The organism is Starkeya sp. ORNL1 (assembly GCF_012971745.1).
Taxonomy (GTDB): Bacteria; Pseudomonadota; Alphaproteobacteria; order Rhizobiales; family Xanthobacteraceae; genus Ancylobacter.
The window spans coordinates 4845001-4902482 of the sequence record NZ_CP048834.1 but is presented as its reverse complement, the minus strand read 5'-3'; the positions used below and the strand labels follow the sequence as shown (position 1 = coordinate 4902482).

Here is a 57482-nt window from a genome sequence, read left to right as displayed (position 1 = left end):
GCTGGTCTGGGAGCATCGCGGCGAGCGCCTGTTCGCCGTCGGCTCGCAGGGCCTCGAATACGCGCTGGTCGCCTATTGGCGCGCCGCCGGACTGCTACCGCATGAGAGCACCAAGACTGGCTCGGCGCGGCGCGAGCGCATCGTCGTGGTCTCCGGTTCCTGCTCGCCGATCACCGCCGGGCAGATCGCCTTTGCGCTCCACAACGGCTTTGAAGGCATCCGCCTCGACGCCACCCGCGCGGTCAATGCGGAGAGCTGGGAGAAAGAGATCGGGCGCGGCGCGGACGAAGCGCTGCGCGCGCTCGGTGAAGGGCGCGACCCGCTGATCTTCACCGCCAGCGGGCCGGACGATCCTGCGGTGCCGGCGCTCAATGCCGCCATCGCGGCGAGCAGCGCATCGACCGGCGAGGTCAATGCCCGCATCGGCGACGGGCTCGGCAGGGCGCTCGACAGCGTGGTGCGTGAAGCGAGGCTCAAGCGCGCGGTCATCTCTGGCGGCGACACTTCGGGGCACGCCGGCATGGCGCTTGGCATCTACGCCGTCACCGCTCTGGCGCCGCTGGCGCCGGGCTCGCCGCTCTGCCGGGCCTATTCCGACGACGCCCATGACGGGCTCGAGATCGCGTTCAAGGGCGGCCAGATGGGCACGCCCGATTTCTTCATTGCCGCCAAGCGAGGCGGCGAGGCAACCCATTGATCAAGGGGAGAGTACAGGACATGAAAAAAATCGCTTTGCTCGGCGCGGGCGGCAAGATGGGCGTGCGCCTCGCCACCAATCTCCAGGACTCACCCTTTGAAGTGCTCCATGTGGAGCCCTCCGAAGAGGGCCGCAAGCGGTTGAAGGCCGCCACCGGCATCGACTGCGTCGACGGCGACAACGCGCTCGCCGACAGCGACGCCGTGCTGATGGCGGTGCCGGACCGCCTCATCGGCAAGATCGCCCACACCTTCATCAACAAGGTGAAACCGGGCACCGCCATCATCATGCTGGACGCCGCCGCGCCGCATGCCGGCGAGTTGCCGAAGCGCGACGACATCACCTATTTCGTCACCCATCCGTGCCACCCGCCGATCTTCAACGACGAAGTGACGCCCGAGGCGAAGAAGGACTTCTTCGGCGGCGTCCATGCCAAGCAGCACATCGTCTGCGCGCTGATGCAGGGGCCGGACGAGCACTACGCCGCCTGCGAGGCGATCGCCCGCACCATCTACAAGCCGGTGATGCGCGCGCACCGCTGCACTGTGGAGCAGATCGCCATCATGGAGCCGGCGCTCGCCGAGACCATCGGCGCCACGCTCTGCCTCGCCTTGCGCGAGGCGACCGACGAAGCGGTGCGCCGCGGCGTGCCGCGCCAGGCGGCGACTGACTTCCTCATGGGCCACCTCACCATCGAGCTTGCCATCGCCTTCGAGGTGTTCCCGGAAGGCAAGTTCTCCGACGGCGCGCTCTATGCCATCGACCAGGCCCGCCCGCAGATCTTCAGGGATGGCTGGCTGGAGCGGATCTTCGATCCCAAGGCGGTGCAGCGCTCGGTCGAGGAAATCTGCAACCCGCCGAAAGCCGCCTGATCGCGGTCCTGTCACGGGAGGCGGATCACCGCCTCCCCTCTCCGCCCGAAGATCCGAACGGACGCGGCGGTCAGCACTCAGTTTCCGGAGGAAACAATATGCCCAAACTCACCGGCGGACGCGTCTGCGCCGCGCTGCTCGCCTCGCTGTTCGTCTCCACCGCTGCGTCTGCCCAGGTGCAGGAACGCACTCTGAAGTTCGGCTACTCGACCTTCGAAGCGCATCCGCTCGGCCAGGGCGCCAACAAGTTCGTCGAACTGGTCGGCCAGAAGAGCGGCGGCAAGATCAAGATGAAGGTCTATCCGGCGACCCAGCTCGGCTCGGAGACGCAGACCATCTCGGCGACGCAGGGCGGCGTGCAGGACATTGTCGGCACCTCGACCGCGCCGCTGGTCGGCCTCGTCAAGGAATACGCCATCTTCGATTTCCCCTTCCTGTTCAGCAATGAAAAGGAAGCCGACGCCGTGGTCGACGGCCCGGTCGGCCAGACCCTGCTCGCCAAGCTGTCGGACAAGAACCTCGTCGGGCTCTGCTTCTTCGAGAACGGCTTCCGCCACGTGACCAACTCGAAGCGGCCGATCACCACCGCCGCCGATGTCGAGGGGCTGAAGATCCGGACCATGCAGAACCCGGTCTATATCGACGCCTTCAAGACGCTCGGCGCCAATGCGGTGCCGATGCCCTGGCCGGAGGTCTATACCGCGCTGGAATCCGGCGCGATCGATGCGCAGGAGAACCCCTACGGCATCATCTACGTCAACAAGCTGAACGAAGTGCAGAAGTATGTCAGCGTGACCAAGCACGCTTATTCGCCCTGGGCGATGATCATGAGCAAGAAGCTCTGGGACAAGCTCTCGCCGGACGAGCAGAAGATCTTCGTCGATTCCTGCAACGAGGCGAAGACCTACCAGCGCCAGGTGAGCCGCGCCGAAGACGCCAAGATCATCGGCGAGCTGAAGGCCAAGGGCATGGCGATCAACGAGCTGTCTCCCGAGGAGACCGCCAAGATCAAGGCGAAGCTGCAGCCGGTGATCGACAAGTACGCACCGAGCGTCGGCGAGGACCTGGTGCGCCAGGCCCAGGCCTCGATCGCCGGCACGCATTGAGCCTCAAGGGTTTCGTCGTCATCCCGGAACGGCCACGAGGCCGTATCCGGGATCGCGTGACACCTTGATTATCTTCTACCAAGAACCCCAAAGCGCCCTCATCCCCGGGCTTGACCCGGGGATCCAGACTTCGACCGGGTGCATGCGGCTGAGCTGGATCCCCGGGTCAAGCCCGGGGATGACGGCGTGAGGGATGGTTAGCTCGCCCGGGCGAATTTGAACCCGACTGAGGAGGAACGGCCGTGTCGCGACTGGTCGATGCCTATTTCGCGCTGCTGAAGCTGCTCATCGCGCTGCTGCTGGCGGCAATGGTGGTGCTGGTGTTCGGCAATGTCGTGCTGCGCTACGGCTTCAATTCCGGCATCACGCTCTCCGAGGAAGTCTCGCGCTGGATGTTCGTCTGGCTGACCTTCCTCGGCGCGATCGTCGCCTTGCGCGAACACGGCCATCTCGGCGTCGACTCTCTGGTGCGGCGCCTGCCGCTCTGGGGCAAGAAGCTCTGCTTCGTCGTGAGCTACGTCCTGATGCTCTACGCCATCACCTTGCTGGTGATCGGCAGTTGGCAGCAGAGCCTGATCAATTGGGATGTCGTCGCCCCCGCCTCCGGCCTCTCGGTCGCATGCTTCTACGGCGTCGGGCTGGTGTTCGGGGTGTCGACCATCCCGATCCTGCTGGTCGGCCTCTATCGCGTCCTCACCGGGCAGGCGAGCGAGGCCGAGCTGGTCGCCATCCGCGAGTCCGAGGAAGAGGACATCGACGAAATCCAGCGTCGCCATCTGGCGAACGCAGACACGTTCAACGGCGCTCCCCTCGCCCAGCGTGCGGGAGGCGCGTCGTGACCATACTCGTCTTCGCCGGCTCGCTGCTCGGCACCATGGCGATCGGCATGCCGATCGCGTTCGCGCTGCTGCTCGCCGGCGTGGCGCTGATGCACTATCTCGACATCTTCGACCCGCAGATCATCGCGCAGAACATCATCAACGGCGCGGACAGCTTCCCGCTGATGGCGGTGCCGTTCTTCATGCTGGCCGGCGAATTGATGAACACCGGCGGCCTGTCGAAGCGCATCGTCAATGTCGCGCTCGCCGCGGTCGGCCATGTGAAGGGCGGGCTCGGCTATGTCGCCATCCTCGCCGCCTGCGTAATCTCGGCACTGTCCGGCTCGGCGGTGGCGGATGCCGCCGCGCTTTCGGCACTGCTGGTGCCGATGATGGTGCGGGCCGGACACAGCAAGGCGCGCTCCGCCGGGCTGATCGCGGCCTCCAGCGTCATCGGTCCGATCATCCCGCCGAGCATCGGCTTCGTCATTTTCGGCGTCATCGGCGGCGTCTCCATCACCAAGCTGTTCCTCGCCGGCCTGGTGCCGGGGCTCATCATCGGCCTCGCTCTGGCGCTCGCCTGGTGGTGGGAGGTGCGCAAGGAGAACGTGGTCCCACCGCCGAAGCAGAGCGCGCGCGAACTCGGCCGCGCTTTGGTCGACGGCGTCTGGGCACTGATGCTGCCGGTCATCATCATCGTCGGCCTGAAGTTCGGCGTGTTCACGCCGACCGAGTCCGCCGTGGTCGCTGCGGTCTACTCGCTGTTCGTGGCAACGTGCGTCTATCGCGAGCTGAAGCCGAGCGAGATCTATGGCGTGTTCGTCACCGCGGCCAAGACCACCGCGGTGGTGATGTTCCTGGTGGCGGCGGCGCTGGTGTCGTCCTGGCTGATCACCGTGTCCGACATCGCCAATGATCTCGTCGCGCTGCTGCAGCCGCTGATGGGCAACCAGACGCTGCTGCTGCTCGCCATCATGGCGGTGGTGATCGTCGTCGGCACTGCCATGGACATGACGCCGACCATATTGGTGCTGACCCCGGTGCTGATGCCGATCATCAAGAGCGCCGGCATCGATCCGGTCTATTTCGGCGTGCTGTTCATCGTGAACAACTCGATCGGCCTGATCACCCCGCCGGTCGGCACCGTGCTCAATGTGGTCTCGGGCGTCGCCAGGATCAGCATGGAGGACCTTATCAAGGCGGTCTGGCCCTTCATGCTGGTGCAGTTCGTCGCGCTGCTGCTGATGGTGCTGTTCCCGCAACTCGTGATGTGGCCGGCGAGCCTGATCGGGCATTAATTGATGCGGTATAAACAGGCCGTGGTATACTCAACGTACCACCGCTTCGATGCCGGCCTCGCCGCACCGTTTGCTGGCGGCTACGCAGCAGGAGCGCGAGATGGCGAACGTCTCGGAGACCATCGTTCGGAGGAAACTCTCGCATGAGGTGTTCGATCGCCTGAAGGCGATGATCACCGGCGGCGAGCTGGCGCCGGGCGACGCCATGCCTTCCGAACGCGACCTGATGGACCGTTTCGGCGTCGGCCGTCCTGCGATACGCGAGGCCATGCAGGCGCTCGCCAATATCGGGCTGATCACCATCACCCATGGCGAGCGCGCCCGTGTGCAGCAGCTTACCGCAAAGTCGATCTTCCAGCAGGTCGACCTCACCGCGAACATCCTGCTGTCCGCCTCCCCCGACAGCCTTGAGCATCTCAAGCAGGCCCGCCGCTTCTTCGAGCGCGGCATGGTGCGCGAGGCGTCACTGCGCGCGACGCCGGACGACGTCGTGCGCCTCCAGGAGACGCTCGACCTGCAATCCCGCGCGGTCGGCAATCCGGAATCCTTCATCTCTGCCGACATGCGCTTCCACACCCAGATCGCGGCCATTTCCGGCAATCCGATCTTCGAGGCGGTGAGCGAGGCGATGCTGAGCTGGCTACGGCAATATCACACCGAGTTGCTGCTCTGGACCGGCCGCGAAGCCCTCACGCTGACCGAGCACGCGCTGATCCTGCGCTGCATTGGGGAGCACCAGCCCGAAGAGGCCGAGGCGGCGATGGTAAAGCACCTCGACCGCTCCAGCGTGCTCTACGCTCACTCGGCCTGATCGACCCGCGCCACCGCATAGGGCCGCAGCCGCAGCAGCCGACCGGTCATCGCCGCCGGCAGGGTGTCCCGGCGCCCGGGCACGAGGCTGGTCTCGTCCAGCAATGTGCACCAGCCGCCGAACGGCAGCTCGACTGCCTGCGGCTCCGGCGTGAGATTGGCGAGCAGCAGCGTCGAGCCACCCTCCGGGGTGGAAGTGAGGACTGTCAGCACGCGGTCCTCGGCGCTCGACCGGCACGCTCGCCGCTGCCAGCCGGCGATCGAGGCCAGCATGCGTGCGGCATGGAAGGCCGGACGCGGCGTGCCGTCCTCGTCCAGCAGCCCGAAATCCCCGGTCAGCGCGGCACCGATGAAAGCCTCGACGCCGGCCTCGCCGAGGCGCGCGGCATAGCCGATCATCCAGGCGGCGGCGAACAGGCCGCGCTGGCGTGGATCGCGCTCCGCCATGGTGACACGCCCGCCATCCGGGTTCGGCGTGGTGCGCGCGCCATAGGGGTTATGCCGCATGCCGATGGTCGAGGGCCCGATCCGGTAGGGCCGGCCCTCGCCGATGATCGCGCGCGCCGAGCGCAGGATGAAGGGCAGCGCCTCGAGCGACTGCATCACGCTGCGATCGTCGGCGTCGTGCACGATCGGACAGGTGCAATGGGTGACGAAATCCAGCAGCCCGACCGGCGGGCGCTTGCGGTTCAGCTCGGTGAAATAGCTGAACATGCCGCCGCCGAGCGGCAGGTTCGGAAAGGCTGCGCGCGCGGCGGAATAGACGCTCTCCAGTGGCGGGCAGTCCGGCCATACACTGCCCGGTGGCGTCGAGCGGCGATCGACCGCGGGGCTCACCGTGATGGCATCGAGCCTGAGGCCGGCCTCGGCGACGAGCCGCGCGACATGGCGCAGTTCGTCGGCGGGCGTCTCGACGCACGGCACCACGCATTCGAGCACGGTCTCGGCGGCGACAGGGCGAGCGATCCGCTCGAAATCCCGTAGCGCCTCGATGCCATGGCCGGCACCGAGGTCGAAATGGCACAGCAGTGTCTGCGGCGCGATCTCGGCAAGGCGGTCGGCATGGTGCAGCGTCGCCGCGGCCTCCTCCGGCGTCAGCACGAGGCCGAACTCGGCGACGCGTCCGGTGACGGCACCGCAGGTGACGCGCACCGGAACCTTCGACGCTTCGGCGCGCGGCGCGCCCTCCCCGCTCGCCGCGATACTGAGCGCCACCGACTGGCGCTGCGGCACACCCGCCGGCAGCGTATAGGGCCAGGGCAGAGCGAGCGGCCGGACATAGGTCTTGTAGGAGGCGTCGGACCAGTTGCGCTGGTCCTCCATCTCGAAGGCGTCGCCCTCCATGCGGCAAATGGCGCGGATGCCGGGAGCCACCTCATGGGTGATTGCGCGCATGTCCTTGAAGGGCTGCGCCGGATCGATGAGATCGGGCAGCACGGCATGTTCGATCGAGCCGTCGACATGCTCGACCTCGACCGGCCGGCCGGCGAGGCCGAGGATCGGATGCAATATGGTGAAGCCGCAGCGATTGGTGACGAAATCGCCGGAAGGCGTCGCCTCGGCGCTGAAGCTGATGGTGCCGTCGGAGCGGCCGATGATGGCCGCGTCATAGACCAGCTCTGCCCCGTTCTCAGCGGCGCAATGTGCCCGGTAGCGGACGTCGAAGCCGTCGCGTCCATCCTCGACCACCAGCTCGGTGATGGTCGGGATCGAGGTGCCCCACGAGGTGTCGCGCACCAGATACGAGACCGCGCGCAGCACCTCGCGCCCGCCGAAGCGGATGGCGCGCAGATTGCCGTCGATGAACTCGGCGGTGAGTTCGCCCGCCTGCAGCAGCCGGACCTCGGGGATCGGCTCGTCGGTTCCGAAATAGGCGCGGCGCAGTTCGGCGGTCATGCGGATCAGATCCCGGCAAGTGCGAGTGTGTCGCCGCTGGCGGCGCTGCGATAGGCCGCCTCGACCAGAGCGAGCGTCTTGAGATTATCGTGGCCCGAGGTCGCCGGCTCGCGCCCCTCTGCAAGGCACGCGACCCAGTGCTGCTGGATGGCGACGACGCTTTCCTGGATAAGGTGCCAGGGCCGTTCCATCCACGGGTGCAGCGGCGGCGCGACGTCGAGCGTCTCGCTGCCGCCGTCCGTGGCGACGATCATGCGGAAATCCTGGCCGAGGCGGATCGTGCCACGGCTGCCGTCGATCTCGATGAGGGTCTGCGGGAACGGCTCCTCGGCGAGCCGTGTCGCGTAGGAGCAGTCGACCACCGACGTGACGCCGCCCTCATGGTCGAGCAGCATGGTCGCGACATCCTCGCCGCGGATCGCCGGATTGACGCGCCGGGTCCGCGAAGTCAGCCGCGCGACGTCCCCGAACAGGAAGCGGGCTATGTCGAGACTGTGGATGCCGAGATCCTCGATGATGAAACGCTCTCCGGTCGCGAGATAGGGCTGGCCGGAGAACACGTCATAGCTTGAGCGAAACGACACCCGGCCCCAGAAAACCTCGCCGATCCGGCCGCTGTCGATCACCGCGCGCACCGCCCTGATCGGCGCCTGCCAGCGGAAATTCTCGTGCACCATCAGCGGAACCCCCGCCGCCTCGCAGGCCGCGACCATCACCCGACCATCCGCCATGGTAGCGGCAAACGGCTTCTGGCAGATGACGGGGACGCGGTGCCGCGCCGCGAGCTCAACCAGGGCGCGATGGCTCGGCAGCGTCGTCGCGATGTCGACGAAGTCGAGCCGCTCTTCCGCGAACATCGCCTCAGCGTCGGCAAAATACCGCTCGACGCCGAAATCCCGCCCCGCTTTGGCAAGCCGTTCGGGATCGCGATCGCAGAGCGCGACGATGCGCGCGCCCTCGATCTCCTGCCAGGCGTGAAGCTGGTTCACGGCGAAGAAGCCGCAGCCAATCAGCGCACCATTCAGCACCGCCTCAGCCCTCCTGTGCCATCTGGCGCAGGACGACGCGTTGCTGGAGCTTGCGCTGCGCCTGATCGACGACCACGGCGGCGATGATGACGACGCCCTTGATGACGGTCTGCCAGAACGAGCTGACGCCCATCATCACGAGACCGTCGGAAAGGATGCCGATGACGAAGGCGCCGATGATGGTGCCGCCGATCGTACCTCGCCCGCCCGACATCGAGGTGCCTCCGAGCACGGCGGCGGCGATGGCGTTCAGCTCGAAGGTCTCGCCGGTCGCCGGGTGCGAGGCCATGAGCTGGGAGGAGATGATGAGCCCGACCAGCGCCGCGCAGAAGCCGGAGAACATGTAGACGAACATCTTCACCCGGTTGACCCGAATGCCGGAAAGCCCGGCCGCGCGCTCATTGCCACCGACCGCGAAGATGTGCCGGCCGAGCGGCGTCCTGCCGGCGATATAGGCGGCGGCGAGCGCGACCGCGATCAGGATCCAGATGGTCAGCGGCAGGCCGAGGAAGCCGCCGGCGCCGAGGATGGCGAAGCCGGTGGTGCCGTAGTCCTCGCGGCCGACCAGATTGGCGAAGGTCGCTCCGTCGGACGAGAGCAGCGCGAGGCCGCGCATCACATAGAGCGTGCCGAGCGTGGCGATGAAGGGCGCGACATTGAGCCTGGTGATCAGCAGCCCGTTGATGATGCCGACGCCGACCCCGACCGCCAGCGTGATCAGGATGATCTCCGGCAGGTTGAAGAACACGGTGTAGCCGACGCCGAGATCGATGCCGTTGAGGATCAGCCCGCCCGCCACCATGCCGCACAGCCCGACGATGGAGCCGACCGAAAGGTCGATGCCGCCGGTGATGATGACGAAGGTCATGCCGATGGCGAGCAGCGCGTTCAGCGCGACGTGCTTCGACATCAGGATCAGGTTGGCGGTGGAGAGGAAGTTCGGCGCCGCCAGCGAGAAGAACACCAGCACCGCGAACAGCGCGATGAAGGTGCGCAGCTTCATGAGATGGAGCGCGAGCGCCGCGCCGCTCATCCCCTTGTTGCCGAGCGTTCCGGCAGCCTCGGTCATTGCGTGCTCTCCAGGGACGATTGGTGGTCGATGCCGTGCCCCGCCGCGGATGCGGCGACGACCTTTTCCTCGGTGGCGTCCGTGCGGTCGAACAGGCCGGTAAGGCGGCCATTGCTCATCACCGCGATGCGGTCGGACAGCGCCATCACCTCGTCGAGGTCGGACGTGACGAAGATGATGCCGAGCCCCTCGGCAGCGAGCCGGCGCATGGTGCGGAACACATCAGCCTTGGCGCCGACATCGATGCCGCGGCTCGGCTCGTCCATCAAGAGCACCTTCGGCCCGGTCATCAGCGCCTTGGCGATCACCACCTTCTGCTGGTTGCCGCCCGACATCGAGGAAACCTCGCGATCCGGATCCGGCGCCTTCATGGCGAGGTCGCGGATGAAATGGCGGACGCCCTCGCGCTCGCGCCGCGCGTCGATCTGGATGCCGCGGGTGAATTTCATCAGGCTCGCCAGCGTCATGTTGGCGGCGATGGAGAGCTCCTGCACCAGTCCTTCGCGCTGGCGGTCCTCCGGGATCAAAGCGAGCCCGCGCCCGATCCGGCCGGTGACGTCGCGCTCCTTGACCCGGGCGCCGTCGATGTAGATCTCGCCTTTCGCGTGGGGATGGCGGCCCATCAGGCAGTCGAGCAGCTCGGAGCGGCCGGCCCCCATCAGGCCGTAGACGCCGAGTATCTCGCCGGCGCGCACATTGAGCGAGACATGGTCGACCAGATAGCCGCCGCCCATGCGCGGCAGGCTGATCGCCTCGGCGCGAAACACCTCGCGCTCCTCCACCGCGGATGCGGCGCGGGCGAAATCCTTGGCATCGGAGCCGATCATCTGTCGCACGATCCAGCGCACGTCGATGGCGCCCATCTTCTCGTGGCCGGTGATGCGGCCGTCGCGCAGCACGGTGATGTAGTCGCCGATCCGCACCAGCTCCTCGAGCCGGTGCGAGATGTAGATGATGGCGACGCCCTGCCCTTTCAGCTCGGCGATGACCCGGAACAGGATCTCGACCTCGGCGGCGGAGAGCGCCGAGGTCGGCTCGTCCATGATCAGGATGCGGGCGTGCTGCGCCAGCGCCTTGGCGATCTCGACGATCTGCTGCTGGCCGATGGGAAGATCGGCGACCAGCGTCTTCGGGCCGATGTCGTGCTCCAGCCGGCGCAGCAGGATCGCAGTCTGCCGCTCCTGCTCGGCATGGTCGATGCCGCGCAGGCCGCGGGTGATTTCGCGCGAGGCGAAGACATTCTCCGCCACCGAGAGATTGGGGAACAGGTTCAGCTCCTGGAACACCATGCCGACGCCATTGCGCACCGCATCGTCGGTGCCGGCGAAATGCACCGGCTCGCCCTCGATCAAAATGCGCCCTTCGGTCGGGCGCTCGACGCCGGCGATGATCTTCATCAGCGTCGATTTGCCGGCACCGTTCTCGCCGACCAGCACGTTCACCGCGCCGCGATGCACGACGAAATCGACTCCCTTCAGCGCCATGGTGCCGGGATAGACCTTGGTCACGCCCTCGATGGCGAGGACGACGGAATTAGTTTCCGTGCCGGGGCTCATGACTTGTCCCCGAGGGTCGCCACCGCCGGGGTGACCAGCGGCTTGTCGCCCGGCTTCTCCAGCGCGAACACCCCGACCACCGAAATCTTCCGCCCGGTGAGATCCTCTCGCGGCAGCTTGGCCAATGCGGTCTCGGCCATCAGCGTGTTGAGCGACTTGGCGAATTTCGCGTAGTCGATCTGGTTGGTGAACGCGTTGAAGGAGACGAAGTCGAGCCCGTCGCGCAGCGCCGTGCCGCGGATCACCGGGCCGATCTGCACCACCGCGTCCGCCACTCCGTCGCCATCGACATCGACGTCGACGGTCGCGGCGCGCGAGGCGGTGTTGGCGGCGACGATCCGGCCGTCGAGCCGGGTGGCGATGGTCCAGGGAATGCCTTCCGGCTTCTCGCGATAGCCGAAGCGCTTGCCTGCCTCGTCCGGGCTCTTGGCGATGAGCGCGCGCACCTCGGTGAAGGAGCCGCCCTTGGCTTCGAGATAGGGGACGATCCTGGTGCCCCACATGTCGCGCGCCATCTTGTCGGGGTCGAAGGCCGCCGCGCCACCAGCCTCGGCCTTCGCCTTGGCGAGGTCCTCGTTCTTCACCAGCTTGCAGCCCGGCAGCGCGAGCAGCGCCGCCAGGCAAGCGAGCACGATGGAGGTGCGGTAGCGCATGCGACTGGCCTCTCGCCGGTTCGACTGAAGAGCGAAAAGGAACCCGGCGGATGCGCCGCGCATCCACCGGGTTCAGCCGGGAGGAACTCAGTCGACCAGCGCGAAGGTCTCAAGCTTCTTGGCGGTGTCGGCGTTGATCAGCACGCAGTCCATGAGCTGCTTCTCGCTCTGCCCCGTCGAGCCGGTCTTGATGTACTTGTCGGCCTGCTCGACCGCGATCTCCGCCTGGCGGTAGGCCGGCTGCAGCACGGTCGCCTTGATGCCGCCGGCAAGGATGGAGTCGCGCACTTCGTTCGAACCATCGAAGCCGACCACTATCACGTCGGTCCGCCCCGCCGCCTTCAGGGCGGCCCAGGCGCCCATTGCCATGGTGTCGTTGCCGGAGATCACGCCCTTGATGTTGGGATTGGCCTGGAGGATCGACTCCATCTTGGAGAAGGCTTCGGTCTGGCTCCAGTTGGCGGACTGGCGGGCAACCGGCTTCAGGTCCGGATAGTCGTCAATGACGTCGTGATAGCCCTTGGAGCGGATGCCGGCATTGGTGTCGGATTCCTTGCCGACCAGCTCGACATAATTGCCCTTCTCGCCCATAAGCTTCACGAACTCCTGGCCCCCGAGCTGGGCGCCCTGGTAGTTGTTCGAGACGATCTGCGAGACGGCGACGCCGGTGGCGTTGATCTCGCGGTCGATCAGGAAGGACGGCACCTTGGCGTCCTTTGCCTTCTGCACCGCGGCGACCGTGGCGTCGGCGCCGGCATTGTCGAGGATGATGGCCTTGGCGCCGCGGGCGATCGCGGTGTCGATCAGCTGCGACTGCTTGTTGGCGTCGTCATTGTGCACGAGCACGATGGTCTCGTAGCCGAGCGCCTTGGCCCGCTTGGCCGCGCCGTCGGCCTCGGCCTTGAAGAACGGGTTGTCGTGCGAGGGCGTGATGATGGCGATCAGGTCCGCCGCCTGCGCGAGCGAGCCCGCCCCGGCGGCCAGCATGCCGGCAAGACCGGCGGTGAGCAGCAGCTTCCTCAGGGACTTGGTGCGTGAAGACATTGGGCTTCCTCCATTGGCGTGTGCGGTGTGGGGCGGCGCTTCTGCGTTCGGCCGCTTCCCGGCTGGTGGAATTTCCCCGCTCAGGCGGGGGAGGCACGGCTACGCCGACGCCGCACCGCCTGGCCGCCGGCGAGCGCCAGCACCGCGATGACGACGAAGCCCTGGACGATGTCCTGCGTGCCCGGCGGCAGGCCGACGATCTGCATGGTGGTGACGATCAGCACCAGCAGTAGGCTGCCGAACAGCGTGCCGAGCGCGGTGGAGGAGCCGCCGAAGATCAGCGACCCGCCCAGCACCACGGCGCCGAGCGACTGCAGCAGATAGGGCGCCCCCATTTCGAGGAAGGCGCCGCCGACATAGGCGCCGAGCAGCATGCCGGTGAGCGCCGCCAATATGGCCGAGGCGATGAAGGCGGCGGCAACGACGCGCCCGGTGCGGATGCCGGCGAGCGCCGCCGCCCGCTCATTCTGGCCGACGGCGGAGATCGCCCGGCCATAGACGGTGCGGCGGAGCAGGAAGCCCACTGCGACGACCGCCAGCAGCGCCACCAGAATCATCACCGGGAAGCCGCCAATGCGTCCGGCGCCCAGCGTCTTCAACACCGGGCTCACCGCGAAGCCCGCGGCCCAGCGATTGGCGATCAGCGTGCCGGTGGCGAGAATGTAGCCGGTCGCGAGCGTGGCGATGATGGCCGGGATGCGGAAGGCGACCACGAGCAGCGCGTTCACCGTGCCGGTGACCAGGCCGATCAGCACCACCACTGCGATGGCGAGCGGCAGCCGCGCGTCGAGGCCCTGGGTGACGACGATGCTGGCATAGGCGCTCAGCGTCAGCACGCTGGCGATGGAGAGGTCGATATTGCCCCGCCCCGTCGTCACCACCAGCATCTGGCCGAGCGCGACGATGACGAGGAAGCTCGCCGAGGCCGCGACGCCGGACAGCGAATGCAGGCTGAAGCGGCTGGTGGCGATGGAGAGGATCCCCCACAGCACCAGCACGCCAAGGAACGACCAGAACCAGCGATTGCGCTCGAGCCATTCGGTGAGGGTCATCACCGTTCCTCCCCACGGCGCCCGGCGAGCGCGCGCAGCATCAGCATCGCCAGCAGCAGGCAGCCCTGGACGGCGGCGTTGTAGTCGGTCGAGACGTTGAGCGCGCCGAGCAGCGCTCCGATCAGCGCCAGCGTCAGCGCGCCGGCGACCACGCCGAGCGGCGAGATCAGCCCGCCGATCAGCGCACAGCCGCCCATCACCACCGCGGCGACGCTGATCAGCGTGAACGGCCCGCCGGCATTGATGTCGCTCGCCGTGTTGATCGCGGTGAGCGAGAGGCCGGCGGCGGTGGCGAACAGGCCGGCAATGACATAGCGGATGATCGCGTAGCGCAGCGGCGACCAGCCACCGAGCTTCATCGCCGCGGCGTTGTTGCCGAAGCCGCGCAGCACCACGCCCAGCGGCGAGCGGTCGATGGCGAGCGCCACTGCGCCGGCAATGGCGATCATGGCGAGCGCCGCCGGCACGCCGGCGATCTGCCAGGCGAAGGCGGCGGTGAGCCATTCCGGACTGGAGCCGCCCGGCGTCGGCTGCAGCGTGTAGCCGATGCCGATCCAGATAAAGGAAGCGCCGAGCGTCACCACGATGGCCGGGATCCGCCGGAGCTGGATGGTGGCGCCGATCAGCCCATAGGCGAGGAGGCCGAACAGCAGGCAGAGGACGCCGAGCCAGGGCTGGCCCACCAGCAACGAGGCGCTGACGACATTGACGAGGCCGGCAAAGGCGCCGACGCCGAGATCGATCTCGCTGCCGCCGACGATGAACATCTGGGCGAGCGCCACCAGCACCAGCGCGATGGCCGGACCAAGCAGCAGATCGAGGCCGAACATCGACACCGCCAGCGGGTTCACATAGGCCATCAGCCCGAACACCGCGGCAAGGCTGGCGAAGGGAGCGAGGTCGACCAGCCATTCGGCAATGCCGCGCCGGCCGGCCGTGCCGTCCCGCTCGATGGCGGCGGCGCCGGCGAACGAGGCGTCGACAATGGCCTGCTCGGTGATCTCGGCGCCCACCAATTCGCGCACGATGCGCCCGCCGCTGAACACCAGCACGCGGTCGCATTCGACGAACTCGATGTCCTCGGTCGAATGCCAGACCACCAGCCGCCCCGCGCGGGCGACATCGCCGATCAGCGCGTAGAAATCCTCCTTGGCGGCGACGTCGACGCCGCGGGTCGGATCGTCGAACAATATCGTTGCCGCCTCGCCGACGAGGGCGCGGGCCACCAGCGCCTTCTGCTGGTTGCCGCCGGAGAGATCGAGAATGGGGGAATCGAAGCGGGCGGGATTGAGTTTCAGGCGTTCGGCCGCGCCGCGCGCCGCCTCGCGTTCCACGGGCTCGGAGACGAGGCCGAGTGGCGAGCGGCCGTTCAGCCGGCCGAGCGCGATGTTGGAGAGCACACTCCAGAGCGGGAACACGCCTTCCTTCTGCCGGTCCCCGGAGACGAAGCTGGCATTGCCTTGCCGCCCGATGCTGCCCCATGGCCGCGAGAACAGGCGGTGCAGCAGATCGCGCTGGCCGGAGCCTTCGAGCCCGGCAAGGCCGACCACCTCGCCCGCTTTCAGCACCACGTCGCGACCGAGCGGGGCGACGACGTCGCCGCCGATGCGCACCTGCACCGGCGCGTCGGGCGACAGCGCCGGGCGCGCCGCGCGCCTGTTGCGCAACGCACCTTCGCTCGGCCCGCCCATGGCGCCGACGAGCCCTGCGACGGTGGCGTCCGCGCTCGCCCCGCTCCAGGCCATGCGGCCATTGCGCAGCACCAGCACACGGGTCGCGATCTCGACCACTTCCTGCAGCTTGTGGCTGATGAAGATAAAGGCGAGCCCGGCGGCAGTGCGGGCACGGATGAAGGCGCGCAGCTGCCGGCTGCGCTCCAGCCCGAGCGACGAGGTCGGCTCGTCGAGGATGATCAATCGCACCTTGGGCGCGGTCACCGCACGGGCGATCTCCACCATCTGCCGCTGGCCGATCTGCAGATGGCCCACGGGGACATCGACGTTGATGCCATGGCCGGGGAACACCTCGTCGAGCGCGGCGCGGGCGCCGGCGCGATAGGCGCTCCGCCAGCCGGGTACGGCGCGCGCGGCTTCCGGCGCTTCGAGGAAGAAATTCTCCGCCACCGAGAGATTGTCGCAGAGCGACAATTCCTGATGAACGATGCGGATGCCGCCGGCCTGCGCCAGGGCGGTGTCATAGAACCCGGGATCGACATCGATGCCGCCGATCTCGATGGTGCCGGCATCCGTGCGGGTGACGCCGCAAAGGATCCGCATCAGCGTCGACTTGCCGGCACCATTGCCGCCGACGAGGCCGAGCACCTCGCCGCGCTCGACGACGAGATCGACCTGGTCATTGGCCTTGGTCGGACCGAACGCCTTGCAGATGCCGGCGAGCCGCGCGACCGGCGCGCGCGCCTTGAGGCCGCCGACATGGGCTGCCGGTTCCCGGGAAACAGCGTCCATGGCCTCTCCAGCCAACCCTGCTAAAGCCGCCGATGCACCGAAGATCGGCTCCGGTGCATCCTGCGTCGTGCGGAAAGCCGCCGTCATGACGCTAGCCGCCGCCGGTCAGTTGCCGGCCTTGGCCTTGAGCAGATTGTCCTCGACCCACGCTTGAGAGTAGGACGGGCTGACGATGACACCCGCCGGCAAGCTGGAATAGTCCTTGAGATTCTCGTCGGTCACGGTCGCCACCGGCATGATCATCAGCTTGGGCGGGGTGGCGCCCTTCACCAGCCCATAGGCGAGCCAGAAGGCGGCACCACCAATCCCGGGCGTGGTGTTCATCGAGATGGTCGAATAGTTGTTGGCTTCGCGCTGCTTCGACCACCACTGGATGAAGTTGGAGCTGCCGCCGCCCTCGATGACCGGCATCTTCTTGGCGTAGTCGCCACCATACTGGTCGAAGGCCTGGGCGATGCCGGTGTCGTCGCTACCGCCCTGGCCGAGCACGGCGTCGACATGCGGCAGGCTCGGCAACGCGTTCGCCACTGCCGACTGCGCCACCGAGGCGGTCGCCTGCCCGTATACGGTCGCGACCACCTTCACGTCCGGATTGGCCTTCAGCACCGCTTCCTGCGCCGAGTACATGTCGGCGTCCGGGGCCGAGCCCTTCACGCCGCGCACGACGATGATGTTGCCCTTGCCGCCGATCTTCTTCAGCACCCACTCGGCCTGCTGCTTCTTGTAGCCCTTGAAGTCGAAATTGAGCTGGTAATTGCAGGGCGCCGAGGCGATGGAGTCGAACGAGACCACCTTGATGCCGGCCTTGCACGCCTTCTCGATGATGCCGTTGACGGCGGTCTCGGAGGCAGCGTCGACGGCGATGGCATCGACCTTCTTCAGGATCAGCTCGGCGATCTGGCTGTTCTGCTGGGCGACCGTGCCGTCGCCATTGAGGATGATGTAATCGGCGATCTTGCCGTCTTCCTTGGCCTTCTTGGCGGCCGCCTCGAACGCGTCGACCATCTGGTGACGCCAGGTGTTGCCGAAATAGGCGTTGGCAAGCGCGATGACCGGCTTTTCGGGCGTCGCCGCCGCGGGCATGGCGCCGGCAGCGGTGAGGAGCGCGGCGGTTGCACAGGCGAGCGCAAGGGTCTTCACGTGCATCGATATTCCTCCCATAGCGGCCCGCTCGAGCAGGCTCTGTCTGGTTTTGATCCGGCAGCCGGCACCTTGGCCTCTGCACGATGACGATAACATTATCTCATCATACCAGTTGCGCAAGCGTCTTCTGACCGGCATCGTCGGATCAACGAGAGACGCAACGAAGAGTGCCGCACTGCTTCAGCATCCTTCGAGGCCGGCCCACGGCCGGCACCTCAGGATGAGGTCCAGCTTGAAGGAACGACCTCATCCTGAGGTGCCGCGTAGCGGCCTCGAAGGATGCTCAAGCAGAGCGGCGACTGGAGGACGCCACATGACGTACGTCGATCCGTTCGAGATCATCGATCGGCGCTTCCGCGCCTATGTCATCCCCATCGCCTGGCTGGAGACGCTGCACACCGGCATGCGCTGGGCGGAGGGGCCGGTGTGGTTCGCCGACATGCGCTGCCTGATCTGGAGCGACATCCCCAACAACCGGCTGATGCGCTGGAGCGAGGCATCGGGCGCGGTCGAGGTGTTCCGCGCCGATTCCAACTTCGCCAATGGCAACACCCGCGATCGGCAGGGCCGGCTGGTGAGCTGCGAGCACCGCACACGGCGCGTCAGCCGCACTGAGCCGGACGGTAGCATCACGGTGCTGGCCGATCGCTATCAGGGCAAGCGGCTGAACTCGCCGAACGACGTGGTGGTGAAATCGGACGGCACCGTCTGGTTCACCGATCCGACCTACGGCATCAGCGCGGCCTATGAGGGCGGGAAAGCCGAGAGCGAACTCGACTGCAACTACGTGTTCCGCTTCGATCCGCGCGACGGCAGCCTCGCCATCGTCGCCGACGATTTCCATCAGCCGAACGGCCTCGCCTTCTCGCCCGACGAGGAGCTGCTCTACATCGCCGATTCCGGCTTCATCGGAAATCCGGATTGGCCGCGCCACATCCGCGCCTTCGCGGTCGGCGAGGACGGCAGGCTTTCCGGCGGGCACGTGGTGACCGAGGTATCGCCCCATGCGCCGGACGGTTTCCGCGTCGATGTCGACGGCAATATCTGGTCGAGCGCCGGCGACGGCGTACATTGCTACACCCCGCAGGGCGAACTGATCGGCAAGGTCCGCGTGCCGGATCGCGTCGGCAACCTCACCTTCGGCGGCGCCGCCCGCAACCGACTGTTCATTTGCGGGCATTCTTCGCTCTACAGCGTGTTCGTGAACACCAGCGGGGCGCAGCGGCTCTAGCTAGCGCCGCTTCCCGCTCCGCGCCTGCTGGTTCCTCTCAGCGCTTCTGGTTGTAGACGTCGAGGCAGACCGCGCCGAGCAGCACCAGGCCCTTGATCACCTGCTGATAGTCGATGCCGATGCCGAGGATGGACATGCCGTTGTTCATGACGCCCATGATCAGCGCGCCGATCACCGCGCCTGCCACCCGCCCGACGCCGCCATAGGCCGAGGCGCCGCCGATGAAGCACGCGGCGATAACGTCGAGCTCGAAGCCCAGCCCGGCCTTCGGCGTCGCGGTGTTGAGCCGCGCGGCGAAGACCAGGCCGGCGAGCGCCGCCAGCACGCCCATGTTGACGAAGGTGAGGAAGGTCAGCCGCTCGGTCTTTATGCCGGAGAGCTTCGCCGCCTTTGCATTGCCGCCGACCGCATAGATCTGCCGGCCAATCGTGGTGCGGGTGGTGACGAAGGCATACAGCGCGATCAGCGCCGTCATGATCACCAGCACGTTCGGCAGGCCGCGATGCGACGCGATGAGGTAGGTGAAATAGAGGATGACCGCGAAGAACAGCAGGTTCTTGATCAGGAAGAAGCCGTAAGGCTCGGTCTCGATGCCGTGGCTCTCCTGCCGCGAGCGGCTCTTGAAGTTCATATAGACCAGCGCAAGCGCCAGCACCGCGCCGATGGCGAGCGAGGTCGGATAAAGCGCACCGGCATCGGGAATGAATTCCGGGATGAAGCCGGAGGACAGCTTCTGGAAGGTCGGCGGGAACGGGCCGACTGATTGGCCCGCCAGCAGGGCGAGCGCCAGCCCTTTGAACACCAGCATGCCCGCCAGCGTGACGATGAAGGACGGTATCTTGAAATAGGCGACCCAATAGCCCTGCGCGGCGCCGATCAGCCCACCAACTGCCAGGCAGATGATGGTCGCGGTGATGAAGTCCATGCCGTAGCGCACCATCAGCACCGCGGCCACCGCGCCGATGAAGCCCGCAACCGAGCCGACCGAGAGGTCGATATGGCCGGTGACGATCACCAGCAGCATGCCTAGCGCCATGATGACGATGTAGCTGTTCTGCAGCACGAGATTGGTGAGGTTCAGCGGCCGCAGCAGCGTGCCGTCGGTCATCACTTGGAAGAACAGCATGATGGCGAACAGCGACAGCAGCATGCCGTATTCGCGCAGATTGTTCTTCAGGAAGCCGGCATGCCTTGCTTCCGGTTTCTTGGTTTCGTCCCGGAGCACCACGGTCTTGTCGCTCATGGCCGCTTCTCTCCCTTGCGCATGATGGAGCGCATGATCTTTTCCTGGGTGGCGTCTGCGCCGGCGAACTCGCCGACAAAGGCGCCCTCGTTCATCACGCAGATACGGTCGCAGATGCCGAGCAGTTCCGGCATCTCCGAGGAGATCACCACCACGCCTTTCCCGGCATCGGCCAGCTCATTGATGATGCTGTAGATCTCGTATTTGGCGCCGACATCGATGCCGCGCGTCGGCTCGTCGAGGATCAGCACCTTGGGATCGGTGAACAGCCATTTGGACAGCACCACCTTCTGCTGGTTGCCGCCCGAGAGCTTGCCGGCATCCTGGAACACGCTGGAGCAGCGGATGCGCATGCGCCCGCGATAGTCGCCGGCGACGCGCAACTCCTTGGCGTCGTCGATCACGCGATTGCTGGAGATGCCATCGAGATTGGCGAGGGTGACGTTCTTGCGTACGTCCTCGGCCAGCAGCAGCCCGAGTTCCTTGCGGTCCTCGGTGACATAAGCAAGGCCGGCATCGATCGCGCGACGCACGGTCGACACATCCACGTCGCGGCCGTCGAGCTCGGCCCGGCCGGTGATCTTCTGTCCGTAGGATCGCCCGAATATGCTCATGGCGAACTCGGTCCGTCCCGCGCCCATTAGCCCGGCGATGCCGACGATCTCGCCGCGGCGGACGTGGAAATCGACATTGCGGATCATCTGCCGGTCGGCATGAAGCGGATGATAGACCGACCAGTCCTTCACCGCGAAGATGGTTTCGCCGATCTTCGGCTCGCGCTTGGGGAAGCGGTGCTCGAGGTCGCGGTCGACCATCTTGCGGATGATGCGATCCTCTTCGACCACCCCGGCATGGCAGTCCATGGTGTCGACGGTGCGCCCGTCGCGCAGCACGGTGATGCGGTCGGCCACGCGCGAGACCTCGTTCAGCTTGTGCGAGATCAGGATCGAGGAGATGCCATGGGCACGGAACTCGACCAGCAGGTCGAGCAGCGCCGCGCTGTCCTTCTCATTGAGGCTCGCGGTCGGCTCGTCGAGGATGAGAAGCCGGACCTCCTTGGACAGCGCCTTGGCGATCTCGACAAGCTGCTGCTTGCCGACGCCGATATTGGTGATCAGCGTGTCCGGCGCCTCGTCCAGCCCGACCTTGGCGAGCAGTTCGCGGGTGCGCCGGTACACCGCGCCGCGGTCGATGATGCCGAAACGCGACGGAGGATTGGCGATGAAGATGTTCTCCGCGATCGACAGAAGCGGGATCAGCGCCAGTTCCTGATGGATGATGATGATGCCGAGCGCCTCGGAATCATTGATGTCGCGGAAGCGCCGCTCCTCGCCGTCATAGAGGATGGCGCCCTCATAGGAGCCGTGCGGATAGACCCCGCTCAGCACCTTCATCAGGGTCGACTTGCCGGCGCCGTTCTCGCCGACGAGGGCGTGGATCTCTCCCGCCTCGACGGTGAAATTGACGTCGCTCAGCGCCTTCACCCCGGTGAAGTTCTTGCTGATGCCCTGCATTTCCAGGATCGCGTTCATCACGCCGCTCCATTCGCGCCGAGGCAGCGGCCGCGCGCAATCTCCGCGCGGCCGGCCCCGGACGTGCCGATCAGTTGATCTGGTTCTTCTTGTAGTAACCGCTGCCGATCAGCACCGGCTCCCAATTGCTCTTGTCGACCACGACCGGCTTCAGGAGATAGGACGGCACGACCTTGACGCCATTATTGTAGGTCTTGGTGTCGTTCACCGTCACTTCCTTGCCGCTGAGCGAGGCATCCACCATGTCGGCGGTAACCTTGGCGAGGTCGCGGGTATCCTTGAAGATCGTGGAATATTGCTCGCCGGCGAGGATCGACTTCATCGACGGGACTTCGGCGTCCTGGCCGCTGACGATCGGCATCTTCATGTCGCCGCTGCCATAGCCGACGCCCTTGAGCGAGGACAGGATGCCGATGGACAGCCCGTCATAGGGCGAGAGCACGGCGTCCAGGCGCTTGTTGGTGTAATAGGCACTGAGCAGATTATCCATGCGGGCCTGGGCGGTGGCGCCGTCCCAGCGCAAGGTCGAGACCTTGTCCATGCCCAGCTGTCCGCTCTGCACCTTGAGCTTGCCGCTATCGATCAGGGGCTTCAGCACCGACATGGCGCCGTCATAGAAGAAGTAGGCGTTGTTATCGTCCGGCGAGCCGCCGAACAGTTCGATATTGAACGGCCCCTTAGCGTCCGGCAGACCAAGCGCCTTGACGATGGACTGCGCCTGCAGCACGCCGACCTGGAAATTGTCGAAGGTCGCGTAATAGTCGACGTTCGGCGTATCGCGGATCAGGCGGTCATAGGCGATGACCTTGATGCCCTTGTCCTTGGCCTGCTTCAGCACGTCGGACAGGGTAGTGCCGTCGATCGAGGCGATGACCAGCACCTTGGCGCCCTTCGTCACCATGTTCTCGATTTGCGAGAGCTGGTTCGGAATGTCGTCCTCGGCATATTGCAGGTCGGTGTTGTAGCCGCGCTCCTTCAGCACCTTCACCATATTGTCGCCGTCCGCGATCCAGCGGGCGGAGGATTTGGTCGGCATGGCGATGCCGACGGTGGCTTTCTCCTGCGCGAGCGCGGGACCGGCGAGCGCGACGGCACCGAGCGCGAGGATGGAAAGCGTCGTCTTGAGCATATTCATGTTTCACTCCCGGAAACGTTGAACGTTACTGGCCGCGTTTGCGCGGGCCGTTTTCTTGCCGCCGGCGGGGCCGGGGTGTCAGGTCCCGCGCATCACCCGAAGGCGCGCGGCATTGCGGTGTGCCCCCCATAAACGGCGTCGTAAGCGGCGATGGTGGTCCGCGCCCGCGCACGGACCTCGTTCGCACTGATGCCCGGCCGATAGAGGCTGGAACCGAGCCCGAAGGTGCGGACGCCGGCGGCCGCATAGGCCGGGAAATCCTTGTCGGAGACCCCGCCGACCGCGCCGATCTCGATGCCCGCCGGCAGCACGGCGCGGATAGCCTGGATGCCGGTGGGGCCGATGACGCTGGCCGGGAAGAACTTCAGTCCCGAGGCGCCGGCCTTGAGCGCGGCAATCGCCTCGGTCGGCGTCAGCACGCCGGGCATGGTGACCATGCCGTGCGCGCCGGCGCGCCGGATCACCTCCGGCTCGACGTTCGGGCTGACCATCAGCCGGCCGCCGACATCGTTGAGCCGATCGACCTGCTCCGTCTCCAGCACCGTGCCGGCACCGATGAGCACGCCGGTCGGCGCGAGCTTCACGGCGGCGGCGATGGACGTGAACGGATCGGGCGAGTTCAGCGGGATCTCGATCGCCTCGAAGCCCTCCTCGATCAGCGCTGCGACAACGGATTCAGCCTCGGACGGCGCGACGCCGCGCAGGATCGCGACCAGCGAGCGGCGGAGCTGCGGCCAGGCAATGCGGGTGGACGGGATCATCGCGGCGTTCCCTCGCGCTGGAAGAAAAGAATGGACGCGGCGGCGTGCAATCCCTCGCGCACGCAGGCTTCCGCATCCCGCACCACGACATCGTCGGCGCCGCCAATGTCGAGCGCGCGAACATAGAGCGTGGCGGCGGCGCCCGAGGCGACCAGCACCGTGCCGCTTAGCGAACCATAGCGACGCGCGGCGCCGGCCAACTCGACACCGATCAGCAGTCCGGAGAGCCGCGCCAGCGCGTCGTCCGACGCCGTGCCGGCGAGCAGCCAGCCGGCGCGCAGTTCGAAGAAGCGATTGGTGGCGGATTCCGGCTCGGCGAGCGCGGCGGCGACGCCATCGGCGAAGGCCGCGCCGTCCGCATCGACCTCGCCGCCCTCGACCGCCGGCTTGACCACCGAGGCGGTGCGTAGCAGCTGGAACAGTTCGCCGGTCATGAAGGTGGCGAAGCTTTCAACTGCGCCGTCGGCCAGCCGCACCCATTTCGAATGCGTGCCGGGCATGCACACCAGCCCGCTCTGTCCGTCGAGCGCCAGCGGCAGCAACTGGGTCTCCTCGCCGCGTATCACGTCGGGATGTGTGGGGCTGCGCTGGGCGATGCCGGGCAGGATGCGCACCGGGCGCCGTGCCGCCGGTGCGATGGTGGAGCGGGCGGCAAGCTCATCGAGCCGCACCGGCGCATCGAGATAGGCCGCCTCGACCCAGCCGGCGCGCGAGCCGACCATGCCGCACATCATCACCGGCACGCCGCCGGGCACGCCGAGCGCGGCGAGATGCGATTCCAGCACGGTCTCGAAGCCACGCTGGCCCGAGATGGCGAGCCCGTCGCCCGACCGGCGCTCGGCGAGCACGCGACCGTCGCGGTCGAGCGTCCACAGCCGGAAGCTGGACGTGCCCCAATCGACGATCACGTGGGAAAGGGCACTCATCATATCGCTCCAAGCTTGATGCGGGGCTCTGGACGGCCCCTGGCACTGAGGTCGAGCAGGAAGGTGCGGCCATGCTGCGGGTCGGCCGCGCGCGCCGCCTCGTCCATGTCCTCATAGGCCGAGGTGACCAGCATCCGGCCGAAATCCGCGCCGACGAAGACCGGGCAACTGGTCTGCTTCGCCGGCACCCGCACCGTCCGCACGCGCTCGCCGGCCGGCGTATAGGCGTCGACGCACCCCGCCCCCCAGCGCGCGCACCAGATCAGCCCTTCGGCGTCGGTCACCGCGCCATCGAGGCCGCCCTCGCCATGGTGCCGATAGAGGGCGGACGGCGCACCGACCGGCAGGCCGGTTGCCGGGTCGAGTGGAACGCTGTGCAGCACATTCTCGTGGGTATCCGAGAAATAGCCGGTGCCGCCGTCGGGCGAGAAGCAGATGGCGTTCGGGATGGTGATGTTACCGAACAGCCGGCTCAGCACGCCGCCGTGCAGCGCATAGATCGCGCCGGCTCCCGTCTGCGCCTTGCGGCCCATGGTGCTGGTCCAGAGCGTGCCGGAGGGATGCACCCGGGCGTCGTTCGAGCGGCTCGCCGCGTTGTCGGCTTCGATCGGCACATGCAACGCCAGATGCCCGTCGGCGACGCGGCGGACATGGAGGCCATCCTCGGCGACGATGAGCTGACGGGCATCATCGACATACGCCAGCGCGCTTGCCATGACGGGCAGTGGATGCACCTGCGCCTCGCCTTTGCCGAGCCGTGCCTCGAACAGCCGTCGCTCCAGTATGTCGAACCACCAGGCGGTATCGCTGGCGACGTCATAGGCCGGCCCCTCGCCGAGGTGGCAGCGCACCTCGGACAGCACGGTGACAATGACCTCCTCCATGCGCGCTTCAGTGACTGTCACGCGGCAACCCCTTGGTCTGGGCGATGCGCTGGTAGCGGACCGCCGGCTCCAGCACCGCGCCGGTCTCCATCTGGCCGACATAGTCGCGCTGGATCTCCTGCCAGGGCGTCTGGCTGGCCGGATAGGCATAGCCGCCGGTTGCCTCCAGCGCGCGACGGCGCTCAATGAGTTCGGCCTCCGGCACCAGCATGTTGGCGCTGTTGCGCCTGAGATCGATGCGCACGCGGTCGCCGGTGCGCAACAAAGCGAGCCCGCCGCCGGCCGCGGCTTCCGGCGAAGCGTTGAGGATCGAGGGCGAGCCCGAAGTGCCGGATTGACGGCCATCACCGATGCAGGGCAGCGAGGAAACGCCGGCCCTGATGAGGTAGTCCGGCGCTCGCATGTTCACGACTTCAGCAGAGCCGGGATAGCCGATCGGACCGGCGCCGCGCATGAACAGGATGCTCATCTCGTCGATGCCGAGCGAGGGGTCGTCGATCCGCTTGTGATAATCCTCCGGCCCATCGAACACGATGGCGCGGCCCTCGAAGGCCTCCAGGTCGTCGGGATTGGAGAGATAGCGTTCGCGGAACTCCGGCGAGATCACGCTGGTCTTCATGATGGCGGAGGAGAACAGATTGCCGCGCAGCACGCGGAAGCCGGCCTTCTCTTTCAGCGGACGATCGAACGGGCGGATCACCGCTTCGTCCTGGATGCCGGTCGAGCGGCAATTCTCGCCGATGCTGCGGCCATTCACGGTGCGCGCATCTTCGGCGATCAGGCCCTGGCTCATGAGCTGGTTGATCACCGCGGGCACGCCGCCGGCATGGTAGTAATCCTCGCCGAGATATTCGCCGGCCGGCTGGAGATTCACCAGCAGCGGCACGTCCTCCCCATAGGTCTGCCAGTCGTCGATGGAGAGCTCGACGCCCATGTGGCGGGCGAGCGCGTTGAGATGGATCGGCGCATTGGTCGAGCCGCCGATCGCAGAAGTGACGCGGATGGCGTTGATGAACGCCTGGCGGGTCAGGATGTCCGACGGCTTCAGGTCCTCGCGCACCATGTCGACGATGCGCAAGCCGGTGCGGTAGGCCATTTCCTGCCGGTCGCGATAGGGCGCGGGGATCGCCGCCGAGCCCGGCAACTGCATGCCCAGCGCCTCGGCGAGCGAGTTCATCGTCGTCGCCGTGCCCATGGTGTTGCAGAAGCCGGTCGAAGGCGCCGAGGAGGCCACCAGCTTGACGAAGCCGGCATAGTCGATCTCGCCCTTGGCCAGCAGTTCGCGGGCCTTCCACACGATGGTGCCCGAACCGGTGCGCTCGCCCTTGTACCAGCCGTTCAGCATCGGCCCGACCGAGAGCGCGATGGCGGGGATGTTCACCGTCGCCGCCGCCATCAGGCAGGCCGGCGTGGTCTTGTCGCAGCCGATGGCGAGCACCACGCCATCCAGCGGATAGCCGAACAGTACCTCGACCAGGCTGAGATAGGCGAGGTTGCGGTCGAGCGCCGCGGTGGGGCGCTTGCCGGTCTCCTGGATCGGATGCACCGGAAACTCGATGGCGATCCCGCCGCCCTCGCGAATGCCCTCGCGCACCCGCTTCGCCAACTCAAGATGATGCCGGTTGCAGGGGGAGAGATCGGAGCCGGTCTGGGCGATGCCGATGATCGGCCGGCCGCTCTGCAACTCCTCCTGGCTGAGACCATAGTTCAGATAGCGCTCCAGATAGAGCGCGGTCATGTCGGCGTTGGCCGGGTTGTCGAACCAGGCCTGCGAGCGGAGCGGTCGCTTGTCGTTCGTCGGTGCCATGATCAATCCTCGAACGCTTCGACGACGGTGCGCCGGCCGAGCATGAAGGCGTCCGCAACATGTGCCAGCGGCACCAGGTCGACATCGGAGGCACCGCGCCCGATCAGATCGACGAAGTGACGGTAGATCCCGGGATACTCCGCCTCCTTCTCATCGATCAGGCTCGCGCCATCGTGGAACAGCTTTGCGCCGCCAGACGACAGCGTCAGCAGCCCGCGATCGGTCTCGACCCGGATGTCCCAGGTCTGCGGGCCGGTCTGGCGGAAGTCGAATTCGGCGCGGATCGGCAGGCCGGTCTCGTCTTCGAAGTTGAGATCGGCGGCGATCGGCGCCGCGCAATTCGACGGGAAGGCCAGTTCGGCGCGGGTGAGGAACACTGGCCGCGGCAGGATGCGGGTGAGGATCGACAGGGCATTGATGCCGGGATCGAACACGCCGAGCCCGCCCGGCTCCCAGATCCAGTGCTGACCCGGATGCCAGACCCGTACATCCTCCTTCCACTCGATGGTCACCGAGCGGATGTCGCGCTCGGCGAGGAAGGCCCGCGCCGGCTCGACCGCCGGCGCAAAGCGGGAGTGCCAGGTGGCGAACAGTGTCTTGCCCGAAGCTTTCGCCGCCGCGACCAGCGGAGCCAACTCGCTCACCGTGGCGCCGGGCGGCTTTTCCAGCAGCACATGCTTGCCGGCCTTCAGCGCAGCGGCGGCCTGCGCGCGGCGCACCTGAGGCGGGGTGCAGAGCGCCACGGCATCGATCTCCGGCGCCTGCTCCAGCAACTCCTCCAGCGTGGCGAAATGCGCGACGCCATCCAGCGCGGCGTTGCGGCTGGCAACGGCCGCCAGCGCGATGCCCGGCGTCGCGGCGATCGCCGGAACATGCTGGTCCCGCGCAATCTTGCCGAGGCCGACGATAGCGAGGCGGATGCCCGTCATGCTCATTTGCCCCACCGCAGCACCATGGGATCGAGCCGCTTCGCCACTTCGATCAGCCCGGCCCGCGTCGCCGGGTGCAGAGCAGGAAGCGGGTGGCGGACGGTCTCGTGCCCGATCACGCCGCCCTCTTTCATCAGCGCCTTGCAGGCAGCGAGGCCGCATTGGCGGTTCTCGTAATTGATCAGCGGCAGCCAGCGCTGATAGGCGTCCATCGCCTCTCCGCGCTTTCCGGCGAAATAGGCGTCGGTGATCTGGCGGATGCCGTCGGGATAGCCGCCGCCGGTCATGGCACCGGTGGCGCCGGCATCGAGGTCGGCCATCAAAGTGATCGCTTCCTCGCCGTCCCAAGGCCCCTCGATGGCATCGCCACCGAGCTCGATCAGCGTGCGCAGCTTGCCCGCCGCCTGCGGCACCTCGATCTTGAAATAGGCGAGATGCTCGATCTCCGCCGCCATGCGGGCGAGGAAGGGCGCGGAGAGCGGCGTGCCGGCGACGGGCGCGTCCTGCACCATGATCGGGATCGAGATCGCGTCGGAGACGGCGCGGTAGAAATCGTAGATGCCCTGTTCGGATACACGGATGGTGGCGCCGTGATAGGGCGGCATGATCATGACCATGCTGGCACCGGCCGCCTCGGCGCGGCGCGAGCGCTCGGCGCAGATCGCGGTGCCGAAATGCGTGGTGGTGACGATGACCGGCACCCGCCCGGCGACGTGGTCGAGCACAGCCGTCATCACGCGCTCGCGCTCGGCATCGGTCAGCACGAACTGCTCGGAGAAATTGGCGAGGATGCACAGGCCATGCGAGCCGGCATCGATCATGAAATCGACGGCGCGCTTCTGGCCGTCGAGATCGAGTTCGCCACTGGCGTCGAACACCGTCGGCGCGACGGGGAAGACCCCCTTATAGGGACGCACGGCTTTGGAAACGGCCATTACCCACCTTCAATGATTGTCGCGCGGCACCGGCGAACCGGTGCGCCCGACGAGAAAATCGAAATCCGCGCCGCGATCGGCCTGCAGCACATGGTCGATATAGAGCTTGGCGTAGCCGCGCTCGGCATGGGGTGCAGGCGGCGTCCAGACGGCGCGACGGGCGGCGAGTTCCGCCTCGTCGACATGCAGATGCAGCGAGCGGGCCGGCACGTCCAGCGTGATCAGGTCGCCATTGCGCACCAGGGCCAGCGGCCCGCCGGCGGTCGCCTCGGGGGCGACATGCAAAACCACCGTGCCATAGGCGGTGCCGGACATGCGGGCATCGGAGATGCGGATCATGTCGCGCACACCCTGGCGCAAGAGCTTTGCCGGCAACGGCATGTTGCCGACCTCGGCCATGCCCGGATAACCCTTGGGCCCGCAATGCTTCAGCACCATGATGCAGGAGGCGTCGATGTCGAGATCGTCGTCATTCACCGCGTGGTGCATCTCCTCCACCGATTCGAACACCACGGCGCGGCCGGTGTGCCGCATCAATTCAGGCGAGGCGGCGGAGGGCTTTATCACCGCGCCATTGGGGGCGAGGTTGCCGGTGAGGATGGCGATGCCGGCTTCCGGCTTGAACGGCTCCTCGAACGAGGTGATGACCTCGCTGTTCCAGCAGGACGCCTCACGGACATTCTCCCAGATGCTGCGGCCGTTCGCGGTCAGCGCATCCTGGTGCAGCAGGCCGCGCTCGCCGAGCGCGCGCAGCACCACCGGCAGGCCGCCGGCATAGTAGAAATCCTCCATCAGGAAGCGGCCGGACGGCATCAGGTCGACGAGGCAGTGCACGTCGCGCCCCAGCCGGTCGAAATCCTCGAGCGTCAGGTCGATGCCGACGCGCCCAGCGATGGCGAGCAGATGCACCACCGCATTGGTCGAGCCACCGATCGCCGCCAGCGTGCGTATGGCGTTCTCGAAGGCGTGGCGGGTCAGGATGTCGGAGGGCTTCAGGTCCTCGCGCACCATCTCGACGATGCGCCGCCCGGCCATGCGAGCGAGCTGGTTGCGGCGGGCGTCGGCGGCGGGGATGGCGGCGTTCTCCGGCATGCCGATGCCGAGCGCTTCCACCATCGACGCCATGGTCGAGGCGGTGCCCATGGTCATGCAATGACCGCTCGAGCGGTTCATCGCACCCTCGGCCTCGTGGAATTCCTCGATGGTGATCTCGCCGGCTCGCAGTTGCTCGCTCATCGAGATGATATTGGTGCCCGAGCCGATGATCTGGCCGCGATAGACGCCGCGCAGCTGCGGGCCGCCGGAGACGCCGATCGCCGGCAAATCGGCCGAGGCCGCGCCCATCAGCAGCGCCGGCGTGGTCTTGTCGCAGCCCATCAGCAGCACCACGCCGTCGAGCGGGTGGGCGCGGATCGCCTCCTCGACATCCATCGAAGCGAGGTTGCGGAACAGCATGGCGGTGGGGCGCATCGTCACCTCGCCGAGCGAGGAGACCGGGAATTCAAGCGGGAAGCCGCCGGCCTCCAGCACGCCATAGCGCACATGCTCGGCGATGGTGCCGAAATGCGCGTTGCACGGCGTCAGCTCGGACCCGCTGTTGCAGATGCCGATCACCGGCTTGCCTTCGAACTGGTCCTGCGGCGCGCCGCTATTCTTCAGGAAGGACCGGTAATAGAAGCCCATCTTGTCCTGCCGGCCGAACCAGGCCTGGCTACGCAACGTCTTCCTGTCGTTCGGGCTGTCGTCCATTCCACACTCCGTCCTTCAACCGGCCGCGCCGTGCCGGCGCAGGCCGTTGAAGATCACACTGGTCATCGCCGCCGCGGCGGCCTCCGGATCCCTGTCCTCGATGGCGTCGACGATGCGCTCATGGGAGACGATAGCGATGTCGCGCTCACGCTCCTCGACCGGCGCGCTGAGCAGGAACGAGGTGCGCAGCGCCGCCTCGATCACCGCGCCGATGGACCGCATGAACGGGTTGCCAGAGGCATTGGCGACGGTGATGTGCAGCGACAGGTCGCCATCGGCGAAGCCGACGGAATCCGAGGGCTCGCGCCGCATCTTGGCGATGCTCCGGCGCAGTTCGGCGACGTCGTCGGTGGTGCGCCGCTCGGCGGCGAGCGCGGCGGCGCGGGGCTCCACCGCAAGGCGGATATCGGCGAGGTCGCGCAGGAAGCGCTTGTCGATGCCGGCGTCGAGATGCCAGGCCAGCACATCGTGATCGAACATGTTCCAGGCCGCGCGCTCGCGCACCACGGTGCCGACCCGCGACTTGGTGCTGAGCAGACCCTTCGCCACCAGCGTCTTCACGCTCTCGCGCAGCACCGGACGCGAGACCCGGAACAGCAGCGTGAGCTCGGCATCGCCCGGCAGCTTGGCGCCCTCCGCATAGCGGCCGGCGATGATGTCGATGCCGATGGTGCGCGCCACTTCCGCATGGTTGGAATGGGCGCGGCGAGCGGGGATGATGACGAGCTGGGAACTCATGGGAGGGCAACTCCTGCGGGACGGCTGCCCGACCGCTTTGCCAGCCCGACCATGGCCTGCTGGAACGCGATGAAGGCGAACAGCAGGATGCCGGTCGCGATCTTGGTCCACCAGCTGGAAAGCGTCCCGTCGAAATTGATGTAGGTCTGGATCAGCCCCTGGATCAGCACGCCGATGAAGGTACCGAACACGAAGCCGTAGCCGCCGGTGAGCAGCGTGCCGCCGATCACCACCGCGGCGATGGTGTCGAGTTCGACGCCGACCGCCGAGAGCGAATAGCCGGACGAGGTGTAGAGCGAGAACACGATGCCCGACAGGCCGGCCAGCACGCTGGAGAGCATGTAGATCCGGATCGTGGTCGGCCCGACCTTCACGCCCATCAGGGCGGTGGAGGTGCGGCTGCCGCCGAGCGCATATACGTTGGCACCGAAGCGGGTGAAGTGCAGCAGCACGATGCCGAAGGCGAAGACCGCGAGCATGACCAGCGCGATCACCGTCAGCCGCCCGCCCCCGGGCAGCCGGATCGCATAGGCGGCGAGGTCGGAATAGAGCGGCGCGTTGATCGGGATCGACTGCGTCGACATCAGGAAGCTGGCGCCGCGGGCTAGGAACATGCCGGCCAGCGTGACGATGAAGGGCGGCATCTCGAAATACTGGATCACCGCGCCCATCGCCGCGCCGAACACCGCGCAGATGACGAGGATAAGCGCGAAGGCGGCGAACGGCGGCACGCCGAAGCGCTCGATGGCGAGCGCCAGGAATACCGTGGTGAAGCCGATCACCGAGCCGACCGAGAGGTCGATGCCGCCGGAGATGATGACGAAGGTCATGCCCACCGCGACGATGCCGAGGAAGGCATTGTCGGTCAGCAGGTTGGCCACCACCCGCGTCGAGGCGAAGTTCGGGAACTGCACCGAGCAGATGATGAAGCCGGCGATGAAGACGCAGGTTGTGACGAGCACCGGGAGCAGGCGGTTCATTTGCCTCTCCCCATCAGCAGCGTGAGGCCGGCAAGGCGCGGCGATTGCATCAGCAGCACCACCATCACCACCACGGCCTTGACCACGAGATTGAACTCGGGCGGGAAGCCGGACAGCAGGATGCCGGTATTCATCGCCTGAATGATGAGGGCGCCGAGCACGGCGAGCACCAGGCTGAACCGTCCACCGAACAGCGAGGTGCCGCCGATCACCACGGCAAGGATCGCGTCGAGCTCCAGCCACAGCCCGGCATTGTTGGCGTCCGCGCCGAGGATATCGGCGGCCGCAATGATGCCGGCCAGCGCGGCGCACAGGCCGCACCAGACATAGACCGCAATCGTCATCGCCCTGGTGCCGACGCCGGCGAGCGCGCTTGCCTTGGCGTTGCCGCCGGTGGCCTCGATCATCAGGCCGAGCGCGGTGAAGCGCACCAGTACGAGCGTCACGATCAGCATGCCGAAGGTGATGACCACCGCCGCTGGCACGCCCATCACCGAACCGCCGCCGAACCAGGCGAGCTCCGGCGAGGTGAAGGTGACGATGCGTCCCTCGGTGATGAGCTGGGCGATGCCACGCCCGGCGACCATCAGGATCAGCGTGGCGACAATCGGCTGGATGCCGAGCACCGCGACCAGTATGCCGTTCCACAGCCCGCACAGCAGGCCGGCCCCGAGCGCCGCGCCGAGCACCACCGGCAGCGCGTGGCTGTCGGCCAGGCTCGCCGCGATGGCGCCGGAGATCGCCATCACCGCGCCGACCGAAAGGTCGATGCCGCGCGTCGCGATGACCAGCACCATGCCGAGCGACAGCAGCGCCACCGGCGCGCCGCGGTTGAACACATCGATCAGGCTGCCGAACAGCCGGCCATCCTGCAGCCTGATGTCGAAGAATTGCGGCGAGACGGTCCAGTTGATGGCGAGGATCGCCAGGAAGGCGACGACCTGCGCGGTGCCGGTCCTGGGCAGGCGAAGCGCCATGGTCGAGCTGCCCTCCCTCACGCCGCGGCCGGTTCGGTGGCGGCGATCGCCGCGAGGATCGACGAGACATTGATCGCCTCCCCCTCCAGCGTCGCGACATGTGCGCGATCGCGCAGCACGATCACCTGGTCGGCATAGGTGACGATCTCCTCCAGCTCCGATGAAACGACGAGCAGCGCCAGCCCATCCGCGCAGAGCTGGCGGATCAGCCGGATGATCTCCGCATGGGCGCCGACATCGATGCCGCGCGTCGGCTCGTCGAGGATCAAGAGGCGTGGCGCGGTGGCGAGCCAGCGGGCGAGCAGTGCCTTCTGCTGGTTGCCGCCGGAGAGCAGGCCGATCGGCCGCTCCGGGTCCGGCGGGCGGATATCGAGCAGCCGGATGAAGCGGCGGGCGATCTCGTCCTGCTCGCGGCGCGACAGCGGCTGCATGAAGCCGCGCTTGGCCTGCAGCGCCAGCACGATGTTCTCGCGCACCGTGAGTTCGGCGACGATGCCCTCGGTCTTGCGCTCCTCCGGGCAATAGCCGAAGCCGTGCTGCACCGCCTCGCGCGGCGAATGCAACCGCACCACCTGCCCTTCGATCGTCGCGGCGCCGCTATCGGCCCGCTCGGCGCCGAACACCAGCCGCGTGGTCTCGGTGCGCCCCGAGCCGAGCAGGCCAGCGAGCCCGACCACTTCGCCGGGGCGCAGCGTGAGGTCGAACGGCGCAAGATAACCGGCCTTGCCAAAACCGCTGAAGGCCGCATAGGGCGCCTGCTGGGTGTCGATCGGCTGATGGATGCGCTCGGCCGTCACTTCCACCAGCTCGCGGCCGAGCATCATGCGCACCAGCTCGATGCGCGGCAGCGCCGCGGTCTCCCGCTCGCCCACCAGGCGGCCATTGCGCAGCACGGTGATGCGATCGGAGATGGCATAGACCTGGTCGAGGAAATGGGTGACGAACACGATGCCGATGCCACGCCGGGCGAGATGGCGCATCACCCGGAACAATATCTCGACCTCATGGGCGTCGAGACTCGCGGTCGGCTCGTCTAGGATCAAGACGCGCGCCGACATGTCGACGGCGCGGGCGATGGCGGTGATGTGCTGCACCGCGACCGAATAGTCGCCGAGCGGCGCGGCAACATCGATATCGAGACCGAACTCCTTCAGCAGTTCAGTAGCGCGGTGACGCATCTCGCCCTCGCGCACAAAGCCGAAGCGCGTCGGCTGCCGGCCGAGGAACAGGTTCTGCGCCACCGAGAGGTTCGGCAGCAGATTGACCTCCTGATAGACGGTGGCGATGCCGGCCGCGATCGCCTCCTGGGCCGAGCGCGGGGCGATCTCGACGCCATCCAGCCGCACCGTGCCGGCGTCGCGAGCGACGACGCCGGTCACGGTCTTGATCAGGGTCGACTTGCCGGCGCCGTTCTCGCCGAGCAGCGCATGGATCTCGCCCGCCCGCAGCGTGAAGTCGACGCCGTCGAGCGCGCGCACGCCGGCAAAGCTCTTGGCGAGCCCGCGCACTTCGAGCAGGGGCTCGGACGGGGAAGGACCACGATCAATCGGTACTGCCATGGACGCGACGCTTCCGCCTCAGATTCCGAACCTGACTCGCAAATTGCAAATGCTGGCTATTGCCGCGACCTACTCCCTCTCCCCGACGGGGAGAGGGCTGGGGTGAGGGGTCTTCGCCGCTTGGAAGCCGTGCTCCCCCTCACCGACCCGCTTCGCGGGCCACCTCTCCCCATCGGGGAGAGGGAATTAAGGGTCAGCCCCTCAGTAACCAAGGTCCTTCTTGCTGTCGTAGATCTTCTGCGGATCGTCCGCTGCCGTGTAGAGCTTGGAGTCGGTCTGGATCCACTTCGGCGGTACCGTGCCCTTGGCCTTGTAGGCGACGATGGCGTCGAACGCCGGACCGGCCATGTTCGGGGTCAGCTCGACGGTGGCATTGGCCTCGCCGGCGGCGATCGCCTTGAAGATGTCCGGCACCGCGTCGATCGAGACGGTGAGGACCTCCTTGCCCGGCTTCAGCCCGGCTTCCTTCATCGCCTGGATGGCACCGACCATCATGTCGTCATTGTGCGCATACACCGCACAGATGTTCTTGCCGCCGCCTTCGGCCTTGATGAAGCTCTCCATCACTTCCTTGCCCTTGGCACGGGTGAAGTCGCCGGTCTGGCTGCGCACCACCTTGATGTTCGAGTGGCTGGCGATGGCGGTGTCGAAGCCCTTCTTGCGATTGGTGGCGACGCTGGCGCCGACCGTTCCCTGGAGCTCGACCACGTTGCACGGCTTGGTGCCGACGGTCTTGGCCAGCCATTGCCCGGCGACCTCGCCCTCATGCACGCTGTCGGAGGTCACCGCGGTCAGATAGAGGTCCTTGCCCGAGGGATCGATGTCGCGGTCGAGCAGCACTACCGGGATCTGCGCTTCCTTCGCTTCCTTCAGCACCGAATCCCAGCCGGTGGAGACCACCGGCGCCAGGAAGATGGCGTCGACGCCCTGGGCGATGAAGGACCGGATCGCCTTGATCTGGTTCTCCTGCTTCTGCTGGGCGTCGGCGATCTTGAAAGTGATGTTGCGCTTCTTGGCCTCGGACTTGGAGACCGAGGTCTCGGCGGCGCGCCAGCCGGACTCCGAGCCGATTTGCGAAAAGCCGATGGTCAGGTCAGCGGCCTGGGCGCTGAAGGCCAGGGCGGTGGTCGAGAGGGCGGTGGCCGCAAGCAGGGCTTTGAGGTTCATGTGGCGTTACTCCCGGATGATGTGAGCCGGCGCTTCTGCGAGCGCTTCGATGCGGCGGCTTTTATGGCACGGAAGAACGCGGCTGAATAGTCATACTGTTTTACTATTTGACACCATTCCACGGCACCTCGCTTTGATCAGGCCCGACCGTCATGTCGGCACCAGCGAGGCCGACCGTGGCGTCAATATCGTTGTCGAGCCTGCCAGCAGCATGTCGCGCCGTCCCGGCAGGCTTGAGTGATGGGAAAGTAGCCACTGGCGAGGGAGGGCATTGCACGTGCTTCAAATCCCGGCGATCTCCTGCCGCACGGGAGTGCGGCAGGATCGGGCAGAAATCCAACATAGCGGTCACTAACGCACACGCCTTTCGGCTTCGTCGGGCTCGTCGTGCCGCACGCCGCACGACTGATCGTCGGGTCGGGCGTCTGCTTTCGAGCGCCCGGCACATCGCCGGCATGCGCCATGCGCGGCATCAGGATTGGCCGACAGCCGCGACCGCCGCCGGACTTCGGCGGCGGTCGGGAGTTTCCGCAGCGATCAGGCGAGGTCGAAGCGATCGAGGTTCGTCACCTTGGTCCATGCCGCCACAAAGTCGGTCACGAACTTCTCCTGCGCATCCGAGCTGGCGTAGACCTCGGCCAAAGCGCGCAGGATCGAGTTCGAGCCGAACACGAGATCGACCCGCGTGCCGGTCCATTTGAGATCGCCGGTCTTGCGGTCACGTCCCTCGTACACGTCATTGGTGTCGGAGGCGGCCTTCCACTGCGTGCCCATGTCCAGCAGGTTGACGAAGAAGTCGTTCGTCAGCGCGCCGGGCTTGTCGGTGAGGATGCCGTGGGTGGCCTCGCCGGCATTGATGTTGATCGCGCGCAGGCCGCCGATCAGCACCGTCATCTCCGGCGCGGTCAAGGTCAGCAACTGCGCCTTGTCGATCAGCGCCACCTCGGCGGGCACCGCAAGGCCGGCTTTCTGGTAGTTGCGGAAACCATCCGCAGCCGGTTCCAGCCAGGCGAAGGCGGCGGCGTCCGTCTCCGCCTGCGAGGCGTCGGTGCGGCCGGGCGAGAACGGGACGGCGACATCGTGGCCGGCAGCCTTCGCCGCCTGCTCGACACCGACATTGCCGGCCAGCACGATCACATCGGCCAGCGACACCTTCTTGCCGCCGGTCGCGTTGAGATTGAACTCGCCCTGGATACGCGCCAGTGCCGTGAGCACCTTGTCCAGTTGCTCAGGCTGGTTGGCCTCCCAGTCCTTCTGCGGGCTGAGGCGGATGCGCGCGCCATTGGCGCCGCCGCGCTTGTCGCCACCACGGAAGGTGGAGGCGGAGGCCCAGGCGCTGCCGACAAGCTCGGATACGGTCAAGCCCGAGGCCAGCACCCTGGCCTTGAGCGCGGCAGCGTCCGCCTCATCGATCAGCGGATGGTCGACGGCGGGCACCGGGTCCTGCCAGATCAGCACTTCCCTGGGCACTTCCGGGCCCAGATAGCGCGAGCGCGGGCCGAGATCGCGGTGGGTCAGCTTGAACCACGCCCGGGCGAATGCCTCGGCGAAAGCCTGCGGGTTCTCCAGGAAGCGGCGCGAGATCTTCTCGTAGACCGGATCGACCCGCAGCGACAGGTCGGTGGTCAGCATGGTCGGCTTGTGCTTCTTCGAGGGATCGTGCGCATCCGGGATGACGGCATCCGCGTCCTTCGCCTCCCACTGGATGGCACCGGCCGGGCTGCGGGTCTGCACCCACTCATACTTGAACAGGTTCTCGAAGAAGTGGTTGCTCCACTGCGCCGGGGTCTGCGTCCAGGTGACCTCGAGGCCGCTGCCGATGGCGTCGCCGCCGAAGCCGGTGCCGAAGTCACTGGTCCAGCCGAGGCCCTGGGCCTCCAGCTCGCCGGCTTCCGGGTTCGGCCCCTTGTGGGATTCGGGGCCCGCGCCATGGGTCTTGCCGAAGGTATGGCCGCCGCCGATCAGTGCGACGGTTTCCTCGTCGTTCATCGCCATGCGGGCGAAGGTCTCGCGGATGAACGCCGCAGCGGACAGCGGGTCGCCATTGGCGCCCGGCCCCTCCGGGTTCACATAGATCAGGCCCATCTCGGTGGCGCCGAGCGGCGCGTCGAGCTTGTCGAGGGGGCGGTGGGTCAGCCAGGCGCTCTCGGAGCCCCAGAACACGTCCTGATCCGGCTCCCAGGTGTCCTCGCGGCCGCCGGCAAAGCCGAAGGTGCGGAAGCCCATGGTCTCCAGCGCCACGTTGCCGGTGAGGATCAACAGGTCGGCCCAGGAGATCTTCTGGCCGTATTTCTTCTTGATCGGCCACAGCAGGCGGCGCGACTTGTCGATATTGACGTTGTCCGGCCAGCTGTTGAGCGGAGCGAAGCGCTGCTGGCCGCGACCGCCACCGCCCCGGCCGTCGGCGAGGCGATAGGTGCCGGCGCTGTGCCAGGACATGCGGACGAACTGCGGGCCGTAATTGCCGAAGTCGGCCGGCCACCAATCCTGCGAATCCGTCATCAGCTTGCGCAGGTCGTTCTTCAGCGCCTCATAGTCGAGCTTCTTGAACTCCTCGCGGTAATTGAACGTCCGATCCAGCGGATCGGACTTCGGCGAATGGAGGTTCAGAAGGTCGACACGCAGCTGGCTCGGCCACCAGTCGCGGTTCTGGGTTCCGGCAGTTCCGTGGGCGACAGGACATTTGCCGGTGCTCGCATCAGTCGTCGCGTTCATGCTTCTCTCCGATCGGGACTGTGTTTGTGGCGCTATTCAGTGGACGAACCGGCAACCGCACGGGAATGAAAGCCCGTATCGCGGCTAGCCCCGCGAACAGATGTCGGACGGTCAAAACGGCCTGCGGGCCGCGGGCTGGACAGGAATACCTTGTGCGGAAAGCGAGCAAGGCCCACAGCGCTACCATCCCGGAGCCGGGTACCCCGATGATCGGGCATATATGGCGCCGGGCGGGCGTGGACATCGAGTGTTCCTGATCGTCACCGCCAAGGCTCTTATCAAACTTCTTTCATTAGATTAATTCCGATTTGCTGATTGCTGTGATAAGATTTGCTGATGAAGAATCTGACGTTCAAGCAGCTGCGCTATTTCGAGGCGCTGGCCCGACACGGCCACTTCAGGCGCGCGGCCGAGGCATGCGGCATCTCCCAGCCCGCCTTGTCGATGCAAATCAAGGAGTTGGAGGAAGAGGTCGGCATCGAGCTGTTCGAGCGCGGTGCGCGCCAGGTTCGGCTGACGCGTTTCGGTGAGGAATTTACCCCGCGCATCCGCGACATTCTGCGCTCGGTCGACGAACTGGGAGATCTGGCGCGCGCCTCGCGGGACACGCTCGTGGGGCGGTTGCGCATCGGTGTGATCCCCACCGTCGCGCCCTACCTGCTGCCGGCCTTCCTCGGCAATCTAAGCCGACTATACAAGGGCATCGATATTCATGTGCGCGAGACGCAGACGCCGAGACTGATTCAAGAGTTGGAAGACGGGCGGCTCGACACAGCCATCGTCGCCCTGCCGGTGTCCGAGCCTGCACTGACCGAAATTACCCTGTTCACGGAAAGCTTCGTGCTGGTTCGGCCGGGCGAGGATGCGGGCAAGCCGGTGCCCGGTCCCGAGGCGCTTCGCGAAATGAGGCTGCTTCTCCTTGAGGAGGGGCACTGCTTTCGCGATCAGGCCCTGTCATTCTGCAATGTCGACATGGGCGCCGCACCATCGCGCGATTTCCTGGATGCAAGTTCGCTGTCCACCCTGGTGCAGATGGTCGATGCCGGCATCGGCATCACGTTGATACCGGAAATGGCCGTGGCGGTGGAAACGCGCTCGGCGTCAGTGTCGGTCGCGCGGTTCAGGGAGCCGCAACCTTCGCGAACCATCGGCATGGTTTGGCGCAAGACCAACCCGCTTGCCAGGCAACTCGTGCAGATATCCGAGGTGGTCCGCCGCTCGACAGCCGAACAGCACGACCTGCAGGACGCCTTGCCTTTGCGGGCTGATCCTTTGGAATGACGGGGACCGCGCGCTGGCGCAGCACCGCCATCTGCCGGTGGCCTTGTCGGCGCAGTGCTTGACCGAAGGGCGTGGGGTGTTGTCCACGCTCGTGTCTGTCTCCCGTGAGCCGCCTTACCTTTCCTCTACTTGGGTTGCGGTATTTGGGTTGCGGTATTTGGGTTGCCGTAACAGTCACTGTGCGGGTACGAGTGCCGGGGCGCCCTTGTCCTTGATCAAGACCACCAGGAATTTCGCCGGCTGGGTGCTGCTTGCGTTCCGGTCGACGACATGAACATCGTCAGGGCCTTCATAGAAGGACTGTCCTGGTGTCAGTGTCACCTGTTGTCCACCCTTCAGCTGCATCACGACGGAGCCCTCCAGCACGTAAACAAACGCATGTGCATTGTGTCGGTGGATAGCGCTCGACCCGCCGGGCGCATGCTCGACTGTGATCATCAGAGCTTCCCTGCCGGGACTCTCCGGAAGATCCTTGGACATGAGTGCCGTGACCTTAGGCTCCTGAGCCGCCGCCGTGCCGGTCATGAGGCACAGAAGAACCAACGCAACGAGTTTGATCGTCATTGTCGCCTCTTTCGTTCGTTGCCCAGGACCCACTCGTGGCAGACCGGGCGTACCTCCGATGCGGGATCAGGCTGCTGCCTGTGAGCGGCGGAGCCATGCGTCGAAATCTATGCGGCCGAGGCGCGCCTCGCCCAACGGCACGAGCGAGTACTCCTCGACCCGGCCGCCGCTGTATCCGGCCTCGGGATCGCTCACTACCTCGCGCGGCTCGCCGACCGCCTTCAGATAGCGGGCGACGAATTCGTTAAGCAGAGCTCGTTCCGGGCCGGCGATCTCAACGATGCCATTGTGCGGCGGCGCCAGCGCCACGTCGGCAACGCTGGCAGCAACGTCGTCCGAAGCGATGGGCTGGAACAGGACGGGCGGGAGCCTGACCACGTTTCCATCCGCACTTATATCTGCAACGCCGCGGAGGAATTCCAGGAACTGGGTCGAGCGGATGATGGTGTATGGGATGCCGGAGTTCTTGATCAGTTTCTCTTGGGCGACCTTGGCGCGGAAATAGCCATTGTCTGTCCGGTCTATTGCGACGATGGAGAGCGCGACATGGTGTCGGACACCGGCTGCGGCCTCCGCCGCGAGAAGGTTGCGGCCGGAGGTCTCGAAGAACTCCAGCACCGCCTTGTCTTCAAATGAGGGCGAATTGGCGAGGTCGATCACGACCTGCGCGCCGGCCAAGGCCACTTTGAGCCCCTCGCCGGTGATGGTGTTGACGCCGCTATTGGGCGAGGCGGCGAGGACTTCGTGGCCACCCCGGCGCAGGATGGCGACGGTCTTCGAGCCGATCAGGCCGGTACCGCCGATCACAACGAACTTCATGTTGATCCTCCGTTGTCGTCAGACGCGCTTGGCTCCTGGGTTGCTTGTGGCAATCGTCATAAGCGCACCGATCCACCGCTGAGATCGCTGCTGCGCCGGGTGAGAAGCGTGACAAATTTCCGCCGCCTCATGGAGCTTCTCACCCTGCCGAGACTTCCGAAGGCTATCACGTTTGGGGGGACGACGTCTCGACGGTCCGCTCGATCGCCTTCATGAAAGGGCGTTCCTTGTTCATTGAAGCTCACGGCTGCTCGGCCAGACGGTTCTCGGTGATGCGAGCCTTTCCGCCGAAGATCAGATAGCTCGCCAAGGCCAAGATCCAGACGGAGATTCCTCCGTAGAGCATCACCAGCCTGAAGCCGTGCATGAGGGCCGCCTGCAGATCTGCACCCGATGCCACCAGTGCGTTCAGCTCCGGGAAGCCGGATGGATCGACACTCCCGCCCGCCACCTTCTCCGCAAGATGCTGCAGGCGGTCTGCCCGATTGCTTCGGGCAAAGCGTTCTCCAGCCAGGAGGATACCCCCGCGATCAGGATGAAGCCCATCAGGGCTATGTTGATCGCCAGCGAGATCATCCGAGCGCTCATATCGATGCCTGAAGCCATGCCGGCCCGCGTGCTCGGCACCGCTGCGGTCGTCGTATTGGTCACAGGCGTGTTGGTCAGACCCAGCCCAATGCCGGCGAGCAGACAGCCGGGCAACATCGTCAGCCAACTGGCGTGGCCGACGCCACTTCCGGCCCACATCAGCATGAAGCCAAGGCCGATGACGACCAGTCCCGTCGGGATCGCAATCCTGGCTTGGAAGCGCAGCAGCATCCGCTCGCCGAGCGGCGGAACCACGAGTGCCGGCAGGGTGTAGGCCAGCAGCGCCACGCCAGCCGCGACATTTCCGTAGCCGAGCGCGTTTCGGAAGAAGATCGGAAGATAGATCATGAACGGCCAGAAGCTGAAATTCATCCCCATCGACCCCAGCAGGGCACCCGCGAAGGTCGGAATGCGGAGCACCGAGAAGTCGAACATCGGACGGCTCTGGCGCGTTTCCACCAGTACGAAGGCCCCGAAGCTCAGGATGGCGATTGCAAGGATTGCCAGGCCTGCCCGGCTCGAGAAGCCCAAGTCGGGGCCCTGCGTTATGTAGAAGGCCAGGCAGAATACGGATGCCGACAGCGTTAGAATGCCGGCAAGATCGAGGCTCTCGGCGTCGGGATCGCGCGACTCCTGTACTCCCACAACGGCGAGGGTGGTGGTGACGATCGCAAGGATGACGTGGATCAGGAACACCCATTGCCAATCGGAGAGTGCGACGATGGCCGCGCCGATGATGGGGCCGAAGCCGAGACCGATCCCGAAAATGATCCCCCAGGCGGCAAAGGCTGTCGCGCGTTCCGACCCCTCCCGGAACTGGTGCGAAAGCACGGCAACCTGGCAAATCAGCATCGCACCGCCGCTCATTCCCTGCAGAAACCGGCTCCAGATGAGGACGAGAGCGTCTTGCGCCAGCCCACAGACGAGGGAAGCCAGGCCGAAGATGGCGATGCTGGCGACGAAGACCCGCTTTCGTCCATAGCGGTCCGCCAGCGTTCCCGTCGCCATGAGCACGGTCGTGACCGCGATCGTATAGGCGTTCATGATCCATTGGAGTTGCTGAAAGTCGGCGGGCAGAATCTTCTCCAATGTGGGAAGGATCGTCGGCACGCTGGAGATCTCCAGTCCGAACATCAGCGACGCGAGGCAGGCGGCTGCCAGCGCGACGGTGTTCCGGCCTGTCATCGAACGCGTCATGTCTTCAACCTTTAGCCTGCTGTCGAGGGCTGACCTGCGGGTCAGAGAGGCGCTCGATCGAAGAAGCCCGGCTCTCTGGTCGCCGCCCCATGTCGGATGCCCGCCGAACATAGGCAGGCCTTGACGACAACAGAACCGCATCAATATTGATTTCAGAGACAACAAATTCGGATAGTAAAATGCTGACGCTCGACGTTGAGGCCGTGAGGATTTTCGTGACGGTCGCCGACCTTCAGAGCTTCACCCGCGCCGCCGAGGCGTTGGGCACCACGCAGGGCGCCATCAGCGTGAAGCTCAAGCGGCTTGAGGACCGCATCGGATATCGGCTGATCGAACGCACACCCCGATCAGTGCGGCTGTCGGCGCAAGGCGCCGCTTTTCTGGATGGGGCGAGGGAATTCATCGCGGCTCACGAGCGCGCGGTTGCCGGACTCGATTCGCCGCCGAGGCGCTTCGGTCTCGGCATTGCCGCCCATGTTGCGGGACCAGAGGTTCCGACATTGCTGGCACGGCTGCACGCGCATGATCCGAATCTCACCATCGAAGTGCAGCTCGACAGCTCGCGCAAACTGCTCGACCTCTTCGACCAGGGGCGGCTCGATGCGGCGATCATCCAGCGCGAAGATGACCGGCGGGATGGAGAGACGCTGGCGCATGAACGCTTTGGCTGGTTCGCGGCACAAGGGTTCGAGCACCGGCAGGGAGAGCCGCTGCGCCTGGCCACGCTGACCCCAACCTGCGGCGTCCGCAATATCGCGACGCACGCTCTCGACGCCGCGGGAATAAGGTGGACCGAAGTATTTCTGGGAGGGGGCTCGTCCGCTGTCCATGCCGCAGTGGCGGCAGGGCTCGCGGTTGCTCCTCTATCGTATCGGATAGCGCCCGCTGGCACCGTCGATATCGGGGAGCGGCTTGGGCTCCCCCCGCTTCCTTCGTCCGAGGTGGTGCTTCATTCGGCCCTCACGGACCAGAGGTCACGAGCGGCCCTGCGGACGCTGGCTGCAGCTTTTCGGGAGCACCGTGCGCCGACCGGATGATGATCGCAAAAGTCCTCCAACTTTTGCGGGACATGCTCCAGAGCAATTCCTCTTCGATCAGATGATTCCATCTGATCGGGAAATGCTCTAAGCCTTCAGGCGCGGGGCGGCGCGGAGCAAAGTCCGGGTCGCGGCCGCCTCGGGCGCCGCGAACACCGCGTCGGTCGCGCCGCTTTCCACAATCCGCCCCGCCTCCATGATGGCGACGCGCCGGGCCACGGCGTGCACCACCGCAAGATCGTGGGAGATCAGCAGATAGGCGACGCCGCTCTGGTCCTGCAGGTCCATGAGCAGGTTGAGGATCTGCGCGCGGACCGAAACATCGAGCGCCGAGACCGGCTCGTCGAGCACGATCAGGTCCGGCCGCGTGGCGATGGCGCGCGCAATGGCGACGCGCTGGCGCTGGCCGCCCGATATCTCATGCGGCCGCCGCCCGGCGATGTCGGCGGGCAGATGCACGCGGGCGAGCAGATCGAGCACCGCTGCCCGGCGCGCGCCTCGCGGCACGATCCGATGGAGCCGCAGCGGATCCTCGATCAACCGGGCGACCGTGGCGCGGGGATTGAACGCGGCGAGCGGATCCTGGAACACCATCTGCAGCCGCGGACGGACCGCGCGCAAGGCTCCGCCGCGCAACGCCAGCAGGTCGGCGCCGTCGAAGCGGATGGTGCCGGCATCCGGTTCGGCCAGCCGCAGGATGCAGCGCGCCAGGGTGGTCTTGCCGGAACCGGAGGCCCCGGCCAGCGCCAGGGTCTCGCCGCGGGCGATGCCGAGGTCGATGCCGTCCAGCGCGACCGTTGCCACACCGCCGCGCGCATAGGCCTTGCGCAGCCCGGCGACCTCCAGCAGCGCCGGCCTATCCACGGCGCACCGCATCCGGCCGGCGGACCGTGAAGTCGGCGGTGTCCATTTCCAAGAGGCGGGCGGCGCGCGGTGTGTCGAGATCGAGCCGGGTCGCGAGCAGGGCGCGCGTATAGGGGTGCGATGGCCGGCTGAGCACTTGCGCCGCCGGGCCGGTCTCCACCAGCCGGCCGCGCAACAGCACCGCCACCTCGTCGGCGAGTTCGGAGGCCAGCGCGATGTCGTGGGTCACGAACAGCAGCGTCAGCCTCTGCTCCCGCACGAGTTCGTCGAGCAGCGTCACCAACTCGCGCTGCACCACGGTGTCGAGCGCGCTGGTCGGCTCGTCGGCGATCAGGAAAGGCGGGTCGACCGCAAGCGCCGCCGCCATGGCGATGCGCTGGCGCTGGCCGCCAGAGAATTCGTGGGGAAAGCGGCCCATGGCCTGCCGCGCCTGCGGGATCCGCACCGTGTCGATGAGTTCCAGCGCCCGCGCGCGGGCCGCTCCCCAGCTCGACCCGCGATGCGCCACGATGATCTCGGCAACCTGGTCGCCGATGCGCAGCACCGGATTGAGGCTGCCGCTGGCATTCTGGAACACCACGCCGACATCGCGGCCAGGCCGCGAGGGTGCACCGAGCGCCGGGAACGACAGTGATCCGGTGGTGACAGCGGTATCCACGAGCAGGCCGGCGATCGCCATCGCCAAGGTCGACTTGCCGGAGCCGCTCTCGCCGACGAGCGCGAGACGGCGCCCGACCGCCAGGTCGAGATCGATGCCGGCCAACGCTGTAACCTGCCCGCCGCCCTGGCGATAGGCCACCCCGACGTCCCGCAGCGAGAAGAACAGCGGGTCTCTCATGCCAGGGTATTCCGCGTATGGGTCGCGATCAGGAAGCTGCGCCCGACGAGATGCACCGCGAGCACCGTCGTCACCAATGCGAGGCCCGGCACGATGGACAGGAACGGCGCGCCCCGCAGCACGGTCCGGCCTTCCGCGATCATCGAGCCCCAGGTGACGCGGTTGGGATCGCCCAGGCCGAGAAACGACAGCGCCGCCTCGATCAGCACCGCGCCGGCGACGATCACCGCGGCGAGCGACACCACCGGCGTCAGCGCGTTCGGCAGCACCTCGCGCAGCGCGATCTCCAGCGGCGTCATGCCGATCACCCGCGCGCCGGCGACGAAATCGCGCTCGCGCAGCGACAGCACCTGCGCCCGCGCGATCCGCGCCGGCTGGGTCCAGGCGCCGAGCGCGATGGCGAGCACGATGGTCGCGACGGTGGGGCCGGCCACGCTGATGAAGGCGAGCGCCAGCAGGAAGGCCGGCACGGTCTGGAATGCCTCGGTGATGCGCATCAGCACCTCGTCGGCAAGGCCGCCGAGAAAGCCGGCGAGCGTCCCGACCAGCGTCCCGATGCCGAGCGCGGTGATTGCGGCGGCGATGGCAACCAGCAGCGTGGTGCGGGCGCCATGGACCAGTTCGACCGCCACGTCGCGGCCGAGGCGATCGGTGCCGAGCGGATGGGCAAGGTCGCTGAAGGGGCGCACCAGGGCCGGCCCGGCAATGGCGAGCGGATCGCCAGGAAAGACGAACGGGGCGGCCAGCGCCGCGAGCGCGAGGATGGCGAGCAGCGCGAGGCCGACAGCGCCCTCTCCGGTCGCGAGCATGGCGCGCAGCGTCCTCATGCGGCGCGCCCCGTGCTGCCGACGCGCGGGTCGAGCGCGGCATAGGCGATGTCGGTCAGGAGATTGATCACGATCACCAGCGCCGCGCTGAGCAGCACGATGCCGAGCAGCAGCGGCATGTCCCGCCGCCCCACCGCCTCCTGCGCCAGCCGTCCGAGGCCGGGGACCGCGAACACGCTCTCGATCACCACGCTGCCGCCGAGCATGGAGGCGGATTGCAGGCCGAGCATGGCGATGACCGGCAAGAGCGCGTTGCGGGCGACATGGCGCAGCACCAGCCGCCAGCCGGCGATGCCGTGCGCCCGCGCCGCCAGCACGTAATCCTCACGCCACAGCTCGGCCATGCCGTCGCGCATCAGCCGCAGATAGAGCGCGAGATAGACCAGGCCGAGCGAGGCCACCGGCAGGATGAGGTGGCGTCCAATATCGAGGAGCCGCGCCACGCCGCTGTACCCCGAGGCGATCGTCTCCATCCCGCCGATCGGCAGCCAGTGCAAATCGACCGCGAAGACGATGATGAGCACGAGCCCCAGCCAGAACCCCGGCACGGCGTAGATCGCTACCGAGGCGAAGGAAAGCGCGCGGTCCCGGGCGCTGCCCGGACGGGCGCCGGCGATGATGCCGAGCGCCGAGCCGAGCGCGAAGGCCAGCGCGGTGGCGAGGCCCATCAGCACCAGCGTGTTCGGCAGCCGCTCCAGCAGCACGTCGAGCACCGGCCGCTCGAACGCCACCGACCAGCCGAGATTGCCGCTCGCCAGCGCCGCCGCATAAGCGAGGGCGCGCTGCAACGGCCCGGCATCGAGGCCCCATGCGGCGCGCAGCTGCTCGATGCGGGCGGCGTCGGCACCGCCGGTGCCGGCGAGATAGGCGTCGACCGCGTCGCCCGGCGCCATCTCCAGCAACAGGAAGGTGCCGATCGCCACGAGGAGCAGCACCGGCACCGCGCCGGCCAGACGCCGTCCGATCAGGCGGAAGGTCCGCTCCATGATTCCCGGCACTGGCGATTCCCGCTTCCCAGAGCCCCTTCCGTTGGGATGGAAGCATCCGAACGACAAGAAAGTGCTCTAGATTCAATATGCTGGAGTATGTTCTGATCGCAAAAGTCATTCAACTTTTGCGGAACATGCTCTAGCCCTCGACCGAGGTGTCCGCCCAGTTCGACACCGCCCAGCGCGGATTGTTGGAGACGTTGCGCACCTTGTCGCTGGCCACCGTGATGAAGCTGAACTCGGCGACATTGATCAGCGCGACATCGCCGACCACCGCCTTCTGGAATGCCTTGTAGAGCGCGGTGCGCGCACTGTCGTCGATCGCGCCCGCCGCCTTGCGGATCAGTTCGTCGACCGCCGGATTGGCGTAGCCATATTGGTTGGAGAACGGCACGCCGGCCGGCAGGCCGCTCTGGTAGAGGATGGTGGTGGAGATCGCCGGATCGCCGCGATACACCGGCGTCGCCACCGTGATGTCGAAGGCGTGGTCGGTATAGACGGCCTTCAAATGTGCCGGCGTGTCGTTCGACACGATCTCGGCGTCGATGCCGACCGCCGCCAGCGCCTGCCGCAGATAGGCGCCGAACTGGACGGTCTCGTTGAAGAACGGGGCCGGCAGCAGGCGCAGCCTGAAGCGCACGCCGTCCGCGCCTTTGGCGTAGCCCGCCGCGTCGAGCAGCGCATTGGCCTTGGCGGGATCGAACGGGAAGCTCGGCACGTCGTCGGTGTAGAAGGTGCGGTCGGTGCGCGGCACCGGCCCGGTCGAAGTCCTGGCGTAGCCGAGGAAGATGGTCTTCACCACGAAGTCGCGATCGATGGCGTGGGCCAGCGCCTGCCGCACGCGGATGTCGGCAAGCTCCTTGCGGGTGTGGTTGATCTCGACGATGAGCTGGTAGGTCAGCGCCTCATAGCCATTGGCATAGACCTTCAGGCCGGGCACCTTGCCGATGCGCGCGAGATCGGCCAGCGGCACAGCGGAGAACGCGGCGAGCCCGATCTCGCCGGCCTCCAGCGCGTTGCCCGCCGCGGCGCGATCCGGCAGCACACGGAAGATGATCTCGTCGAGATAGGGCCGGCCCTGGTCCCAATAGGCCTCGTTGCGCTTCAGCAGATAATATTCGCCGGGCTTGTAGTCGGCGAAGCGATACGGCCCGGTGCCGACGAGGCGCACATTGGCGGGGTTTTTGGCGATGTCGGTGCCGGCATAGACATGCTTCGGCAGCACCGAGGTGACCACCGGCAGCGCGTTGCGGATGAGCTGGAACGGCGTCGGCGCGCTGAAGCGGAACACCGCCGTGTGCTCGTCGGGCGTGTCGACCGCCTCCAGTTCCCTGAACACCACGCGGCCAAGATTCTGCAGCTTCTTCCAGACCTCGAGCGCGGAGAACGCGACGTCGGCGGAGGTGAAGGGCTTGCCATCGTGCCAGAGCACGCCCTCGCGCAGCCGGAACGTCACCGACCTGCCGTCGGCCGAGCCCTCCCACAAGGTGGCGAGCCGCGGCGTCAGCCCGTCCTTGCCGTCATAGGAGGCCTCGGCCAGCGGCTCGATCACCTTGCTGGCGACGAAGAACACGCCGTTCGAGGCGACGATCGCCGGGTTCAGGTTCGCCGGCTCCGAATCCGCCGCGACCACCAGCCGGCCGCCGCGCGTGGGTTCCCCGCTCCAGCCGAAACGGGGCAAGGCGAGCAGCGCCAGCGCGCTGGTCGAAGTGGCCAGCAGCGCGCGTCGGGAAAGCGGAAATGTCACGGCCAACCTCTCATGGTCTTCTGGCGACGGAGTTTTCAGGCACGGGAGTTTTCAGGTGCGGTTGTTTTCAGGCGTGGGCACTTCGGCGCAAGGCGCGGCTGGCGCGGGGTCTCAGCCGCTGTCGATGCCGGCGAGGGCCGCCTCACACCCCTCACTGATGCGAACCTCATATCCCAGCGCCCGGCAGGCGCCGCCAAGGGCGCCGACCACGGTCACCGCATTGATGGGCTGCGCCGCGGGGCCCATATGGCCGATGCGCAGCACCTTCCCCGCCGTCTCGCCACGGCCGAGCGAGATCAGGACGCTGTAACGGTCCCGCATGGTATCGCGGATCGCCACGTCGGACAGGCCGTCCGGCACCCGGATCACCGTCACCATCGGCGCGGCGATGGCCTCGCGGCTCGGCCACAGATCGAGGCCGAGCGCCTTCACCCCGGCGCGGGTGGCGGACGCCGTCAGCGCATGCCGTGCCCACACCGCCTCCGGACCCTCGGCCAGATGCCGGTCGAGCGCGGCATCGAGGCCATGGATCTCGGCGATCGACGGCGTGACCGGGAACGGGCGGTCGCGGCGCCAGGCATGCTCCCAGTCGAGCAGGCTGAGGAACGAGGCGCGCGGCGCGCCGGGATTGGACCGCATCTTCTCCCATGCCCGCGCGCTGATGCCCAGCAGCGTCAGTCCCGGCGTCGCGCCGAGGCATTTCGACGGCGAGGCGACGAAGATGTCGGCGTGCACCGCCTCGGGATGTACATCCATGCCGCCGAACGAGGACACCGCGTCGACGATGAGGAAGCCGCCATGCGCGGCGACCACGGCGCCGATCTCCGCCACCGGATTGAGCGTGCCGGACGGCGTCTCGTGGTGGCACACCGAAACCACCCGGATGTCCGGCCGCGCCTTGAGCGCGCACTCCACGGCGGCCGGGTCGATCGCCTCATTGTACGGCACCTGCAACTCGACGATTTCGGCGCCATGGCGGCGCGCCCACACCGCGAAGCCCTTGCCATAGACGCCGGAGACGAGGTTCAGCACGACGTCCTCGCGCGCGATCAGCGATGCTGCCGCAGCCTCGATCCCGAGTATCGCCTCGCCTTGCAGGATCACCGGCAGGCTGGAGAGCCGCATGGCGGTGCGCAGCTTGCCGATCACGGCCTCGTAGAACGCCAGGAAAGCCGGGTCGCCGTCATAGGGAACCGGCCGCGCCAGCGCATTGAGCACGTCCGCATAGGCGGCAACCGGGCCGGTGGTGAGCAGCAGATGCGGCACGGCAACGGACATGTGAGCCTCGGCCGGCGGCGAACGGTCGGCGCGCCAGAATAGCGTTACGGCGCGCACCCACCAGTCCCACGCGGTTCGCAAACCGGAGGCGTGCGCTGACGACGTAGCGCCGGCGCATCGCTCCCCGGGACCGGGTGCCAGCGATGCGCGGGTAGTATATAAAACGGGTCAACTACATCAAGCTCTCTCCTGCCATCGGCATGGCAGGACGCGAGACATGCAGTCTTTGGCTTCAAGACAGGAACACGGCATGCATCTCCGATTGCTGCGCAATGCGACCCTCAAGCTGGACTATGCCGGACGCACGATACTGATCGATCCCGACTTCGGGCCAAGGCACAGCCGGCCGTCATTCACCGGCCGCTCGCCCAATCCGATGGTCGAGCTTCCGACTAGCACCGACGACATCCTGGAGGGCGTGGAACTCGTCATCGTGTCGCATCTGCATGAGGATCATTTCGATTCGGTCGCCATGGAGCTGGTGCCGAAGCACCTGCCGATCATCTGCCAGCCGGGCGACGAGGCGGAGATCCGCAGCGCCGGCTTCGAGGACGTCACGCCGCTGCTCGACACGACGGTCTGGAACGGTATCACGCTGACCCGCCGGGAAGGCAGCCACGGCCTCGGGCCGGTGGTGGAGAAGATGGGCCCGGTCATGGGATTCAGCCTCGACGCAACAGGCGAGCCCAGCGTTTACTGGGCGGGCGACACGGTGCTCTACTCGCCGGTCGCCGACACCATTGCGCGGACCAGCCCGGACATCATCGTCACGCATTCCTGCGGCGCGCGGTGGGATGGCGACCTGATCGTCATGGACGCCGAGCAGACCCTCGCCGTCTGCGCGGCGTCGCCCCACTCCATCGTCGTCGCCACCCATATGGAGGCGCTGGATCATGCCACCATCGGCCGGCCGGACCTGCGCCATGCCGCCGAGGCCGGGGGCATTGCGGCCGCGCGGCTGCTGATACCGCAGGACGGAGAGATGCTGGCATTTGCCCGCTCGTAGTCCTGGAAGCTCGGCTCAGCGAGCCGGATGCCCAGGAGTGACCAAGAGCCCTTTCGTCCGGATGGAATCATCCGAACGGAAAGGCCTCTGGCAGGACGCCGTCGCCGCGAGGGCCGCGATGCTGCTCGAAAGTACTGGGCTGCAATAGCGTTCGCGTCGCCCCCGCAAGTGGTGTCACGGCGGACGGCAGCGGCCGGCGACATTGCCCGTCTCGACGCCTTCATCCCAATGTACGCGCTTGTCTCACGAGGATCGGCGTTCGACGTGTCGGAACAGCGCACTCGCGAAAGATCCGGCGACGGGAGCGCCGTACAGTCCATGTCCGCCGAGCGGGCCCCCGTGATCGGGCTGAGGCTGACGGCGCATGGATCGCCGTGATCCAGAAGATGGACGAGACCTACGCCGAGTTCGTCACCCAGCAGGTCGCGCTCAAGGAGGAGAGAGCGGCGGGGTAGATTTCGAAGCCCGTGCTGACATGGCGGCTACAAGAGCCCTTAAATGCAAAAGGCCGCCTTGCGGCGGCCTTCGCAATCCCCTCGCGAAAGGGGTCGACTGGTTGCGGGGACAGGATTTGAACCTGTGACCTTCAGGTTATGAGCCTGACGAGCTACCGGGCTGCTCCACCCCGCGTCAGAGGCCGGCGGAGGCAATGCCATCCGGCGACGGGGGGTATCTAGCAATCCCAATCGCTAAAAGGAAGGGGCAAGGGCCTATTTTTTGTCATGCAAACGTCGTCAGATACAGGACGGCAGGTCCCTAAGCCTGTGTCCGTAAGGCTCGGCGTGATTAGGAAAAAGTTGTGATGCCCCGCCGTTTCGCTGTGCACAAGACCGCGACGACACCCGCTGCCACGTCGAACCAGGCGACTGCCCCGAAAACCCGGACGGCTACACCCGCTCCCGCCCCGCCGGCGAAGGCCGCTGCCGTCCGCCGGCGACGCGCCTCGCCGGAGCCCCCGCCGCAGGGCGCCCCGGCGCCGTCCACCCCGACCGACAAGGCCGACGCCGCTACCCCGCTCGGCGACGCGCTGCTGCGTGCCGCGCATGACACACGCGACTCGCTGGACCTGGAGGATACCGTCACGGCCATCCACAAGACGCGCCGGGCGCTCAAGGGCGCGCGTGCTTTGCTCATGCTGGTCGAGGGCGAGCGACGTCCGGCTGCGCGCCAGCTGCGCCGCGATCTGGGCGCAGCGGCGCACAGCCTTGCCAGCACGCGCGACCGCCACATCATCCACGACGCCATTGCCGACCTCGCCGCCGAAAAGCGACGCAGGCCGCTCGACACGGCACTCGCGCGCAAGGTCGCCAGCACCCTCACGCGCCGGACAGAGCCTCATGGGGAGGCGGACGGCAATCTGACAGCGCTGCGCGAAGCGGGACTGTCGGACGGCATGGCGAGAGCGGCGCAGCTCGCCGATGACATGGACGCCCAGGATCTGCCCGAGGCACTCGCGTCAGGCTACCGCCGCGCCCGGCGCGCGGCCTACGGCATCGACCCCGCCGATGCCGAGGCGCTGCACGAATTGCGCAAGCACGTCGTCGCCCATGTCTGCCAGATGGAACTCGCCGCCCCGTGGTGGCCGCGTCTCGGCGCCATCTGGCTTGATGAGCTGCAGCGCCTGCGGGAAATGCTTGGCCGCCATCACGATCTCGAAATCCTGCTCGCCCGGCTCGACGGCGCGCCGGGCCGCTTGTCGCCCGATCACATCGCGACCGTGATGGATGCGGCCAGCCGCCGCCAGCGCAAGCTCGCCGACAAGGCGATGCGGCATCACGCCCGCCTCTTCGCCGAACGGCCGAAGGCGTTTTGCCGACGCTTGGCCGCCTACCTCGAAGCATCTGTAGATCACGCAGAAAATCGGGAATAAGAAGGGTTTTCCGTGAGGGAAACACCCGATGTTCGTGCGGCAGATGCACTATCTCGTGGCTTTGGCCCGCGAAAAGCATTTCGGCCGCGCGGCGGAAGCCTGCCATGTCTCGCAGCCGACGCTGTCCGCGGGCATCCGCAAGCTTGAGCAGGAGCTCGGCCTGCCCATCGTTGTGCGCGGCCACCGTTTCCTCGGCTTCACCGCCGAAGGCGAGCGCGTGCTCGGCTGGGCGCGGCAGATCGCGGCCGACTATGACAGCCTGCGCCAGGAGCGGGCGGAAACCACCGGCGCACTCTCCGGAGCGCTGCGCGTCGGCGTCATCCCCGCAGCGATGTCGGCCGCGCCGCTCTTGCTCGCCGCCTTCTGCGTCCGGCATCCCCAGGTGCGCGTGCAGATGCACTCGCTCTCCTCCGCCGCCATACAGCGCGGGCTCGACGAACTCGATCTCGACGCCGGCATCACCTATCTGGAGAACGAACCGCTGAAGGGCGTGCGCCGGTTCGACCTCTATAGGGAGCGCTACGTGTTCGTGACGCGGGCGGGCGAGCCCCTCGCGCGACGACGATCGGTGAGCTGGCGCGAGGCGGCGGGCGTGCCGCTGTGCCTGCTGACGCCGGACATGCAGAACCGCCGCATCATCGACCATGTGCTGGCCGACGCCGGCCTCAGCGCCCCGCCGGCGGTCGAGACCAACAGCTTTATGGGCATCTGGTCCTTCGTACGGCAGGGGCCGTTCTCCAGCATCGTGCCGCTGGCCTGCCTTCGCGGCCTCGGCGATGCCACCGATCTCATCGGCGTCCCGCTCACCGAGCCGGTGCATACCCAGCCGATCGGCCTCGTGCTGTCCGAGCGCGACCCGCTGAGCCCGGTAGCCGGCGCCCTCATGAAACTCACGCGCGGCGTCGATCTCGCTTCGCTATTTCAGAACGTTTCCTGAAACTCCCCGTTTGATTGCTTGCGTCTATCGATTGTTTCGCGCTTTCGATTTGAAGCGGCGGCGTTGTCTCCGCACATTCATAGCGTCGGCACGCGAGCGGGGAAACGAACCCCAACGTCGAGCCGGCATGGAGGACGCCCGGAGCGGTACCGCCTTCCTCGTTTTGAGGAGGACAGGACCATGCCGACGAGACGCGACAATCGAGATTTCGCGCTAGCCGGCCGCGCACTGCGCGGCGGGGCCGTCCTCTTCTTGTGTCTAGAGAGGAGATGCCGAGATGGCAAAAGTACTTTGCGTTCTTTATGATGATCCAGTCGACGGCTATCCGAAGACTTATGCCCGCGACGATCTGCCGAAGATCGATCACTATCCCGGCGGCCAGACGCTGCCCACCCCGAAGGCCATCGACTTCACCCCCGGCACCCTGCTCGGCTCCGTCTCCGGCGAGCTCGGCCTGCGCAAGTATCTCGAGGCCAACGGCCATGCCCTGGTCGTGACCTCCGACAAGGACGGCCCGGACTCGGTGTTCGAGAAGGAACTCGTCGATGCCGACGTCGTCATCTCCCAGCCCTTCTGGCCGGCCTATCTGACGCCCGAGCGCATCGCCAAGGCGAAGAACCTCAAGCTGGCGCTCACCGCCGGCATCGGCTCCGACCATGTCGATCTTCAGTCGGCTATCGACCGGAACATCACCGTCGCCGAAGTCACCTACTGCAACTCGATCAGCGTCGCCGAGCATGTGGTGATGATGATCCTCTCGCTAGTGCGCAACTATCTGCCCTCGCACGAATGGGTGAAAAAGGGCGGCTGGAACATCGCCGACTGCGTGGCGCACTCCTACGACCTCGAAGCGATGTCGGTCGGCTCCGTTGCCGCCGGCCGCATCGGCCTCGCCGTGCTGCGTCGCCTGGCGCCCTTCGATGTGAAGCTGCACTACACCGATCGTCACCGCCTGCCGGAAGCGGTCGAGAAGGAGCTGAACCTCACCTGGCACGACACGCGCGAGGAGATGTACCCGCATTGTGACGTGGTGACGCTCAACGTGCCGCTGCACCCCGAAACCGAGCACATGATCAATGACGAGACGCTCAAGCTGTTCAAGCGCGGCGCCTATCTCGTCAACACCGCGCGCGGCAAGCTGTGCGACCGCGATGCGATCGTCCGGGCGCTGGAGGGCGGCCAACTCGCCGGCTATGCCGGTGATGTGTGGTTCCCGCAGCCGGCGCCGAAGGATCATCCGTGGCGTACCGCGCCCTATAACGGCATGACGCCCCACATCTCCGGCACCTCGCTGACCGCGCAGACCCGTTATGCGGCCGGCACGCGCGAGATCCTCGAGTGCTTCTTCGAGGGTCGTCCGATCCGCGACGAGTACCTGATCGTGCAGGGCGGCGGGCTCGCCGGCACCGGCGCGCATTCCTACTCAAAGGGCAACGCCACCGGCGGTTCGGAAGAAGCCGAGAAGTTCAAGAAGGCCGGCTGACCTCTTTCCGATGGCGGCCCAACTCCCAAGACGGTCGCCCATCCTCCCTCCCCCGCACGGGCCTTCCGTGCGGGGCCTTTTGCTTAGCTACCGGCGATACCGAGCAGCGTCGTCGTCAGCAGCTCGGGCGCGATCACCATGGCATCGTGGCCGGTCGCAATTTCCAGATAGTGCCAATCCGGCTGCGCGCTCGCCCATTGATGCGCCGTGGCGACGGCGGAAAATGCCGGATTGACGCAGGCGACATAGGTCTTCGGTCGGCCATTGCCGAGTGGATGCTCAAGGCGCAATGCGTCCTCATAGGTCTTCAGCGGCTGCGGCGTGAGTTCCGATTCGACCCAGGCAATGTCCGCTTCATTGGTTATGCCGAAAGCGCTCGCCGGCGGCGGCGGCATGGAAAGACCGCCCGGGCTCAAAGCTGCTACCGCGCGCCGGGCCGCTACCAGCTCGGGCGCGAGCGTGCTGAACTGCGTCGCACCGTCCTGCACCAGATTGGCATCGAGGAAGACGAACTGCGCAATGCGCTGCGGGATCCGGTCGGCGACGCCGGCGATGATCCAGCCACCGTGAGAATGGCCCACCAGGACGACATCGGTGAGATTCGCCGCCTCGATGGCTGATGTGACATCGGCGATGCAGCTATCAAGGCCGATCTCCGGGGTGAGCTCGGCGGCCCGCTCGCCGACACCGCGGCAGGTCACCGCCAGCGTCCGATGGCCGGCGGCCTCGAGCAGCGGGACGACGCGTTGCCAGCACCAGCCGCCATGCCAGGCACCATGCACCAAGACGAAAGGGGATTTCGCAGACATATCCGGCTCCCGAGGCCCCTCCCGCGCATCGCGCTTTGTGCGCGTCACGTGGCGTGCACGGGTATTTGAGCATGTATGGGGCGCAAACGAAAACCCCGCCTCGGGGGATTTATCCCGAGGCGGGGTTTTCGTTGGTTTCATCGTGTAAAGCGTATTTCTGTCCTTCGCAGGCCTGGCAGCGACCTACTCTCCCAGGTCTTGAGACATAGTACCATCGGCGCTGAGGAGTTTAACGGCCGAGTTCGGGATGGGATCGGGTTCAGGCTCCTCGCAATGGCCACCAGGCCGGCGAAGGACAGCAATCATGCGAAGCGTTTTGTCTGGTCTTTTGCTCGATCCACATTGGTGGACATCGAGGATGAGAACGATCAAGCCAATCGAGCGATTAGTACCGGTAAGCTAAATACGTTGCCGCACTTACACACCCGGCCTATCAACGTGGTCGTCTTCCACGGCTCTCAAGGGAATACTCGTTTCGAGGTGGGTTTCCCGCTTAGATGCTTTCAGCGGTTATCCCGTCCGTACATAGCTACGCTGCACTGCGGCTGGCGCCACAACAGCTCCACCAGAGGT

At 66.7% G+C, this 57482-nt stretch carries 47 protein-coding genes, 1 tRNA gene, 2 rRNA genes and 1 pseudogene (2 of these 51 only partly in view); 13 read left to right on the top strand and 38 right to left on the bottom strand.

Going from position 1 to position 57482, the window contains the following annotated elements; translation table 11 throughout:
* The 6 genes from G3545_RS23120 to G3545_RS23095 all read left to right on the top strand — a co-directional run.
* On the top strand, window positions 1–697 hold the end of the coding sequence (locus G3545_RS23120; protein WP_170016072.1) for a four-carbon acid sugar kinase family protein. Its footprint begins 698 nt before the window's first position; the window shows 697 of its 1395 coding nt (coding positions 699–1395); its start codon lies off the left edge, out of view; the stop codon is at window positions 695–697.
* Window positions 698–717: 20 nt separating this feature from the next.
* Window positions 718–1569: a phosphogluconate dehydrogenase C-terminal domain-containing protein gene (locus tag G3545_RS23115; RefSeq protein WP_170016070.1), complete on the top strand. Its 852-nt coding sequence runs from the start codon at window positions 718–720 to the stop codon at window positions 1567–1569.
* A 98-nt stretch (window positions 1570–1667) separates the two neighbouring features.
* Window positions 1668–2675, top strand: a complete 1008-nt coding sequence (locus G3545_RS23110; RefSeq protein WP_170016068.1) for a TRAP transporter substrate-binding protein — start codon at window positions 1668–1670, stop codon at window positions 2673–2675.
* 242 nt (window positions 2676–2917) lie between these two features.
* Entirely contained in the window at window positions 2918–3514 is a 597-nt protein-coding gene (locus G3545_RS23105) for a TRAP transporter small permease (RefSeq protein WP_170016067.1), read from the top strand.
* Window positions 3511–4791: a TRAP transporter large permease subunit gene (locus G3545_RS23100; RefSeq protein WP_170016066.1), complete on the top strand. Its 1281-nt coding sequence runs from the start codon at window positions 3511–3513 to the stop codon at window positions 4789–4791. The genes G3545_RS23105 and G3545_RS23100 overlap by 4 nt, the downstream gene beginning before the upstream one ends.
* A 100-nt stretch (window positions 4792–4891) precedes the next feature.
* Window positions 4892–5602, top strand: coding sequence for a transcriptional regulator NanR (locus G3545_RS23095; protein WP_170016065.1), 711 nt, complete (start codon window positions 4892–4894; stop codon window positions 5600–5602).
* On the opposite strand, the gene G3545_RS23090 is transcribed toward G3545_RS23095, so the two are convergent.
* From G3545_RS23090 to G3545_RS23050, 9 genes are all read right to left on the bottom strand, one after another.
* A complete protein-coding gene (locus G3545_RS23090) occupies window positions 5590–7497 on the bottom strand; it encodes a hypothetical protein (protein ID WP_246702539.1) in 1908 nt (635 codons plus the stop codon). The two genes, G3545_RS23095 and G3545_RS23090, sit on opposite strands and share 13 nt — an antisense overlap.
* Window positions 7498–7502: 5 nt before the next feature.
* On the bottom strand, window positions 7503–8525 hold the full coding sequence (locus G3545_RS23085; protein ID WP_246702538.1) for a Gfo/Idh/MocA family oxidoreductase: 1023 nt from the start codon (window positions 8523–8525) through the stop codon (window positions 7503–7505).
* A gap of 4 nt (window positions 8526–8529) precedes the next feature.
* A complete protein-coding gene (locus tag G3545_RS23080) occupies window positions 8530–9594 on the bottom strand; it encodes an ABC transporter permease (protein ID WP_170016064.1) in 1065 nt (354 codons plus the stop codon).
* Window positions 9591–11150, bottom strand: coding sequence for a sugar ABC transporter ATP-binding protein (locus G3545_RS23075; protein WP_170016063.1), 1560 nt, complete (start codon window positions 11148–11150; stop codon window positions 9591–9593). Before G3545_RS23075 ends, G3545_RS23080 begins: the two co-directional genes overlap by 4 nt.
* Window positions 11147–11803 carry a DUF2291 domain-containing protein gene (locus G3545_RS23070; protein ID WP_170016062.1) on the bottom strand — a complete coding sequence of 219 codons (657 nt, stop codon included), beginning with the start codon at window positions 11801–11803 and terminating at the stop codon, window positions 11147–11149. Before G3545_RS23070 ends, G3545_RS23075 begins: the two co-directional genes overlap by 4 nt.
* A gap of 87 nt (window positions 11804–11890) precedes the next feature.
* On the bottom strand, window positions 11891–12790 hold the full coding sequence (locus G3545_RS23065; protein ID WP_170018240.1) for a D-ribose ABC transporter substrate-binding protein: 900 nt from the start codon (window positions 12788–12790) through the stop codon (window positions 11891–11893).
* 137 nt (window positions 12791–12927) lie between these two features.
* Complete coding sequence (locus G3545_RS23060; protein WP_246702537.1) at window positions 12928–13902, bottom strand: ABC transporter permease; 975 nt, start codon at window positions 13900–13902, stop codon at window positions 12928–12930.
* Window positions 13899–16364, bottom strand: a complete 2466-nt coding sequence (locus G3545_RS23055) for an ATP-binding cassette domain-containing protein (RefSeq protein WP_246702536.1) — start codon at window positions 16362–16364, stop codon at window positions 13899–13901. Before G3545_RS23055 ends, G3545_RS23060 begins: the two co-directional genes overlap by 4 nt.
* A gap of 105 nt (window positions 16365–16469) precedes the next feature.
* Complete coding sequence (locus G3545_RS23050) at window positions 16470–17510, bottom strand: ABC transporter substrate-binding protein (RefSeq protein WP_170016056.1); 1041 nt, start codon at window positions 17508–17510, stop codon at window positions 16470–16472.
* A gap of 310 nt (window positions 17511–17820) precedes the next feature.
* On the opposite strand from G3545_RS23050, the gene G3545_RS23045 reads away from it, so the two are divergent.
* Window positions 17821–18738: an SMP-30/gluconolactonase/LRE family protein gene (locus G3545_RS23045; RefSeq protein ID WP_170016054.1), complete on the top strand. Its 918-nt coding sequence runs from the start codon at window positions 17821–17823 to the stop codon at window positions 18736–18738.
* Between the two features lie 37 nt (window positions 18739–18775).
* Here the strand turns inward: G3545_RS23045 and mmsB are convergent, their stop codons facing one another.
* The 16 genes from mmsB to katG all read right to left on the bottom strand — a co-directional run bounded on the left by mmsB (window position 18776) and on the right by katG (window position 38775).
* Window positions 18776–19981, bottom strand: coding sequence for a multiple monosaccharide ABC transporter permease (gene mmsB / locus G3545_RS23040; RefSeq protein ID WP_170016052.1), 1206 nt, complete (start codon window positions 19979–19981; stop codon window positions 18776–18778).
* Window positions 19978–21513 (bottom strand): multiple monosaccharide ABC transporter ATP-binding protein, encoded by a 1536-nt coding sequence (mmsA, locus tag G3545_RS23035; protein WP_170016050.1) that lies wholly within the window; start codon window positions 21511–21513, stop codon window positions 19978–19980. The genes mmsB and mmsA overlap by 4 nt, the downstream gene beginning before the upstream one ends.
* Window positions 21514–21583: 70 nt before the next feature.
* Entirely contained in the window at window positions 21584–22648 is a 1065-nt protein-coding gene (chvE, locus tag G3545_RS23030) for a multiple monosaccharide ABC transporter substrate-binding protein (RefSeq protein ID WP_170016048.1), read from the bottom strand.
* A gap of 92 nt (window positions 22649–22740) precedes the next feature.
* On the bottom strand, window positions 22741–23409 hold the full coding sequence (locus G3545_RS23025; protein WP_170016046.1) for a 2-dehydro-3-deoxy-6-phosphogalactonate aldolase: 669 nt from the start codon (window positions 23407–23409) through the stop codon (window positions 22741–22743).
* On the bottom strand, window positions 23406–24338 hold the full coding sequence (locus G3545_RS23020; RefSeq protein WP_170016044.1) for a 2-dehydro-3-deoxygalactonokinase: 933 nt from the start codon (window positions 24336–24338) through the stop codon (window positions 23406–23408). The genes G3545_RS23025 and G3545_RS23020 overlap by 4 nt, the downstream gene beginning before the upstream one ends.
* On the bottom strand, window positions 24335–25219 hold the full coding sequence (locus G3545_RS23015) for an SMP-30/gluconolactonase/LRE family protein (protein WP_170018239.1): 885 nt from the start codon (window positions 25217–25219) through the stop codon (window positions 24335–24337). Before G3545_RS23015 ends, G3545_RS23020 begins: the two co-directional genes overlap by 4 nt.
* Window positions 25220–25226: 7 nt before the next feature.
* A complete protein-coding gene (locus G3545_RS23010) occupies window positions 25227–27026 on the bottom strand; it encodes an IlvD/Edd family dehydratase (protein ID WP_170016042.1) in 1800 nt (599 codons plus the stop codon).
* 2 nt (window positions 27027–27028) lie between these two features.
* Window positions 27029–27955, bottom strand: a complete 927-nt coding sequence (locus G3545_RS23005) for a Gfo/Idh/MocA family oxidoreductase (protein ID WP_170018238.1) — start codon at window positions 27953–27955, stop codon at window positions 27029–27031.
* A 2-nt stretch (window positions 27956–27957) separates the two neighbouring features.
* A complete protein-coding gene (locus G3545_RS23000) occupies window positions 27958–28890 on the bottom strand; it encodes a dihydrodipicolinate synthase family protein (RefSeq protein WP_170016040.1) in 933 nt (310 codons plus the stop codon).
* Window positions 28891–28899: 9 nt separating this feature from the next.
* Window positions 28900–30639 (bottom strand): IlvD/Edd family dehydratase, encoded by a 1740-nt coding sequence (locus G3545_RS22995; RefSeq protein ID WP_170016038.1) that lies wholly within the window; start codon window positions 30637–30639, stop codon window positions 28900–28902.
* Window positions 30640–30654: 15 nt separating this feature from the next.
* Complete coding sequence (locus G3545_RS22990) at window positions 30655–31377, bottom strand: FadR/GntR family transcriptional regulator (protein ID WP_170016036.1); 723 nt, start codon at window positions 31375–31377, stop codon at window positions 30655–30657.
* Window positions 31374–32357 (bottom strand): galactofuranose ABC transporter, permease protein YjfF, encoded by a 984-nt coding sequence (gene yjfF / locus G3545_RS22985; protein WP_170016034.1) that lies wholly within the window; start codon window positions 32355–32357, stop codon window positions 31374–31376. The genes G3545_RS22990 and yjfF overlap by 4 nt, the downstream gene beginning before the upstream one ends.
* On the bottom strand, window positions 32354–33334 hold the full coding sequence (locus G3545_RS22980; protein WP_170016032.1) for an ABC transporter permease: 981 nt from the start codon (window positions 33332–33334) through the stop codon (window positions 32354–32356). The genes yjfF and G3545_RS22980 overlap by 4 nt, the downstream gene beginning before the upstream one ends.
* Before the next feature lie 17 nt (window positions 33335–33351).
* Complete coding sequence (locus tag G3545_RS22975; protein WP_170016030.1) at window positions 33352–34893, bottom strand: sugar ABC transporter ATP-binding protein; 1542 nt, start codon at window positions 34891–34893, stop codon at window positions 33352–33354.
* A 201-nt stretch (window positions 34894–35094) separates the two neighbouring features.
* Window positions 35095–36060 (bottom strand): galactofuranose ABC transporter, galactofuranose-binding protein YtfQ, encoded by a 966-nt coding sequence (ytfQ, locus tag G3545_RS22970; RefSeq protein ID WP_170016027.1) that lies wholly within the window; start codon window positions 36058–36060, stop codon window positions 35095–35097.
* Between the two features lie 537 nt (window positions 36061–36597).
* A complete protein-coding gene (gene katG, locus G3545_RS22965; protein WP_170016025.1) occupies window positions 36598–38775 on the bottom strand; it encodes a catalase/peroxidase HPI in 2178 nt (725 codons plus the stop codon).
* A gap of 336 nt (window positions 38776–39111) precedes the next feature.
* Here katG and G3545_RS22960 point away from each other — a divergent pair, with 336 nt between their 5' ends.
* Window positions 39112–40056 carry a hydrogen peroxide-inducible genes activator gene (locus tag G3545_RS22960; protein ID WP_170016023.1) on the top strand — a complete coding sequence of 315 codons (945 nt, stop codon included), beginning with the start codon at window positions 39112–39114 and terminating at the stop codon, window positions 40054–40056.
* A gap of 174 nt (window positions 40057–40230) precedes the next feature.
* Here G3545_RS22960 and G3545_RS22955 read toward each other — a convergent pair whose 3' ends face one another.
* The 3 genes and pseudogenes from G3545_RS22955 to G3545_RS22945 form a co-directional block, all read right to left on the bottom strand.
* Window positions 40231–40620, bottom strand: a complete 390-nt coding sequence (locus tag G3545_RS22955; RefSeq protein WP_170016021.1) for a cupin domain-containing protein — start codon at window positions 40618–40620, stop codon at window positions 40231–40233.
* A 66-nt stretch (window positions 40621–40686) separates the two neighbouring features.
* Entirely contained in the window at window positions 40687–41439 is a 753-nt protein-coding gene (locus G3545_RS22950; RefSeq protein ID WP_170016019.1) for an SDR family oxidoreductase, read from the bottom strand.
* Between the two features lie 241 nt (window positions 41440–41680).
* Window positions 41681–43224: pseudogene (locus G3545_RS22945) on the bottom strand (MFS transporter).
* A gap of 179 nt (window positions 43225–43403) precedes the next feature.
* Between G3545_RS22945 and G3545_RS22940 the strand changes: the two are divergent.
* Window positions 43404–44261 carry a LysR family transcriptional regulator gene (locus G3545_RS22940; RefSeq protein WP_170016017.1) on the top strand — a complete coding sequence of 286 codons (858 nt, stop codon included), beginning with the start codon at window positions 43404–43406 and terminating at the stop codon, window positions 44259–44261.
* An 87-nt stretch (window positions 44262–44348) separates the two neighbouring features.
* On the opposite strand, the gene G3545_RS22935 is transcribed toward G3545_RS22940, so the two are convergent.
* From G3545_RS22935 to G3545_RS22910, 6 genes are all read right to left on the bottom strand, one after another.
* Entirely contained in the window at window positions 44349–45125 is a 777-nt protein-coding gene (locus tag G3545_RS22935; RefSeq protein ID WP_246702535.1) for a dipeptide/oligopeptide/nickel ABC transporter ATP-binding protein, read from the bottom strand.
* A complete protein-coding gene (locus G3545_RS22930) occupies window positions 45118–45963 on the bottom strand; it encodes an ABC transporter ATP-binding protein (RefSeq protein WP_170016013.1) in 846 nt (281 codons plus the stop codon). The genes G3545_RS22935 and G3545_RS22930 overlap by 8 nt, the downstream gene beginning before the upstream one ends.
* Window positions 45960–46790, bottom strand: coding sequence for an ABC transporter permease (locus G3545_RS22925; RefSeq protein WP_170016011.1), 831 nt, complete (start codon window positions 46788–46790; stop codon window positions 45960–45962). Before G3545_RS22925 ends, G3545_RS22930 begins: the two co-directional genes overlap by 4 nt.
* A complete protein-coding gene (locus G3545_RS22920; RefSeq protein WP_170018237.1) occupies window positions 46787–47776 on the bottom strand; it encodes an ABC transporter permease in 990 nt (329 codons plus the stop codon). Before G3545_RS22920 ends, G3545_RS22925 begins: the two co-directional genes overlap by 4 nt.
* 142 nt (window positions 47777–47918) lie before the next feature.
* Window positions 47919–49526, bottom strand: coding sequence for an ABC transporter substrate-binding protein (locus tag G3545_RS22915; protein WP_170016009.1), 1608 nt, complete (start codon window positions 49524–49526; stop codon window positions 47919–47921).
* Between the two features lie 111 nt (window positions 49527–49637).
* A complete protein-coding gene (locus G3545_RS22910; protein WP_170016007.1) occupies window positions 49638–50804 on the bottom strand; it encodes an alanine--glyoxylate aminotransferase family protein in 1167 nt (388 codons plus the stop codon).
* 250 nt (window positions 50805–51054) lie between these two features.
* Here G3545_RS22910 and G3545_RS22905 point away from each other — a divergent pair, with 250 nt between their 5' ends.
* Window positions 51055–51810 carry an MBL fold metallo-hydrolase gene (locus G3545_RS22905; RefSeq protein WP_170016006.1) on the top strand — a complete coding sequence of 252 codons (756 nt, stop codon included), beginning with the start codon at window positions 51055–51057 and terminating at the stop codon, window positions 51808–51810.
* Window positions 51811–52363: 553 nt separating this feature from the next.
* On the opposite strand, the gene G3545_RS22900 is transcribed toward G3545_RS22905, so the two are convergent.
* Window positions 52364–52440, bottom strand: a tRNA-Met gene (locus tag G3545_RS22900).
* A gap of 172 nt (window positions 52441–52612) precedes the next feature.
* Here G3545_RS22900 and G3545_RS22895 point away from each other — a divergent pair.
* The 3 genes from G3545_RS22895 (at window position 52613) to G3545_RS22885 (ending at window position 56100) form a co-directional block, all read left to right on the top strand.
* Window positions 52613–53680: a CHAD domain-containing protein gene (locus G3545_RS22895; RefSeq protein WP_170016004.1), complete on the top strand. Its 1068-nt coding sequence runs from the start codon at window positions 52613–52615 to the stop codon at window positions 53678–53680.
* A gap of 28 nt (window positions 53681–53708) precedes the next feature.
* Window positions 53709–54617, top strand: coding sequence for a LysR family transcriptional regulator (locus G3545_RS22890; RefSeq protein WP_170016002.1), 909 nt, complete (start codon window positions 53709–53711; stop codon window positions 54615–54617).
* 277 nt (window positions 54618–54894) lie between these two features.
* Window positions 54895–56100, top strand: a complete 1206-nt coding sequence (locus G3545_RS22885; protein WP_170016001.1) for an NAD-dependent formate dehydrogenase — start codon at window positions 54895–54897, stop codon at window positions 56098–56100.
* Between the two features lie 83 nt (window positions 56101–56183).
* On the opposite strand, the gene G3545_RS22880 is transcribed toward G3545_RS22885, so the two are convergent.
* From G3545_RS22880 to G3545_RS22870, 3 genes are all read right to left on the bottom strand, one after another.
* Window positions 56184–56909, bottom strand: coding sequence for an alpha/beta hydrolase family protein (locus tag G3545_RS22880; RefSeq protein ID WP_170015999.1), 726 nt, complete (start codon window positions 56907–56909; stop codon window positions 56184–56186).
* Between the two features lie 170 nt (window positions 56910–57079).
* A 5S ribosomal RNA gene (rrf, locus tag G3545_RS22875) occupies window positions 57080–57194 on the bottom strand.
* A gap of 79 nt (window positions 57195–57273) precedes the next feature.
* Window positions 57274–57482: ribosomal RNA gene (locus G3545_RS22870) — 23S ribosomal RNA — on the bottom strand (it continues 2604 nt past the right edge of the window).

What these genes read in the sequence shown, in the direction of transcription:
- G3545_RS23010 (WP_170016042.1), bottom strand. Translation starts at nt 27,026, where the DNA reads ATGGCACCGACGAACGACAAGCGACCGCTCCGCTCGCAGGCCTGGTTC.
- mmsB (WP_170016052.1), bottom strand. Translation starts at nt 19,981, where the DNA reads ATGAGCGACAAGACCGTGGTGCTCCGGGACGAAACCAAGAAACCGGAA.
- G3545_RS22995 (WP_170016038.1), bottom strand. Translation starts at nt 30,639, where the DNA reads ATGGACGACAGCCCGAACGACAGGAAGACGTTGCGTAGCCAGGCCTGG.
- G3545_RS23020 (WP_170016044.1), bottom strand. Translation starts at nt 24,338, where the DNA reads ATGATGAGTGCCCTTTCCCACGTGATCGTCGATTGGGGCACGTCCAGC.
- G3545_RS23000 (WP_170016040.1), bottom strand. Translation starts at nt 28,890, where the DNA reads ATGGCCGTTTCCAAAGCCGTGCGTCCCTATAAGGGGGTCTTCCCCGTC.
- G3545_RS23110 (WP_170016068.1), top strand. Translation starts at nt 1,668, where the DNA reads ATGCCCAAACTCACCGGCGGACGCGTCTGCGCCGCGCTGCTCGCCTCG.
- G3545_RS23075 (WP_170016063.1), bottom strand. Translation starts at nt 11,150, where the DNA reads ATGAGCCCCGGCACGGAAACTAATTCCGTCGTCCTCGCCATCGAGGGC.
- G3545_RS22950 (WP_170016019.1), bottom strand. Translation starts at nt 41,439, where the DNA reads ATGAAGTTCGTTGTGATCGGCGGTACCGGCCTGATCGGCTCGAAGACC.
- G3545_RS22930 (WP_170016013.1), bottom strand. Translation starts at nt 45,963, where the DNA reads ATGAGAGACCCGCTGTTCTTCTCGCTGCGGGACGTCGGGGTGGCCTAT.
- G3545_RS23115 (WP_170016070.1), top strand. Translation starts at nt 718, where the DNA reads ATGAAAAAAATCGCTTTGCTCGGCGCGGGCGGCAAGATGGGCGTGCGC.
- G3545_RS22955 (WP_170016021.1), bottom strand. Translation starts at nt 40,620, where the DNA reads ATGACGATCAAACTCGTTGCGTTGGTTCTTCTGTGCCTCATGACCGGC.
- G3545_RS22960 (WP_170016023.1), top strand. Translation starts at nt 39,112, where the DNA reads ATGAAGAATCTGACGTTCAAGCAGCTGCGCTATTTCGAGGCGCTGGCC.
- G3545_RS22910 (WP_170016007.1), bottom strand. Translation starts at nt 50,804, where the DNA reads ATGTCCGTTGCCGTGCCGCATCTGCTGCTCACCACCGGCCCGGTTGCC.
- G3545_RS22880 (WP_170015999.1), bottom strand. Translation starts at nt 56,909, where the DNA reads ATGTCTGCGAAATCCCCTTTCGTCTTGGTGCATGGTGCCTGGCATGGC.
- G3545_RS23045 (WP_170016054.1), top strand. Translation starts at nt 17,821, where the DNA reads ATGACGTACGTCGATCCGTTCGAGATCATCGATCGGCGCTTCCGCGCC.
- G3545_RS22890 (WP_170016002.1), top strand. Translation starts at nt 53,709, where the DNA reads ATGTTCGTGCGGCAGATGCACTATCTCGTGGCTTTGGCCCGCGAAAAG.
- G3545_RS22990 (WP_170016036.1), bottom strand. Translation starts at nt 31,377, where the DNA reads ATGAGTTCCCAGCTCGTCATCATCCCCGCTCGCCGCGCCCATTCCAAC.
- chvE (WP_170016048.1), bottom strand. Translation starts at nt 22,648, where the DNA reads ATGAATATGCTCAAGACGACGCTTTCCATCCTCGCGCTCGGTGCCGTC.
- yjfF (WP_170016034.1), bottom strand. Translation starts at nt 32,357, where the DNA reads ATGAACCGCCTGCTCCCGGTGCTCGTCACAACCTGCGTCTTCATCGCC.
- G3545_RS22925 (WP_170016011.1), bottom strand. Translation starts at nt 46,790, where the DNA reads ATGAGGACGCTGCGCGCCATGCTCGCGACCGGAGAGGGCGCTGTCGGC.
- G3545_RS23070 (WP_170016062.1), bottom strand. Translation starts at nt 11,803, where the DNA reads ATGCGCTACCGCACCTCCATCGTGCTCGCTTGCCTGGCGGCGCTGCTC.
- G3545_RS22885 (WP_170016001.1), top strand. Translation starts at nt 54,895, where the DNA reads ATGGCAAAAGTACTTTGCGTTCTTTATGATGATCCAGTCGACGGCTAT.
- G3545_RS22895 (WP_170016004.1), top strand. Translation starts at nt 52,613, where the DNA reads ATGCCCCGCCGTTTCGCTGTGCACAAGACCGCGACGACACCCGCTGCC.
- ytfQ (WP_170016027.1), bottom strand. Translation starts at nt 36,060, where the DNA reads ATGAACCTCAAAGCCCTGCTTGCGGCCACCGCCCTCTCGACCACCGCC.
- G3545_RS23065 (WP_170018240.1), bottom strand. Translation starts at nt 12,790, where the DNA reads ATGCTGGCCGCCGGGGCGGGCTCGCTCGCGCAGGCGGCGGACCTGATC.
- G3545_RS22920 (WP_170018237.1), bottom strand. Translation starts at nt 47,776, where the DNA reads ATGGAGCGGACCTTCCGCCTGATCGGACGGCGTCTGGCCGGCGCGGTG.
- G3545_RS22905 (WP_170016006.1), top strand. Translation starts at nt 51,055, where the DNA reads ATGCATCTCCGATTGCTGCGCAATGCGACCCTCAAGCTGGACTATGCC.
- G3545_RS23055 (WP_246702536.1), bottom strand. Translation starts at nt 16,364, where the DNA reads ATGGACGCTGTTTCCCGGGAACCGGCAGCCCATGTCGGCGGCCTCAAG.
- G3545_RS23025 (WP_170016046.1), bottom strand. Translation starts at nt 23,409, where the DNA reads ATGATCCCGTCCACCCGCATTGCCTGGCCGCAGCTCCGCCGCTCGCTG.
- G3545_RS22940 (WP_170016017.1), top strand. Translation starts at nt 43,404, where the DNA reads ATGCTGACGCTCGACGTTGAGGCCGTGAGGATTTTCGTGACGGTCGCC.
- G3545_RS22975 (WP_170016030.1), bottom strand. Translation starts at nt 34,893, where the DNA reads ATGGCAGTACCGATTGATCGTGGTCCTTCCCCGTCCGAGCCCCTGCTC.
- G3545_RS23015 (WP_170018239.1), bottom strand. Translation starts at nt 25,219, where the DNA reads ATGGAGGAGGTCATTGTCACCGTGCTGTCCGAGGTGCGCTGCCACCTC.
- G3545_RS23005 (WP_170018238.1), bottom strand. Translation starts at nt 27,955, where the DNA reads ATGACGGGCATCCGCCTCGCTATCGTCGGCCTCGGCAAGATTGCGCGG.
- mmsA (WP_170016050.1), bottom strand. Translation starts at nt 21,513, where the DNA reads ATGAACGCGATCCTGGAAATGCAGGGCATCAGCAAGAACTTCACCGGG.
- G3545_RS23080 (WP_170016064.1), bottom strand. Translation starts at nt 9,594, where the DNA reads ATGACCGAGGCTGCCGGAACGCTCGGCAACAAGGGGATGAGCGGCGCG.
- G3545_RS23090 (WP_246702539.1), bottom strand. Translation starts at nt 7,497, where the DNA reads ATGACCGCCGAACTGCGCCGCGCCTATTTCGGAACCGACGAGCCGATC.
- G3545_RS22980 (WP_170016032.1), bottom strand. Translation starts at nt 33,334, where the DNA reads ATGGCGCTTCGCCTGCCCAGGACCGGCACCGCGCAGGTCGTCGCCTTC.
- katG (WP_170016025.1), bottom strand. Translation starts at nt 38,775, where the DNA reads ATGAACGCGACGACTGATGCGAGCACCGGCAAATGTCCTGTCGCCCAC.
- G3545_RS23095 (WP_170016065.1), top strand. Translation starts at nt 4,892, where the DNA reads ATGGCGAACGTCTCGGAGACCATCGTTCGGAGGAAACTCTCGCATGAG.
- G3545_RS23050 (WP_170016056.1), bottom strand. Translation starts at nt 17,510, where the DNA reads ATGCACGTGAAGACCCTTGCGCTCGCCTGTGCAACCGCCGCGCTCCTC.